The 57,671-nt window shown below is 37.2% G+C and carries 57 protein-coding genes (2 of these 57 running past the window's edge); 28 read left to right on the top strand and 29 right to left on the bottom strand.

Features of this window, described 5'->3' with window-relative positions; all coding sequences use genetic code 11:
• From fsa to BLT30_RS14165, 12 genes are all read left to right on the top strand, one after another.
• Positions 1 to 505, top strand: the 3' portion of a protein-coding gene (gene fsa, locus BLT30_RS14220; protein ID WP_089874193.1) for a fructose-6-phosphate aldolase. It extends 149 nt beyond the left edge of the window; only the last 505 of its 654 coding nucleotides appear in the window; the start codon falls outside the window, past its left edge; it ends in the stop codon at positions 503 to 505.
• A 3-nt stretch (positions 506 to 508) separates the two neighbouring features.
• Positions 509 to 1,357 (top strand): transketolase, encoded by an 849-nt coding sequence (locus BLT30_RS14215; RefSeq protein WP_089874192.1) that lies wholly within the window; start codon positions 509 to 511, stop codon positions 1,355 to 1,357.
• Between the two features lie 249 nt (positions 1,358 to 1,606).
• Positions 1,607 to 2,560 (top strand): transketolase family protein, encoded by a 954-nt coding sequence (locus BLT30_RS14210; protein ID WP_089874191.1) that lies wholly within the window; start codon positions 1,607 to 1,609, stop codon positions 2,558 to 2,560.
• A gap of 247 nt (positions 2,561 to 2,807) precedes the next feature.
• Positions 2,808 to 3,995, top strand: a complete 1,188-nt coding sequence (gene galK / locus BLT30_RS14205; RefSeq protein WP_089874190.1) for a galactokinase — start codon at positions 2,808 to 2,810, stop codon at positions 3,993 to 3,995.
• A complete protein-coding gene (locus tag BLT30_RS14200) occupies positions 3,979 to 5,028 on the top strand; it encodes a UDP-glucose--hexose-1-phosphate uridylyltransferase (protein ID WP_245707185.1) in 1,050 nt (349 codons plus the stop codon). The genes galK and BLT30_RS14200 overlap by 17 nt, the downstream gene beginning before the upstream one ends.
• Positions 5,029 to 5,101: 73 nt before the next feature.
• Positions 5,102 to 5,899, top strand: coding sequence for a Cof-type HAD-IIB family hydrolase (locus tag BLT30_RS14195; RefSeq protein ID WP_089874188.1), 798 nt, complete (start codon positions 5,102 to 5,104; stop codon positions 5,897 to 5,899).
• Positions 5,900 to 5,907: 8 nt separating this feature from the next.
• Positions 5,908 to 6,540: a Crp/Fnr family transcriptional regulator gene (locus tag BLT30_RS14190; protein WP_089874187.1), complete on the top strand. Its 633-nt coding sequence runs from the start codon at positions 5,908 to 5,910 to the stop codon at positions 6,538 to 6,540.
• A 71-nt stretch (positions 6,541 to 6,611) separates the two neighbouring features.
• On the top strand, positions 6,612 to 7,406 hold the full coding sequence (locus BLT30_RS14185) for a sulfite exporter TauE/SafE family protein (RefSeq protein ID WP_089874186.1): 795 nt from the start codon (positions 6,612 to 6,614) through the stop codon (positions 7,404 to 7,406).
• 85 nt (positions 7,407 to 7,491) lie between these two features.
• Positions 7,492 to 8,904: an MBL fold metallo-hydrolase gene (locus tag BLT30_RS14180; protein ID WP_089874185.1), complete on the top strand. Its 1,413-nt coding sequence runs from the start codon at positions 7,492 to 7,494 to the stop codon at positions 8,902 to 8,904.
• A gap of 21 nt (positions 8,905 to 8,925) precedes the next feature.
• A complete protein-coding gene (locus tag BLT30_RS14175) occupies positions 8,926 to 9,489 on the top strand; it encodes a YeeE/YedE family protein (protein WP_089874184.1) in 564 nt (187 codons plus the stop codon).
• 12 nt (positions 9,490 to 9,501) lie between these two features.
• Positions 9,502 to 9,984, top strand: a complete 483-nt coding sequence (locus BLT30_RS14170; RefSeq protein ID WP_089874183.1) for a DUF6691 family protein — start codon at positions 9,502 to 9,504, stop codon at positions 9,982 to 9,984.
• Between the two features lie 410 nt (positions 9,985 to 10,394).
• On the top strand, positions 10,395 to 10,991 hold the full coding sequence (locus BLT30_RS14165) for a Crp/Fnr family transcriptional regulator (protein ID WP_089874182.1): 597 nt from the start codon (positions 10,395 to 10,397) through the stop codon (positions 10,989 to 10,991).
• A 3-nt stretch (positions 10,992 to 10,994) separates the two neighbouring features.
• On the opposite strand, the gene BLT30_RS14160 is transcribed toward BLT30_RS14165, so the two are convergent.
• Positions 10,995 to 11,591, bottom strand: a complete 597-nt coding sequence (locus BLT30_RS14160) for a Crp/Fnr family transcriptional regulator (protein WP_089874181.1) — start codon at positions 11,589 to 11,591, stop codon at positions 10,995 to 10,997.
• A gap of 177 nt (positions 11,592 to 11,768) precedes the next feature.
• Between BLT30_RS14160 and BLT30_RS14155 the strand changes: the two genes are divergently transcribed.
• On the top strand, positions 11,769 to 12,131 hold the full coding sequence (locus BLT30_RS14155) for a response regulator (RefSeq protein WP_089874180.1): 363 nt from the start codon (positions 11,769 to 11,771) through the stop codon (positions 12,129 to 12,131).
• Positions 12,132 to 12,228: 97 nt separating this feature from the next.
• A complete protein-coding gene (locus BLT30_RS14150) occupies positions 12,229 to 12,498 on the top strand; it encodes a SemiSWEET transporter (RefSeq protein ID WP_089874179.1) in 270 nt (89 codons plus the stop codon).
• Here BLT30_RS14150 and pdeM read toward each other — a convergent pair.
• From pdeM to BLT30_RS14120, 6 genes are all read right to left on the bottom strand, one after another.
• The gene (pdeM, locus tag BLT30_RS14145; protein ID WP_089874178.1) at positions 12,486 to 13,130 is read right to left on the bottom strand and encodes a ligase-associated DNA damage response endonuclease PdeM; all 645 of its coding nucleotides are present in this window, start codon (positions 13,128 to 13,130) and stop codon (positions 12,486 to 12,488) included. The genes BLT30_RS14150 and pdeM overlap by 13 nt on opposite strands.
• 103 nt (positions 13,131 to 13,233) lie before the next feature.
• On the bottom strand, positions 13,234 to 15,639 hold the full coding sequence (locus tag BLT30_RS14140) for a ligase-associated DNA damage response DEXH box helicase (RefSeq protein WP_175487205.1): 2,406 nt from the start codon (positions 15,637 to 15,639) through the stop codon (positions 13,234 to 13,236).
• Positions 15,640 to 15,789: 150 nt separating this feature from the next.
• Positions 15,790 to 17,370: an ATP-dependent DNA ligase gene (locus tag BLT30_RS14135; protein WP_089874176.1), complete on the bottom strand. Its 1,581-nt coding sequence runs from the start codon at positions 17,368 to 17,370 to the stop codon at positions 15,790 to 15,792.
• Complete coding sequence (locus tag BLT30_RS14130; RefSeq protein ID WP_089874175.1) at positions 17,367 to 18,392, bottom strand: ligase-associated DNA damage response exonuclease; 1,026 nt, start codon at positions 18,390 to 18,392, stop codon at positions 17,367 to 17,369. The genes BLT30_RS14135 and BLT30_RS14130 overlap by 4 nt, the downstream gene beginning before the upstream one ends.
• A gap of 146 nt (positions 18,393 to 18,538) precedes the next feature.
• Positions 18,539 to 19,045: a pyridoxamine 5'-phosphate oxidase family protein gene (locus BLT30_RS14125; RefSeq protein WP_089874174.1), complete on the bottom strand. Its 507-nt coding sequence runs from the start codon at positions 19,043 to 19,045 to the stop codon at positions 18,539 to 18,541.
• 34 nt (positions 19,046 to 19,079) lie between these two features.
• Complete coding sequence (locus tag BLT30_RS14120) at positions 19,080 to 19,943, bottom strand: SDR family oxidoreductase (protein WP_089874173.1); 864 nt, start codon at positions 19,941 to 19,943, stop codon at positions 19,080 to 19,082.
• A gap of 292 nt (positions 19,944 to 20,235) precedes the next feature.
• Between BLT30_RS14120 and BLT30_RS14115 the strand changes: the two genes are divergently transcribed.
• The 11 genes from BLT30_RS14115 (at position 20,236) to BLT30_RS14065 (ending at position 33,077) form a co-directional block, all read left to right on the top strand.
• A complete protein-coding gene (locus tag BLT30_RS14115) occupies positions 20,236 to 20,466 on the top strand; it encodes a hypothetical protein (protein WP_089874172.1) in 231 nt (76 codons plus the stop codon).
• Between the two features lie 153 nt (positions 20,467 to 20,619).
• Complete coding sequence (locus tag BLT30_RS14110; protein WP_089874171.1) at positions 20,620 to 22,089, top strand: hybrid sensor histidine kinase/response regulator; 1,470 nt, start codon at positions 20,620 to 20,622, stop codon at positions 22,087 to 22,089.
• A 4-nt stretch (positions 22,090 to 22,093) separates the two neighbouring features.
• Positions 22,094 to 25,702 carry a response regulator gene (locus tag BLT30_RS14105; RefSeq protein ID WP_089874170.1) on the top strand — a complete coding sequence of 1,203 codons (3,609 nt, stop codon included), beginning with the start codon at positions 22,094 to 22,096 and terminating at the stop codon, positions 25,700 to 25,702.
• Between the two features lie 10 nt (positions 25,703 to 25,712).
• Positions 25,713 to 26,075, top strand: coding sequence for a response regulator (locus BLT30_RS14100; RefSeq protein WP_089874355.1), 363 nt, complete (start codon positions 25,713 to 25,715; stop codon positions 26,073 to 26,075).
• Positions 26,075 to 26,905 (top strand): CheR family methyltransferase, encoded by an 831-nt coding sequence (locus tag BLT30_RS14095; RefSeq protein WP_089874169.1) that lies wholly within the window; start codon positions 26,075 to 26,077, stop codon positions 26,903 to 26,905. The genes BLT30_RS14100 and BLT30_RS14095 overlap by 1 nt, the downstream gene beginning before the upstream one ends.
• Position 26,906: 1 nt before the next feature.
• A complete protein-coding gene (locus BLT30_RS14090; RefSeq protein ID WP_089874168.1) occupies positions 26,907 to 27,479 on the top strand; it encodes a chemotaxis protein CheB in 573 nt (190 codons plus the stop codon).
• Between the two features lie 23 nt (positions 27,480 to 27,502).
• Positions 27,503 to 27,880, top strand: a complete 378-nt coding sequence (locus BLT30_RS14085) for a response regulator (protein ID WP_089874167.1) — start codon at positions 27,503 to 27,505, stop codon at positions 27,878 to 27,880.
• Between the two features lie 249 nt (positions 27,881 to 28,129).
• Complete coding sequence (locus tag BLT30_RS14080; RefSeq protein WP_089874166.1) at positions 28,130 to 29,560, top strand: TolC family protein; 1,431 nt, start codon at positions 28,130 to 28,132, stop codon at positions 29,558 to 29,560.
• 12 nt (positions 29,561 to 29,572) lie between these two features.
• Entirely contained in the window at positions 29,573 to 30,568 is a 996-nt protein-coding gene (locus tag BLT30_RS14075) for an HlyD family secretion protein (RefSeq protein WP_089874165.1), read from the top strand.
• A gap of 194 nt (positions 30,569 to 30,762) precedes the next feature.
• Positions 30,763 to 31,929 (top strand): ABC transporter permease, encoded by a 1,167-nt coding sequence (locus BLT30_RS14070; protein WP_245707184.1) that lies wholly within the window; start codon positions 30,763 to 30,765, stop codon positions 31,927 to 31,929.
• Positions 31,926 to 33,077 (top strand): ABC transporter permease, encoded by a 1,152-nt coding sequence (locus BLT30_RS14065; protein ID WP_089874163.1) that lies wholly within the window; start codon positions 31,926 to 31,928, stop codon positions 33,075 to 33,077. Before BLT30_RS14070 ends, BLT30_RS14065 begins: the two co-directional genes overlap by 4 nt.
• 196 nt (positions 33,078 to 33,273) lie before the next feature.
• Here the strand turns inward: BLT30_RS14065 and BLT30_RS14060 are convergent, their stop codons facing one another.
• The 12 genes from BLT30_RS14060 to BLT30_RS14005 all read right to left on the bottom strand — a co-directional run bounded on the left by BLT30_RS14060 (position 33,274) and on the right by BLT30_RS14005 (position 45,158).
• Positions 33,274 to 34,095, bottom strand: coding sequence for an alpha/beta fold hydrolase (locus tag BLT30_RS14060; RefSeq protein WP_089874162.1), 822 nt, complete (start codon positions 34,093 to 34,095; stop codon positions 33,274 to 33,276).
• A 264-nt stretch (positions 34,096 to 34,359) separates the two neighbouring features.
• The gene (locus BLT30_RS14055) at positions 34,360 to 34,875 is read right to left on the bottom strand and encodes a DsbA family protein (RefSeq protein WP_089874161.1); all 516 of its coding nucleotides are present in this window, start codon (positions 34,873 to 34,875) and stop codon (positions 34,360 to 34,362) included.
• A gap of 3 nt (positions 34,876 to 34,878) precedes the next feature.
• Complete coding sequence (locus tag BLT30_RS14050) at positions 34,879 to 35,340, bottom strand: redoxin domain-containing protein (RefSeq protein ID WP_089874160.1); 462 nt, start codon at positions 35,338 to 35,340, stop codon at positions 34,879 to 34,881.
• A gap of 4 nt (positions 35,341 to 35,344) precedes the next feature.
• Complete coding sequence (locus BLT30_RS14045; protein ID WP_089874159.1) at positions 35,345 to 36,046, bottom strand: YoaK family protein; 702 nt, start codon at positions 36,044 to 36,046, stop codon at positions 35,345 to 35,347.
• Between the two features lie 25 nt (positions 36,047 to 36,071).
• Positions 36,072 to 37,118, bottom strand: coding sequence for a cupin domain-containing protein (locus tag BLT30_RS14040; RefSeq protein WP_089874158.1), 1,047 nt, complete (start codon positions 37,116 to 37,118; stop codon positions 36,072 to 36,074).
• A gap of 294 nt (positions 37,119 to 37,412) precedes the next feature.
• Positions 37,413 to 38,381: an NAD(P)H-quinone oxidoreductase gene (locus BLT30_RS14035; RefSeq protein WP_089874354.1), complete on the bottom strand. Its 969-nt coding sequence runs from the start codon at positions 38,379 to 38,381 to the stop codon at positions 37,413 to 37,415.
• Between the two features lie 28 nt (positions 38,382 to 38,409).
• The gene (locus BLT30_RS14030) at positions 38,410 to 38,853 is read right to left on the bottom strand and encodes a lipocalin-like domain-containing protein (protein ID WP_089874157.1); all 444 of its coding nucleotides are present in this window, start codon (positions 38,851 to 38,853) and stop codon (positions 38,410 to 38,412) included.
• A gap of 50 nt (positions 38,854 to 38,903) precedes the next feature.
• On the bottom strand, positions 38,904 to 39,461 hold the full coding sequence (locus BLT30_RS14025) for a hypothetical protein (RefSeq protein ID WP_089874156.1): 558 nt from the start codon (positions 39,459 to 39,461) through the stop codon (positions 38,904 to 38,906).
• A gap of 520 nt (positions 39,462 to 39,981) precedes the next feature.
• Positions 39,982 to 40,812, bottom strand: coding sequence for an RteC domain-containing protein (locus BLT30_RS14020; protein ID WP_089874155.1), 831 nt, complete (start codon positions 40,810 to 40,812; stop codon positions 39,982 to 39,984).
• A gap of 86 nt (positions 40,813 to 40,898) precedes the next feature.
• On the bottom strand, positions 40,899 to 42,974 hold the full coding sequence (locus BLT30_RS14015; RefSeq protein ID WP_175487197.1) for an AAA family ATPase: 2,076 nt from the start codon (positions 42,972 to 42,974) through the stop codon (positions 40,899 to 40,901).
• An 80-nt stretch (positions 42,975 to 43,054) separates the two neighbouring features.
• Positions 43,055 to 43,801 (bottom strand): hypothetical protein, encoded by a 747-nt coding sequence (locus BLT30_RS14010; RefSeq protein WP_089874153.1) that lies wholly within the window; start codon positions 43,799 to 43,801, stop codon positions 43,055 to 43,057.
• 37 nt (positions 43,802 to 43,838) lie between these two features.
• Entirely contained in the window at positions 43,839 to 45,158 is a 1,320-nt protein-coding gene (locus BLT30_RS14005; RefSeq protein WP_089874152.1) for a phytoene desaturase family protein, read from the bottom strand.
• A 214-nt stretch (positions 45,159 to 45,372) separates the two neighbouring features.
• Here BLT30_RS14005 and BLT30_RS14000 point away from each other — a divergent pair, with 214 nt between their 5' ends.
• Positions 45,373 to 46,260, top strand: a complete 888-nt coding sequence (locus tag BLT30_RS14000) for a helix-turn-helix domain-containing protein (RefSeq protein ID WP_221405587.1) — start codon at positions 45,373 to 45,375, stop codon at positions 46,258 to 46,260.
• A 217-nt stretch (positions 46,261 to 46,477) separates the two neighbouring features.
• On the opposite strand, the gene BLT30_RS13995 is transcribed toward BLT30_RS14000, so the two are convergent.
• From BLT30_RS13995 to BLT30_RS13975, 4 genes are all read right to left on the bottom strand, one after another.
• The gene (locus BLT30_RS13995; RefSeq protein ID WP_089874150.1) at positions 46,478 to 46,903 is read right to left on the bottom strand and encodes a tetratricopeptide repeat protein; all 426 of its coding nucleotides are present in this window, start codon (positions 46,901 to 46,903) and stop codon (positions 46,478 to 46,480) included.
• Between the two features lie 17 nt (positions 46,904 to 46,920).
• The gene (locus tag BLT30_RS13990; protein ID WP_089874149.1) at positions 46,921 to 47,808 is read right to left on the bottom strand and encodes an AraC family transcriptional regulator; all 888 of its coding nucleotides are present in this window, start codon (positions 47,806 to 47,808) and stop codon (positions 46,921 to 46,923) included.
• Between the two features lie 112 nt (positions 47,809 to 47,920).
• Complete coding sequence (locus BLT30_RS13985; RefSeq protein WP_089874148.1) at positions 47,921 to 48,472, bottom strand: TetR/AcrR family transcriptional regulator; 552 nt, start codon at positions 48,470 to 48,472, stop codon at positions 47,921 to 47,923.
• 224 nt (positions 48,473 to 48,696) lie between these two features.
• Entirely contained in the window at positions 48,697 to 49,056 is a 360-nt protein-coding gene (locus tag BLT30_RS13975) for a CPBP family intramembrane glutamic endopeptidase (protein ID WP_089874146.1), read from the bottom strand.
• A 649-nt stretch (positions 49,057 to 49,705) separates the two neighbouring features.
• Here BLT30_RS13975 and BLT30_RS13970 point away from each other — a divergent pair.
• Positions 49,706 to 50,914 carry a retropepsin-like aspartic protease gene (locus BLT30_RS13970; RefSeq protein WP_089874145.1) on the top strand — a complete coding sequence of 403 codons (1,209 nt, stop codon included), beginning with the start codon at positions 49,706 to 49,708 and terminating at the stop codon, positions 50,912 to 50,914.
• 252 nt (positions 50,915 to 51,166) lie between these two features.
• On the opposite strand, the gene namA is transcribed toward BLT30_RS13970, so the two are convergent.
• Both namA and BLT30_RS13960 read right to left on the bottom strand, forming a co-directional pair.
• A complete protein-coding gene (namA, locus tag BLT30_RS13965) occupies positions 51,167 to 52,237 on the bottom strand; it encodes an NADPH dehydrogenase NamA (RefSeq protein ID WP_089874144.1) in 1,071 nt (356 codons plus the stop codon).
• A gap of 16 nt (positions 52,238 to 52,253) precedes the next feature.
• The gene (locus BLT30_RS13960) at positions 52,254 to 53,405 is read right to left on the bottom strand and encodes a lipid-transfer protein (protein ID WP_245707189.1); all 1,152 of its coding nucleotides are present in this window, start codon (positions 53,403 to 53,405) and stop codon (positions 52,254 to 52,256) included.
• On the opposite strand from BLT30_RS13960, the gene BLT30_RS18210 reads away from it, so the two are divergent.
• Positions 53,383 to 53,556, top strand: a complete 174-nt coding sequence (locus BLT30_RS18210) for a hypothetical protein (RefSeq protein ID WP_175487182.1) — start codon at positions 53,383 to 53,385, stop codon at positions 53,554 to 53,556. The genes BLT30_RS13960 and BLT30_RS18210 overlap by 23 nt on opposite strands.
• A 15-nt stretch (positions 53,557 to 53,571) precedes the next feature.
• Here BLT30_RS18210 and BLT30_RS13955 read toward each other — a convergent pair whose 3' ends face one another.
• From BLT30_RS13955 to BLT30_RS13940, 4 genes are all read right to left on the bottom strand, one after another.
• The gene (locus BLT30_RS13955) at positions 53,572 to 54,336 is read right to left on the bottom strand and encodes an SDR family NAD(P)-dependent oxidoreductase (RefSeq protein WP_089874142.1); all 765 of its coding nucleotides are present in this window, start codon (positions 54,334 to 54,336) and stop codon (positions 53,572 to 53,574) included.
• 23 nt (positions 54,337 to 54,359) lie between these two features.
• Positions 54,360 to 55,115 carry an SDR family NAD(P)-dependent oxidoreductase gene (locus tag BLT30_RS13950; RefSeq protein ID WP_089874141.1) on the bottom strand — a complete coding sequence of 252 codons (756 nt, stop codon included), beginning with the start codon at positions 55,113 to 55,115 and terminating at the stop codon, positions 54,360 to 54,362.
• A 93-nt stretch (positions 55,116 to 55,208) separates the two neighbouring features.
• Positions 55,209 to 56,894 carry an FAD-dependent oxidoreductase gene (locus BLT30_RS13945; protein ID WP_089874140.1) on the bottom strand — a complete coding sequence of 562 codons (1,686 nt, stop codon included), beginning with the start codon at positions 56,892 to 56,894 and terminating at the stop codon, positions 55,209 to 55,211.
• 108 nt (positions 56,895 to 57,002) lie between these two features.
• Positions 57,003 to 57,671: the 3' portion of an acetoacetate--CoA ligase gene (locus tag BLT30_RS13940; RefSeq protein ID WP_089874139.1), read on the bottom strand. The gene runs 1,314 nt beyond the window's last position; the window shows 669 of its 1,983 coding nt (coding positions 1,315-1,983); the start codon falls outside the window, past its right edge — the gene reads right to left on this strand; its stop codon occupies positions 57,003 to 57,005.

Raw genomic sequence — 57,671 nt, 5'->3', positions numbered from 1 at the left:
TTGCGAAATTGTAGACGGCGATATTTCTGCTGAAGTATTATCTACAACATATGAAGAAATGATTGCAGAAGGCGAAATTCTGGCAGCAATTCATCCAAATATCGTTGTGAAAATTCCAATGATAAAAGATGGTGTAAAAGCTTTAAAATATTTTTCCAATAAAGGCATCAAAACCAATTGCACCTTGATTTTTTCTGCCGGACAAGCTCTTTTGGCAGCAAAAGCCGGTGCAAGCTACGTTTCTCCGTTCCTTGGAAGACTGGATGATATTTCGACAGACAGTTTGAATCTTATTGAAGAAATCCGTCTTATTTTCGACAATTATGGTTACGAAACAGAAATTTTAGCGGCTTCTGTAAGACACAGTATGCACATCATCAATTGCGCAAAAATTGGCGCCGATGTCGTGACTTGTCCGATTCAGCCGATTCTTTCCTTGTTAAAACATCCTTTGACAGATTCAGGATTGGAGCAGTTTATCAAAGATTCACAAAAAATGCAATAATTTATGCAGCACGATATTTCAAAACTCAATAATATTGCTTCACAGGTGAGAAGGGATATTGTAAGAATGGTTCACGCTTGCCAATCCGGTCATCCTGGCGGTTCGCTCGGATGTGCAGATTTTTTGGTCGCACTTTATTTTGATGCGATGAAAAGAAAAGAAGGATTTGATATGAAAGGTAAAGATGAAGACGTTTTTTATCTTTCCAATGGTCATATTTCGCCTGTTTTTTACAGCGTTTTGGCGCACGCAGGCTATTTTGATAAATCGGAACTGGCAACTTTTAGAAAACTCAATTCAAGATTGCAAGGTCATCCAACGACGCACGAACATCTTCCTGGAGTTCGTATTGCATCGGGTTCTTTGGGGCAAGGTTTGTCGGTAGCAATTGGTCACGCAGTTGGTAAAAAATTAAATAAAGACGAAAATTTAGTATTCACCCTTCACGGTGATGGCGAGTTGCAGGAAGGACAAAACTGGGAAGGGATAATGTATGCCTCTCACAATAAGGTTGATAATTTGATTGCAACCATCGATTACAACGGTCAGCAGATTGATGGTCCGACTTCAAAAGTGCTTTCTTTGGGTAATCTTAAAACCAAATTCGAAGCTTTCGACTGGAAAGTTCTCGAAGTGGAAAACGGAAACGATATGGAAGAAATTCTCAAAGTTCTGGACGAAGCAAAATCATTGACCGGAAAAGGACAACCGATTTGTATTCTCCTGAAAACCGGAATGGGTCACGGTGTCGATTATATGATGGGAAGTCACTCGTGGCACGGAAAAGCACCTAACGATGAGCAACTGGCAAAAGCATTAGACCAACTCGAAGAAACTTTAGGAGATTATTAGGCATTAAATATTTTGGGCAGCTTTATCCGCCTTCCGCTCCCAATCTTTTTTGCAGACGCTTTCAGTTTAATAGAACTTGATGGCTAGGCAAAAAAGGATTTCCGCTCAAGTCGGGCTGCGAGCGATTCGCTGTTCAAAAAAAATATCTAAAATCTGATGATTAAATTCCTTTGCGAACGAAACATATTCTCAATACAAAAAAAACTTTGCGCTCTTTGCGTTTAAAACAAACATCAACAGATTAATCAAATGAAAAAATATACATACACAGAAAAAAAAGATACCCGAAGTGGTTTCGGAGCCGGTCTTGCCGAACTGGCAGACAAAAATCCTGATGTCGTGGCACTTTGCGCCGACCTTATCGGTTCTTTGAAAATGGAAAAATTCATCGAAAAAGCACCGGAACGTTTTTTCCAGATTGGAATTGCCGAAGCCAATATGATTGGTATTGCGGCAGGATTAGCCATCGAAGGAAAAATTCCGTTTACGGGAACTTTTGCCAACTTTTCTACCGGAAGAGTGTACGACCAGATTCGCCAGTCGGTAGCTTATTCTGACAAAAATGTGAAAATATGTGCTTCCCACGCCGGATTGACTTTAGGCGAAGATGGCGCAACACACCAGATTCTGGAAGACATCGGATTAATGAAAATGCTTCCCGGAATGACGGTCATCAACACCTGCGATTATAACCAGACCAAAGCGGCAACGATTGCCATTGCTGATTATGAAGGTCCGGTTTACCTGCGTTTCGGAAGACCTGTGATTCCTGTTTTTACCGATGAAAATCAAACTTTTGAAATCGGGAAAGCCTGGATAGTCAATGAAGGAAAAGATGTGACCATCATTGCCACAGGACATTTGGTTTGGGAAGCGATAAAAGCCGGGGAAATCCTGGAAGAGCAGGGAATTGATGCCGAAATTATTAATATTCATACCATCAAACCTTTGGATACTGAAGCAATTTTAAAATCAGTAAAGAAAACAGGTTGCGTTGTAACTGCCGAAGAACACAACAGATTAGGCGGTTTAGGCGACAGCGTTGCTCAACTTTTGATTACAGAATATCTTGCACCTCAGGAATATGTAGCTGTAAACGACAGCTTCGGAGAAAGCGGAACACCCGACCAACTGATGGAAAAATATGGATTGACCGCCAATGACATTGTAGAAGCCGTAAAAAAAGTGATGAAAAGGAAATAATTAATTTTTAAATATCGATTATTAGTAAAAATACATAAATGCTTCTACAAGCTCAGCGTGACATTTCTACTACAAGCATCCGATTTTAAGCGGTGTCAGGCTGAGCTTGTCGAAGCCTTATGCGTTTTTCTATTTAAACATTACTAGAATATCAATAGAAACGGGCTTTAGCCCGTTTTTAATATGAATAATTAAATTGGCTTTAGCCAAAATATATTAATAAAAAAGCCATAAATTGCAGTCACCTATGAAGGAGAAATTAATCAATCATACAACAGAAGCATTCCAGACTTTCTTCCAATCAGAACCGGAAAATATTTTTCTGGCACCGGGAAGAATTAATATTATCGGTGAACACGTTGATTACAGCGATGGCTTCGTACTTCCTGCCGCCATCGACAAACATATTTGTTTTGCTATCAAAAAGGTGGAAGACTCAGAAATCTGTACTTTTTTTGCAAAAGATTTTAATGAATCCTTCAGTTTTAATATTCATCAAAAGCAGACTCCGGTTGAGCAAACCTGGGCTAATTATTTGCTGGGTGTTTTCAATGCGATTCAGGAAAGCGGTAAAGAGATAGGCGGTTTGCAGATTGCTTTTAGCAGTACGATTCCGATGGGCTCCGGATTGTCTTCTTCGGCAGCTTTGGAATGTGGGTTTGCCTATATTCTCAACCAGATTTTTGATTTAAATCTAACCAAAAAAGAACTGGCACTTATTGGTCAGAAATCCGAACATACATTTGTTGGTGTAAAGTGCGGAATTATGGACCAGTTCGCATCCGTTTTCGGCAAAGAACATCAAGTAATTATGCTAGACTGCAATTCTCTTGAACATCAGTATTTTGAAGCCAATATCGAAGGATACAGTCTGGTGCTTTTCGACAGTTGTGTAAAACACACACATCTGACTTCCGGCTATAACGACAGGAGAAATGATGTAGATAACGGAAAAAAAGTTTTGTGGGAAAAGTTTCCAGAAATAGAGAAATTCAGAGATTTCAGTTTTTCAATGCTGGATGAAGTGAGGGCAGAAATAGGAGAGACGTCGTACAGAAGATGTCTGTATCTTTTAAAAGAAATAAAAAGAGTAGAAAAAGCCGCCAAAGCTTTATCAGAAGGCGATGTTGAGTATTTAGGAAAGCTTTTAATAGAAACGCATTCAGGGCTTTCTACTGAATTTGAAGTGAGTTGTGAAGAACTTGATTTTATGGTGGAAAAAACCTTAAAGGAAAATGATGTTTTAGGCGCAAGAATAATGGGCGGCGGCTTTGGCGGATGCAGCATCAATCTTATTAAAGATGAAAATGTGGATGAAGTGATTAAAAACATCAGTGCAAAATACAAAGCAGGTTTTAACATCGAAATGAAAGTGTACCGTGTAAAAATATCGGATGGGATTAATGAATACAAAAGAAATGAATTCGTCATTTAATAAAAAGCAGCACCCTCACAGAAGATATAATCCGCTTTTGGATGAATGGATTCTGGTGTCTCCACAACGAACAAACCGACCTTGGCAGGGACAAACCGAAAAAGTTACTGAAGAAAAACTTCCCGCCCACGACCCGAATTGTTACTTGTGTTCAGGAAATATACGTGTGAATGGTGATAAAAATCCTGATTATAAAGGTGTTTTTGTTTTCGAAAACGACTTTGGTTCTTTGATGAAAGATGATGTTGAATTTTCTGAAGCACAATCTGATTTTTTTTCATTAAAGCCGGAAAGAGGCATTAACAGAGTCATTTGTTTTTCGGAAAATCACAGTCTCACTTTACCAGAAATGGAAGTTGATGACATTAAAAAAGTGATTGATGTCTGGCAAGAGCAATATAAAGATTTAGGTTCTGAAGATTACATCAACCACGTGCAGATTTTTGAAAATAAAGGAAGCGTGATGGGGTGCAGCAACCCTCATCCTCACGGACAGATCTGGGCGCAGTCTTCGATTCCGTCCACAGTTTTGAGAACGCAGGAAAATCTTAAAAAATATTTCGAGAAAAACGGAAGTTCACTTCTGGAAGATTATGCCAAAAAAGAATTAGAAGCCGGAGAAAGAATCATTCTTGAAAATGAAGATTTTGTAGCATTAGTTCCGTTTTGGGCAATCTGGCCTTACGAAACAATGATTATCAGCAAAAGAAAAGCGGAAAATATTCTACAGTTTTCTGATTCAGAAAAGCTATCATTGGCTGAGATTATTAAAAATTTAACCACAAAATACGATAATCTTTTTGAGATTTCATTTCCATATTCGGCAGGAATTCACCAGTCGCCAACGGACGGAAAACCACATCCCGAATGGCATTTTCATGTGCATTTTTATCCGCCTTTGCTGCGTAATGCTGAAGTGAAAAAATTTATGGTTGGCTACGAAATGCTGGCAGAACCGCAACGTGATATTACACCTGAACAAAGTGCTGAAATTTTGAAAAATCTTTCGACAATTCATTATAAAAGTAAGTAAAAAGATAGTTTTATCTTTGCGTAGCTCTTATTAATCATAGAAAATCAGACGATTTTTCTATAAAATTAAATTTATGAACGACATTAAACTGATTGTCACCGATATGGATGGCACTTTTCTTAACTCAAATTATGAAGTAAGTCCAGATTTTCCTTCGATCTATAAAGAACTAAAAAAAAGAAATATCCTTTTCGTTCCTGCGAGTGGAAGACAAATGCCCGGAATTACGCAGTATTTTAAAGAAATAGAAAATGAGATCGGCTTTATTGCTGAAAACGGTGGTTATGTAATTTATAGAAATGAGGAGCTTTTTGCAGACAAATTAGAAAATTCATTTATAAAAGAAATCATCGAAACCATTCGTGAAATTCCTGGCGCAAGAGCGGTATTATCAGCAAAGAAAAAAGCCTATTATGAAAGTGACGATGAAAAATTTGTCAATTATTTTACCAGGTATTATACGGAAAATCAAAAGATAGATGACCTAACAAGCGAAGTAGCGGATAATATATTTAAAATTGCAGTTTATCATCCCGAAGGTTCTGAAGAAAATCTTTATCCTTATCTTAAACAGTTTGAAAATAAAAATCTTGAAGTCGTGGTTTCAGGAAAATATTGGGTTGATATTATGAACCGAAACATCAGCAAAGGAAAAGCATTAGAGATCCTCCAGAAAAAACTGAATATTTTACCCTCGGAAACGATGGCGTTTGGAGACTATATGAATGATATCACGATGCTGGAAAAATCAAAGTATTCTTATGCTATGGAAAATGCCCATTCTTCTGTGAAAGAGGCGGCTTCATTTTCTGCTCTTTCTAATGACGAATTCGGTGTGCTGGAAACTATAAGTGATTATTTAAAACTATAATTTTTATAATGATCAGCGCCCCATTATCTTCGGAATTCAGTTCTTCTCCACAATTAATAGAGAAACTTTACCAAAACGGTATCCTGAAAACATACCACGAAGGAGATATTATTCTGGATGAAAATGCTTCTATACGCTCGATTCCGATTGTGATGAAAGGATTATTAAAAGTCATTAGAACGGAAGAAGATGGTCGCGAGATTTTATTGTATTACATCAAAGCCGGTGAAAGTTGCATTATGTCGTTTTTGGGCGGAATGCACAATGAGAAAAGCATTGTAAAAGCTGAAGTAGAAGAAGATTCTGAAATCCTTTTCCTGTCCATTGACAAAGTTTCACTTTTTATTAAGGAGTATCCGGAATGGCTGGATTATATCTTCAGATTGTATCATAAGCGTTTTGAAGAATTGCTGGATATCATTAATGCGATTGCCTTTAAAAAAGTAGATGAAAGATTATTGGACCTACTCTATAAAAAATCCGAAATATCTCAGTCAAAAACAATAATCATTACGCATGAGCAGCTTGCCAATGAGCTTGGTACAGCTAGAGTAGTAGTATCCAGACTTTTGAAACAGCTGGAAGACTCCGGGAAACTAAAACTGGGTAGAAACAAAATTATCCTTTCAGATTCTATTTAAATTTCCTTGTGTAACAAAAGTAGCTGTACAGCATCACAGATATTTCCATTTTTGTTTCATAAAGTTGAAGAATGGAAATTTTTGGTTATATAGCATCGATTTTTATCGGCATTTCTTTAGGATTAATTGGCGGTGGCGGAAGTATTCTTACCGTTCCTGTTTTGGTTTATCTTTTTGGTATTGATGCTTTTCTGGCAACAGAATATTCACTTTTTATCGTCGGAATCAGCAGTTTGGTTGGTTCGTTTTCTTACTTTAAAAAAGGATTGGTCGATCTCAAAACGGCATTTATTTTTGGTGTTCCATCGATCGTTTCCATTTTTCTTACCCGAAATTTTCTCCTCCCTTTAATTCCTGATGAAGTTTTTATAATGAGGAACTTTGTTTTAACCAAAAACATTTTTCTGCTGTTAGTTTTTGCAGTATTAATGATTATCGCTTCCTATAAAATGATTCAAAAAAAAGCGGAATTAAAAATCGAAAAAGTCCCATCACAAAATAATAATATACTTTTGGCGGCGGGAGAAGGCTCTGTTGTTGGGATTTTAACAGGTTTGATGGGAGCGGGAGGCGGTTTTATGATCATTCCTGCCTTGGTCAATCTTCTGAAAATACCGATGAAAGTGGCCATCGGAACTTCTCTCGTCATCATTTCCTTAAATTCTCTCGTCGGATTTTTTTCATCGATCGATCACATCAAAATAGAGTGGAGTTTATTAGGAAGAATCTCTGCAATCGCCATCATTGGGATTATCATCGGCTCACAATTGTCAAATAAAATAGATGGCAAAAAGCTTAAACCAGCGTTCGGATGGTTTATTCTGGTGATGGGAATTTACATTGTTATCAAAGAACTTTTCTTTTAAAATTCTTGTGTAACAAAAGTGGCTGTACAGTAGGGCAAAAACCCGGAAATTAGTATCAAATTAAAATTAAATAAAAAATATCAAAATGAAAATAGAACAGATCTATACAGGATGTCTTGCTCAAGGAGCTTATTATATCGTTTCTGAAAATGAAGCAGCGATTATTGACCCTTTAAGAGAAACTCAACCTTACATCGACAGACTGGAAAAAGACAATGTAAAACTCAAATACATTTTCGAAACCCATTTTCACGCAGATTTTGTAAGCGGTCACATTGATCTAGGCAAAAAAACAAATGCACCAATCGTGTACGGACCAACGGCAAAACCTGAATTTGAAGCCATTATAGCCGAAGACAATCAGATTTTTGAAGTTGGAAAAATCAAAATCAAAGTTTTACATACGCCCGGACATACAATGGAAAGTTCTTCCTTTTTATTGATTGATGAAAACGGAAAAGAAAAAGCGCTTTTCAGTGGAGATACTTTATTTCTTGGCGATGTCGGTCGCCCGGATCTGGCTCAGAAAGCGGCAAATATGACTCAGGAAGAACTGGCTGGACTTCTTTATGAAAGTTTATACCAAAAAATTATGCCTCTGGACGATGAAATTGTCGTTTATCCTGCGCACGGAGCGGGTTCTGCCTGCGGAAAAAATATGCAGAAAGAAACGGTTGATACGTTGGGAAATCAAAAGAAAACCAATTATGCGCTCAACCAGAAAGATAAAGAAAGCTTTATAAAAGCCGTTACAGACGGACTTCTTCCTCCACCAGCTTATTTTGGGATGAATGTAGCGATGAATAAAAAAGGCTACGATAGTTTTGATGAGGTTTTGTCAAAAGGTCTTCACGCACTTTCTCCCGAAGAATTTGAGGAAATAGCAGAACATTCCGGCGCTTTGATTTTGGATGTCAGAAATAATGAAAATTTTGCGAAAGGTTTTGTTCCTCAATCCGTTAATATTGGATTAGACGGCGATTTTGCACCTTGGGTGGGTGCTTTGATCATAGATGTAAAACAACCGATTTTATTGATCACCGATGAAAATAATGAGAAAGAAACGGTTACAAGATTGAGCAGAGTAGGATTTGATAATGTTTTAGGCTTTCTGAAGGGTGGTTTTGAAGCTTGGAAAAACAGTGGAAAGGAAACAGACAAAGTTCATCGAATCTCCGCAAAACAGTTTGAAGATGAGATTAAAGGTAAAAATGTTAAAATCATTGACGTTAGAAAAGAAAGCGAATATCAGGCAGAACACGTTGATGACGCCTACAATAAACCTTTAGCTTACATCAATGAATGGATCGATCATATTGAACCTACTGAACATTTTTATCTTCATTGTGCAGGCGGTTACCGAAGTATGATGACGGCAAGCATTCTTCTGGCAAGAGGTTACAGAAATTTTACCGAAATTGAAGGTGGATTTAAAGCCATCGCACAGACTGATGTTCCCAAAAGCGATTTTGTATGTCAAAGTAAAGTTTTGAAGTAATTTTGAATTAAATAAATATTAATGTTAGATATCATAAAAGAACCCTGGCCATGGTACGTTGCAGGTCCGCTGATTGGCCTTACTGTTCCAACTTTGCTGATCTTAGGCAATAAATCTTTCGGGATCAGTTCGTCATTGCGACACATTTGTGCGGCTTGTATCCCCGCAAACGTGAGTTTTTTCAAATACGACTGGAAAAAAGAATCTTGGAATTTATTTTTTGTTTTAGGGATTTTCTTCGGAGGAATGATTGCTGCCCATTTACTGATGATTCCTGGAGAAATTACAGTCAACCCGAACCTTAAAGCAGAATTGGCAACCTATGGGATCACGGATTACAGCAATCTTGTTCCGACACAACTGATGAATTTTGAAAGTTTATGGACTTTAAAAGGTTTTATTTTGATGGTTGTCGGCGGATTTCTCGTAGGGTTCGGGACCCGATATGCGGGCGGTTGCACAAGTGGGCACGCTATAATGGGGCTTTCCAATCTGCAATGGCCGTCTTTGGTGGCAACGATCTGCTTTATGATCGGCGGTTTTTTAATGGCAAATTTAATTTTGCCGATCATTCTTTCACTCTAAACTTTTTTAATAATGACAAAAGGAAAAGACACCCGGCATCAGGACAGTATTTGTACCAATGAAAGCCAACTTCAGCACAAATGGTATGATAATCTGAAATATCTTTTGGTTGGGATTTTATTCGGAATTGTGTTTGTAAAAGCAGAGATCATCAGCTGGTTCAGAATCCAGGAAATGTTCCGTTTACAGTCGTTTCATATGTATGGCGTTATAGGAAGTGCAGTGGTAACAGGCGTGATTTCTGTCTGGCTCATCAAAAGGTTCAATATTAAAACCATTTATGGAGAAAGAATTTCAATTGCTCCTAAAACATTTAATAAAGGTCAGATTTATGGGGGATTGATCTTCGGTTTCGGCTGGGCTATTACAGGAGCTTGTCCCGGACCGCTTTTCGCACAGATCGGAACTGGGGCTTTTGCGGTAATTATTACTTTGCTAAGTGCTGTTTTAGGAACCTGGGTTTATGGTTATTTCAGAGATAAATTGCCTCATTGAAACATGCATTACACAAATGCGCTGAAATTAGGATATAACATCTATGCTAAAGAATATGTGGTTATCTTAAATTTTAAACCCTAATCTTTAAGAGCTGTAAACTACAAACAACTCTATAGTTAAAGGTTAGGAAAGGTTACCGCTGATGTCACAAATTAATTTTTAAAAAAAGCCAGATAGCGTAAGTTGTCTGGTATATTTAAATTTTCATGATCTTAATTATGACCCAAGTCATAAAGTTCTATAGAAGTTCTCTTTAATTTTGATGATTAAAGATAAACTATGATAAACTTATATTCAATCTCTATTCTGTATTTATTCAAACTATTATTAAGTTTCAGTCCATTCAATTAGTTTGAGTAAAATATCATTTAAGTATTTAAAAGTATAAGAGAATAGGTCAGATTGATATGGTTATTGAGGAAAGTATCATCAAATTATTTGGGGGGAAATTAAAAGAATATAATGCGTCGGAAATTATTTTTTCTGAAAAAAGCAATGCTAATTATTATTATCAGATTGTAGAAGGGGAAGTTAAACTGAACAATTATAATGAGGATGGTAAGGAAACAATCCAAACAATACTGAAAAAAGGCCAAAGCATAGGAGAATCTTTGCTTTTTCTTGATAAAGCGTATCCTATAAATGCAATTGCGATCACAACTTGTAAAGTTTTTCGCCTTCCTAAATCTAAATTTTTTCAAATACTTAATAAATTCCCTGAAAATCAATTTAAAATCATTAATAGCTTATCCGACTCAATGTATTTCAAGTACGTAATGGGAGAAATTTTTTGTACGCAAAATCCAGCAATGAAACTTCGCGTTCTAATGGATTACCTCAAAAGCTCGGAAAAAGATTCAGGTGCATTTTCTTTTCAGGTCCCCCTTACTAGACAGCAGATGGCAAGTCTTACTGGATTACGCGTGGAAACAACCATCAGAGCTCTTAAGATGATGGAAAAAGAGAATGTTGTAAAGATCAAAAACCGTAAGATTTTTTATTAGGCCTTAGTAATATATTTTTCCTTTGACGATTTTTAGAGCCCCTTGTTTCTCGAGGTTTTTAATATGTCTAATGACTGTTTCTACTCTCAGACCCGTCATAGCAGCTAATTGCTGTCTGGTCAAAGGCATTTGAAATGAATATTGGGTCCTATCTGGACTAAAGCTTTTGTGATACTCCAAGACACCTTTGATTCTGACATTGGCATATAGAGAAGAATTGTTTTCTAGCATTATATATTTTTGATAAAGCCGCTCTGCAAGAAACTTATTGATGTCTCTCGAAATATTTGGGTGATCATCCAGCATTTGTAGGAACTTGGGTTTTGATAATCTCAAAACTTTTGCATCTTCGGAAACAACTGCATTCACGGGGAAAGTATGGTCAATAAATAATAACATTTCGCATACACTCAAACCACTATTAAGAATAGCAAATATAAGTTCTTTGCCATCTTCATTGTAATGGTTCAGCTTTATACTTCCTGAAATGATTTGATAATAATTTTTCGGGACTTCGAATTCACTAAAAATAACATCTCCTCTTTTATAATTTTCAATTGTTGCTCCATAAGTCATAAGAAGCTCTTCTGGAATTAGCATAGTTTAAAATTTCGATAGTTTATTTAATGATTTTACAAAGTAATTTCTATGCCGAAAATGAGATCAATATAATTTTTCATGAATCTCATTTATGACCCAAATCATAAAAGTCTGTGATAGATATCTGTAATTTTGATGCTATTATAGGGAATGTTTTAACTTGTCAAGCCAGATGAAATGGGTAAAAAGAAAATTTTGATCTTTGATGATGATACTTCTATATTGGAAGTTGTTTCTATTATCTTTGAAGATAATGGTTATGAAGTTGAAATTGCAGAAACCGCAGACGACATTATTTCAAGAGTAAACGTTTTCTTACCGGACCTTATCCTCATGGATGTGTATATTCCGGTAATTGGAGGAATAGAAGCTACAAGGTTGTTGAAGGATCATATTGTCCATAACAGGATCCCTGTTATCTTCATTACTGCAAAAAACGATGCAGCTTTTATATCTTCACAGTCATCAGTCGTTGATTATTTATCCAAACCTTTCGATCTTGGTGAATTAGAGAGAAAGGTTGAAAAATGGATATCCTGATATTACAAATTGGAGATAGATTTTATTTTGATCATGACGCATAGCAGAAAATGATCTTACCTGAAATTTTCTGTATATTTATTTTAAATCTAATTAAATGGATGAAAACTTACTTGGATTAATTGCCGGAGGAATTACCTCTATCGCAATGATGCCTCAACTCATAAAAGTTTTGAAAGAAAAAAATGCAGAAGATATTTCAATAGTGATGTTATTGGTTTTGATTTCTGGGCTCTCTCTTTGGGTTTGGTATGGTATTTTGAAAGATGAATTACCAATTATCTTATCAAATGGTTTTTCTATTTTGGTGAATCTGACTTTATTGATCTGTTGTTTTATCTTCAAAAAGAAAAGTCAGATCTCATAAATCTCAGAATCTGTAAAAACATAGAATCTTCCGCTTTTCGGGAGATTTTTTGTGTCTAAACCTGTAAACTCGCTAAAAGCTGGAAGCAATAATTGATTTTCAGATACAACAAAACAAGGCAGTTTAATTTTTTTTACCACAGAATTAATAACAAACCCCGGATGAATATGACCTGTAATCTGAAATTTCAACTGTTCTTTTTCAACATCGTGGACGAAAACAAAATCATTAATTTCCAAAAATTTTGATTTGTAATTTAAGCATAATTTTAATTCCAGTTTTTTTGAAATTTTGTCGTGATTTCCTTCAATCAAATAAAATTCTAAATCTTTATATTGATTTCTCCAACTACAGAATTCATCCACATCAGAATTATCTCCGGCGTGAAGCAAATCACCGACAACAATGAATTTTTCCGGCTGAAAATATTCAATCAGAATAGATAATCGTTCCAAATCATTTTTCATGATCTGATTCGCCAACGCAATTCCGTTCTTTCGAAAATGAGCCGTTTTTCCGATATGCAGGTCCGATAAAATCAAAGCTTTCTCTTTTTTCCAAAACAACGCCCGTTGATTGGTTAAAGTGAAAATTTCGTTTTGAATATTAATATTTTTAGTTACTATTTTCATAATTAAATAAACGTAATTTTTGTCATTCCCTAGGAATCTAAACCGCTGAGATTGACCTCGTCGAACCACTTCGTTAGGTTTCCTAGGGAATGACAAAATACTGTTAAATTATTTTCCCTTTCTTCGCCTGCATAATCAACTTTTGAATTCTCGCATCCAGATTCTCACTTGTCAAAGTCTGCCTCAAACTATCCACTTTTATCGGGAAACTCAAAGGTGTAAAAGCATTCGCAAACTTCAGGATAATTTTCGATTTTTCAATCCGTTTAAAAGCTTCCACCAATCTTTGTTCTTGTAATTGCATATTGAAAACTTCTGTGTAAGCCTGTCTCACAAGAAAATGATTCGGGTCATAATCTTCCAGAACTTTGAAAATCAATCCTGCCGAACTTTGAAGCGATTTATTAGAACGTTGCTGTCCTGGAAAATTCTGTACAACCATTCCTGAAATCACCGCAATATCTCTGAATTTTCTTCGAGCCATTTCCGCAGCATTAATACTGGAAATCACATCGGTCATCAGATTTTCTCTTGTTAAAATTTTGTCTAAATTTTCTTCATTCAACGGAATTTCTTTGTCGCTGAACAACTCAAAACCATAATCATTCATCGCCATTGAGAAAGAAATAGGAGCGAGCTTTGAAATTCGGTAGGCAATCAGCGCAGCCATTACTTCATGAACTAATCGACCTTCAAAAGGATACATAAACAGATGATAACCTTCCCGATTTTTAATTAATTCTACCAAAAATTCATCTTCTTTCGGAATGTGGGAGCGTTCTTCCTGATTTACCAAAAGCGGATGCAAAAACTTTAGTTCTTTTTCAGAGGCTTTCGGATTTAATGCTCCGGAAAGTTTTTCTCTGAGAAAATGTCCGAGATTTGAACTCAACGGTAATCTTCCTCCCAAATAACTTGGCGCCAAAGCTTTTCCCTTTGATAATCGGACATAGACGGTCATATCTTTTACCATCGCAACTTCCAAAACACGGCCTGCCAAGATGAACTTCTCGTCTTTCTTTAATTTCGAAATAAAATATTCCTCGACCATTCCGATGTAACCGCCGGAAATAAATTTCACTTTCAGCATCGCATCGCTCACAATCGCACCCATATTCATCCGGTGAAGCATCGCAATCCTGCGTGAAGTGACTTTGTGCAAACCGTCTTCCATCACAACCACTTTATGGTATTCTTCGTAGTTTTTCAGCGCACTTCCGCCAATCGTGAGAAAATCGATGATGGCTTTCCATTCTTCATCCCTGATTTCCTGAAATGTATAAATCTGTTTGATTCTTTCGTAAGTTTCATCGGGATAAAATCCGTCGCCAATCGCCAGAGTCATCAGAAACTGAACCAAAACATCGAAGCACAAAACCTGTGGTTCACGAGGTTCAATCACATTTTGTTTAACAGCTTCCTTCAAGGCAGAAACCTCGATTAATTCTAAAGAATGGGTCGGAACACAATAGATTTTCGAAGTTTCAAAAGGGGAGTGACCACTTCGTCCGGCACGTTGCAGAAATCTCGCAACACCTTTCGCAGAACCTATTTGAATGACCGTATCAACAGGTTTAAAATCAATTCCTAAATCTAAGGATGAAGTGGAAACAACCGCTTTTAGTTTGCCATTACTCAGATTTTCTTCAATCCAGATTCTCAGATGCGCATCAATCGAGCTGTGATGAATAGCGATTTGTCCGGCAAAATCGGGATAAGCTTCAAGCAAAAGTTGATACCACATTTCGCTCTGGCTTCTCGTATTGGTAAAAACAATGGTCGATTTTGAATTGAGAATGATTGGGACAACTTTATCGGCTAATTTATGTCCGAGATGTCCTGCCCAAGGCAAAATTTCCACTTCATCCGGAAAAACAGAAAGGATATCGATTTTCTTTTTTTCTTTAGCAGTGATTTTTGTTTTTTTGATGTTGTAAGGAATCAAAACTTCCATCGCTTCATCCAGATTTCCAATCGTTGCCGAGACGCCCCAAATCTTCATTTTCGGAACATATTTTCTAAGCTGGGAAATTCCCAATTCGACCAAAACACCACGTTTTGAACCCAACAATTCGTGCCATTCATCAACAACGATACATTGCAAATCTTTGAAAAAACGCTGATGATTTTTTTGTCCGAGAAGCAAGTGTAAACTTTCGGGAGTTGCCACAAGGATTTCGGGCATATTTTTGACTTGTTGCTGACGGACTTTCGGGTCTGTATCGCCATTTCTTACGCCGACTGTCCAGTCCAGACCAATCTCGTCAGTCGCCTCCTGCATTGCTTTGGCGATATCTTTTGAAAGCGAACGAAGTGGTGTAATCCATATCATTTTCAGTCCGCTTTTATATTTTTCGGGATGATTCAGAAAGTCTAAAATCAAAGCTAAAAAAACCGAATAAGTTTTCCCAAAACCAGTCGGCGCAACAACCAATCCGCTGTAGCCATTCCCGAATTTCTGCCAGGTATCAATCTGAAATTTGAAAGGTGAAATCAATTTTTCCATCATCCAGTTTTGAATGATTTTAAAGCCGTCGGTATTTTCAAATTGGTTCAAATAAATATATTTTATAAATTACAAAGTCTTCGACTCCGCTCAGACTGACATCGCTAAAAACATTCAGTATTAGAATTGTCACGCTGAGCGGAGTCAAAGCGTCTATTGTATCAATTTCTTAATCTCTTCAATATTGTCAATCTCATCCACCGTTTTATCTTTCCTCCATCTTAAAATTCTTGGGAAACGCAATGCAACACCACTTTTGTGACGATTACTGAATCCAATTCCTTCAAACGCAATTTCGAAAACCAACTCTGGTTTTACGGTACGGACAGGACCAAATTTCTCTATCGCATTTTTATTCACAAACTTGCTGACTTCCATTATTTCTTTGTCGGTCAATCCGGAATAGGCTTTTGCAATTGTGACTAATTTATCTTCATTTTTCACGGCAAAAGTATAATCGGTGTAATAAGCACTTCGTCTTCCGCTTCCTTTTTGAGCATAAATCAAAACCGCATCAATCGTTAAAGGATTGATTTTCCATTTCCACCAATCGCCTTTTTTTCTACCGGAATGATAAGGTGAGTTTTTCTGCTTCAGCATCAGACCTTCACTGTTGATGTCTCTGGAATTTTCTCTGATTTGATTCAAATCTTCCCAGTTTTCAAAATCAATAATTTGAGAAATTTTGATATTTTCAGGATTTTCATTTAATAATAATTCTTCCAGCATTGCTCGTCTGGCAGAGATTGGTTTTTCTCTTAAATCTGTTCCTTCCAATTCCAATAAATCATATGCAAAAACCTGAATCGGAATTTCCGAAAGCATTTTCTTCGTTAAAGTTTTTCGGTTTAACCGTTTTTGTAGTTCATTAAAATTTAAAACTTTATCATCTTTCACGGCAAGAATTTCACCATCAATTACAAAATTTCCTTTCATATTCTGGACAACTTCTTTGATTTCGGGAAACTGTTCGGTAACCAATTCTTCTCCACGAGACCAAATGAAAACTTCATCATTTCTTCGGATAATTTGCCCACGAATTCCGTCCCATTTGTATTCAATCAGCCATTCATCGGGCGTTCCGAGTTCTTCCAAATCTTTTTCGAGCGCATAAGCCAGACAAAAAGGGTAGGGTTTTGAATTGTCAGGATTGATATTTTCTGCAGAAATCAATTCTTTAAATGAAACTTCTTCAGGTTGCCATTTTCCCATCAAACTGTGCATCAGCGTGCTTGCTTCCTGTCCGGAAAATTTTGTCAAAGCATTAATCAAAGTTTTATCTGAAACTCCGATTCTGAAACTTCCGCCCAATAATTTATTGAAAATCAATCGTTCCGTGTAATCCAAACCGTTCCAGGAATTCAGAACAAATTCTTTCTTTCCCGCATCAGATTTATTTTTTAAACCGACGATTTCATTCATCCATTCAGATAAAGATTTCTCGATTTTTTCTGTTGGTGGCGGAAGAATTAATGACAACGTTTCGCCCAAATCTCCGACCGAAGAATAGCTTTCCTGAAATAGCCAAAACGGTAATTGTGTAATTTCCAACGCCCATTCTTTCATATAATTTGTGTTAACGTTCCGCTTCGGTCTTTTGCCCGTAAACAAAGCGATGAACCACAGCTTATCATCATCAGGTGCACGTTCCAGATAATCGATAATTGCATCAATTTTAGCATTCGTTTTATTGGTGCTTTCCAAAGCGTTGATGAGTTCTGCAAAATGTCTCATACTTCAGGATTTTCAGTGGTTTCTTTTTCAGTTACCTCTTCATCATCGTCTCCGTAAAGTGTTTCCACAACATCAGATTTAATTCCGATTTCGTTTAAATATTTTGAAAAAACTTCAGTTTGTCCGTGAGTGACGTGCACGATTTCTGCTTCCGTCGCTTTTACGGCTTCCAGCAAACCTTTCCAGTCTGCGTGGTCGCTCATCGCAAAACCTGCATCTGCACTTCGCCATCTTCTTGCACCACGAACCTGCATCCAGCCGGAGCAAATCGCAGTTGCCGGATTCGGAATTTTTTTGATAACATTGCTGTCCAACAAAGCAGGAGGAACAATGACAATTTCGTTCTGAAGATGTTTTACAGATTCTCTGAAATCGGGGATTTCGTAGTCAGGTAAATTGATTCCGACGGTTTCAAAAGCTTCATTAAGCTTTCCGATAGAGTAGTGAACGTGGATTTTCCCCAAACCTTCAACAGCTTTCATAATTCGCTGAGCTTTGCCTAAAGAATAACCGACGAACACTGATGTTTTCTGATTTTCTTTATTTCTCAAAACCCAACTTTGCATCTTTTTGTTCAAATCATCCACTTCCAACCAATTGTAAATCGGAAGCCCGAAAGTGCTTTCTGTAACAAATTCGTTGCATTTTACCAATTCGAAAGGCATACTCAAACCATCATCCTGAACTTTATAATCTCCTGAAATCACACTTACATAACCTTTATATTCCAACCGAATCTGAGCCGAACCGATGATGTGACCAGCCGGATGAAGCGAAACTTTTACACCATTGATATTTAGAACTTCACCATATTCCACACTTTGACATTCGATATCTTCACTGATTCTTTTGTGTAAAATCGGTTTTGTGAAATGATGACAAAGATATTTTTTCATTCCCCAACGGGCGTGGTCAGCGTGACCGTGCGTGATGACCGCCAAATCGACAGGTCGCCACGGGTCAATATAAAATTTTCCTTGCGGACAATAAATGCCTTTGTTTGTAAATGTGATGAGTTTCAAGAGAATAATAATTGGTTATTTCTGAATATTCAAAAAACTGACCAAATTATTTCTTTTCAAGACTCTTGAATATTTTATAAATTAAATTTAACCTCAAAAAAAACTCCAGCAAAATTTTACTGGAGATTTATAAAATTAATTTTAATTTAAATCGTTGCAGTTCCTTCAACACCGTCAGAATTATCTGTTTCGGTACCAGTAATTGCAGCGGCGGCAAAACTTAAAAGACTTACTAGTTTTCCAGCTTTCGTATCCCAATAATAAGTTTCCTTCGGTTCCACTCGGATGATGGAAACATTGGGGTCATCTTTTCCGTCGAACCAAGCGTTTGCCATTGGCGACCATTTGTCTTCAATCGTGGATTTGTCTTTGTAGATGGAAGCTTCGCCGTAAACCGAAAGATATTCTGAGTCACTGTTGTTCATAAAGAAAAGCTGAACACGTCTGTCTTCCTTGATTTCAAAATTCTTGTTGCTGGTCGCACTGCTGATGAACCATAGGTTACCGCTGTCATCAGTTTCCTGCAAGCCCATTGGTCGGGAGTTTACTGGTAATCTGTCGAGTTCTGTACAGAACATACAGATTTTAGCTTTTTCCGACAATTCTTTAATTTTCTTGATGGCTTCCAGGTGTGTGAGATCTTGTGTTGACATAATATTTTATTTTTGATGTTTGTTTAATGTTGATTTATCCATTTACAATTTCCCCGCCATTCGGATGAAGAACCTGTCCGCTGATGAAGCGGGAATCTTCGCTGGCGAGGAAAAGAAAACTTGGTGCGATTTCATTCGGCATTCCGGCACGTTTCATTGGTGAATCACTTCCAAATTCCGAATTTTTTTTCGGTTTGAATGATGAAGCGATCAATGGTGTCCAAACCGGACCTGGCGCAACTGCATTCACTCTGATTCCTTTATCGACAAGATTTGCAGACAGGCTTCTCGTAAAAGAAATAATGGCACCTTTGGTTGCAGAATAATCAATAAGTTGCGGGCTTCCTCTGTAAGCTGTGACAGAAGATGTATTGATGATGCTTGCGCCTTTTTTGAGATAAGGCATAGCATATTTTGTGATCCAAAAATAGGAGAAAACGTTATTCTGAAATGTTCTTATTAATTGGTCTGTAGAGATTTCTTCAATCGATTTCGCTTCCCAATGCAGACCAGCATTATTCACAATAATATCGATTTTCCCATGGGCTTTTATTGTACCCTGAATAACTTTTTTACAGTGATTTTCTTTTCCGAGGTCACCTTTTATCAAAGTACATTTTCTTGAAAAGGCTTCCACTTCTTTTTGAGTTTGTCTGGCATCTTTTGTTTCGCTTAGATAAGCGATTACGATATCTGCGCCTTCTTTCGCAAATAGTAAAGCTGTTGCCTTTCCAATTCCGCTGTCGCCACCTGTGATCAATGCAACTTTATTTTTTAATTTCCCTTCTTTCGGATATTTGATCGGGTCAGTCTCAGGAATTGGACTCATATTCTTTTCCAGTCCCGGTCGTTTCTGTTTTTGCTGGGGTCTTATTTTCTTTTTAGCTTCTTTTCCCATTTTTTTATTTTTCGAAATAGTTACAAATAATGTGCTAAGTAAAAAATGAGTTGTAAATCCAATAGATCCAGAATTTTTTTGATCATCTTTTAAATTTCTATTCAAACAGGAAATTATTTGAAAATGCCTTCGAATTGAATCGTGATAAAACCAGAAGTAAGAAAAAGTATACTTTATGTAGCCAATGCTGTAAAATAACAATTTACAATCATATTTAAATATTTTTATTGATTATTTATTTCGATTGGTAAAGAAATTGTATAGTGTCTTTTCAAATTTCAAAACTATAATTATGGATACAGAAATCTCTTATTTTGATTTTAAAAATTTGTCGCCTCAGGACCAATGTCAATTGGTTACTACACAAGGTCAGATTATTAACGAAAGTTCAAAGAATGATTTACGTTTCGTTATTTATAAACTTGGATCTTTTTTAGTCGAAATCACTTACATTCAGCAAAATAATAAATTGGCAAGTTTTAATGTTTATCAAAATACTTATGCTCCATCACAAAGCGCATGATGCCAATTTGTTATTAGGTTAATGATCAACAAATCATGAACTTCTACTTAACATAATATTTATAAATAATTAAAAATTGTGTTCTACTAAAAAAAATCTCATTATTTTTGAAATTAATGAAACGAGAAATTACTCACCTACAATATTTGTCTTATGATTTTAATAGTTGATGATAATAAAAACAATATTTATTCTTTAAAAAAGCTATTAGAATCTCAAGGTTTTAAAATTGATACAGCAGAATCAGGCGAAGAAGCATTAGGAAAAGCGCTAAAAAATAATTATTTCTTGATCATTCTTGATGTCCAGATGCCGGGAATGGATGGTTTTGAAGTGGCGGAAAGCTTTGCAGGATATAGCAAGACCAAAGATATTCCTATCATTTTTCTTTCTGCGGTCAATACAGAAAAACAATTCATAGCAAAAGGTTATGCATCTGGAGGGATTGATTATGTTACAAAACCAATCGATCCGGAGATCCTGATGCTTAAAGTTAAAACCTTTTATAATCTTCAGGAAAACAGTCTCGCACTCAAAAAAAATCATCAGAATCTGGAATTGGAAGTGAAAGGCAGAAGAGAGTCCCAGGTAGTGATGAAATCGGAGATCGACCATTTTCATCTGATGCTGGAAGCTTTGCCGCAGATTGCCTTTACTTTGGACAAAGATGGTCAAGTGACATTCGTGAATGCAAAATGGTATGATTATTCTAACTCCAAATCATTGTTCCCGGAAACTCATATTGATGACAAAGATATTTTGAAAGAGTTTGAAAGGTCTCAAAAAAAACATAAACCTCTTGAACTAGAGGTCAGGATCAAACATTTGAGATCCAACAGCTTTAGATATCACCTGCTCAGAATGACACCTGTCTTTGAAAATGAAACCATTAAAAACTGGGTCGGAACTTTTACAGATATCGAGGATCAAAAGAAAATCGAAAAAGAGAAAGATGAGTTTTTAAGTATTGCAAGCCACGAACTGAAAACACCTCTGACAAGTATAAAAGCTTATGTTCAGCTGATGGACCGCAAGCTTAAATTTGATCCAGAAAGTCCGGAAAAAAATTATGTGGACAAAGTTCTGATCCAGATCGAGAAACTTAACAGTTTAATTACCGACCTTCTTGATGTTTCCAAAATCGAAAATGGTAAACTAAAAATCAATAAGAAACCTACCAATCTTGAATCTGTCATTCAAAATTCAATTGACACGATTTTACAAACACACGATAGCGATAAAATTAAAATTGAACGTCACGGACCAAAACCTGATATTCTGATTCCTCTTGATGAAATGAGAATAGAACAGGTATTGCTCAATTTTTTGAGTAATGCCATCAAATATTCTCCCGACAATCATCAGATCTTTGTTTCTACCTTCATTGATGAAGAAAATGTCCGAGTCAGTGTAACAGATTTCGGAATCGGAATCCCGGAATATAAACAGCCTTCCGTATTTCAAAAATTCTATCGCGTGGAAGAATCTTCTGTGCAATTTCAAGGTCTGGGAATTGGTCTATTTATATGTTCAGAGATCATTGAACAGCACGACGGAACTATCGGTGTTTCCAGTGAGGTCAACGAAGGTTCCACATTCTATTTTACATTACCATTAAATTAATCGTATGCCAAAAAAAATTATACGTAATCTGCAATTCGGCGTTGGTTTATCTCTCTTGATATTACTTGCGAGTTCATTAGCTTCATATCTGAGTATTCAGAATCAGATGAACAACCGTGAAAAATCTTCTCAAAGCCGGCGTTCTATAACTGCGGTTAAAGATGTTCTAATAGCTCTTTTGGACGCAGAGACAGGGAATAGAGGTTATCAATTGACCGGTAAAGAATCTTTTTTGGAGCCCTACAACAGAAGCGTTTCTGAATATGCAAAAGCTATAGATAGAGCAAAAGAAATAGAAATAACGGATAAACTGCAATTGAAAAGAGTCGAAGACCTGCAGCAAAATGCCAATAATAGCATGGAAAACCTAAGACAGTTTGTTATCAATAGACGCAATGGTTTACCAATGACACAAGAGCAGATAACTTCCAGTAAGGTCTATATGGATAGATGCCGCCAAATAGTTGCAGACTTTGTCAAATATGAAGAAAGTCAATTGGTTATTAAAAATAAAGCACTTAATAATTCTTCCAGCACAACCGTTTTATTCATTATTTTTTCTGCGATTACTGCTGTGGTTGTTACTATTTTTTTCTACACAAGACTGAGAAACGACCTTATCCGAAGAGATAGACTGGAAAAAGAATTAATGGCTAAAGATCTGGAGATCTCTAAAAGGGTAAGTATTATTAAACAGGTCACAAGCAAGGTAGCAAGTGGTGATTATAGTGTGAGATTGTCGGACAGAGGAGAAGATGAGTTGGCAGATATAGTAGAATCACTCAACTATATGACTCAATCTTTGAAAACTTCTTTTGAACAGATCAATGAAAATGAATGGAGACAAAAAGGACTGGTATTACTTAATGAATCTCTTGTTGGGAACAAAACCGTAAAAGAGGTTACAGATAATGCGCTGGACCATTTTGTTTCCTACGCAGACTGTGTCAACGGAGCTATATATCTTTATGAAGATGAGAGGCTGAGGTTATATAAAGCTTTCGGGCTTGAGGAATATATGAAGAAAAGCTTCTTACCTGGCGAAGGGATGGTTGGGCAAACATTTGTCAAGGAAAAGACAAATGTATTCAATGATCTTGGTGATAAAGACTTTGTGGCAAGTTTTGCAAGCAGCAAAATCAGGATCCAAGGCATTATTTTAGTTCCAATCATGTTGGGAAGACAAATTTTCGGGATATTGGAGTTAGGTGCTACCCATAATTTTGATGCAGTAAAAATAGATTATTTCAATGAAGGGGCCAGAAATATAGCAACAGCTCTCAGTGCAGCTAGAAGCCGTGAAAAGGAACAACGATTATTAGAAGAAACCCAAGCTCAATCTGAAGAATTACAGGTTCAGCATGCCGAATTGGAAAATCTCAACACAGAGTTGGAGGCCCAAACTCAGAAGCTTCAGGCTTCGGAAGAAGAGCTGAGAGTTCAGCAGGAAGAACTTCTGCAGACCAATACTGAGTTGGAGGAGCGCTCAAAAGCATTAGAGGAAAAAAATCATTTGATTGCCGAACGAAATATCGAGATACAGAAGAAAGCAGAGGAACTGGCACTTAGTACGCAATACAAATCTGAGTTCCTGGCAAATATGTCCCACGAATTAAGAACACCTCTTAATTCCATTCTTCTGTTGTCCCGCTTGATGGCAGAAAATCCGGAAGAAAACCTGAATGAAGATCAGATAGAATCTGCAAAAGTGATCCAAAGTTCTGGGACAAGTCTCCTGACATTGATAGATGAGATCCTCGATCTTGCGAAGATAGAATCCGGAAAAATGAATCTGGTCAATGAACCGATTTTACTGGATGATGTTACCAGAGATCTCAAGAATCTTTTTATGCCGATCGTTAAGGAGAAAGGCGTTCAATTCAATATATATCTGGATGATTCTATAACTAGAACTCTGAGCACCGATCGTTTAAGATTAGATCAGGTATTAAGAAATTTACTTTCTAATGCCTTCAAATTTACCAAAGAAGGTTCAGTCGATCTGAATATTTATGATTGTCCTAAAAATTCCGAATTTATTGTTTTCTCAGTTAAAGATACTGGAATGGGAATTCCTGAAGAGAAACAGAAACTGATATTCGAAGCTTTTCAACAAGCTGATGGTTCTACACAAAGAAAATTTGGAGGAACAGGCCTGGGACTTTCCATTAGTCGTGAGATAGCGAAACTTCTGGGAGGGAAAATTACACTTGAAAGCGAATCAGGAAAGGGAAGCGAATTCAGTCTGATCATTCCGAAACAACCATCAGATTCTTCGGGAATTATTTCCAATGAACAAAGCTTGATTGATGTGATTTCCCAGGATGTAGAAGAAATTAAAACAATCATTGAAACAGATGATCAAAATATAGCTTCAATAGCGCATCTAGAAATCCCTGAAGAGATAGAGGATGATCGAAATAATATTTCGAAAGGCGATAAGGTCATTTTGATAATTGAAGATGATACACATTTTGCAAAAGCACTTTTGAAGTATGCGCATGTCAATGATTATAAGGCGGTTATCATTGTAAGAGGAGATTATGCACTTCCTGCAGCCTTGGAATATAAGCCCGTAGCTATTTTGCTTGATATCCAATTGCCGGTCAAAGATGGTTGGCAGGTTATGAATGATTTAAAAACCAATAGCCAGACCAGACCTGTTCCTGTTCATATGATGTCTTCTCTACAAGCTAAAAGAGAAAGTCTCATGAGAGGTGCTATTGATTTTATTGATAAACCGGTAGCAATTGAAGAGATGAATAATGTATTCAAAAAGATTGAAGATGCATTAAAACGCTCGCCGCAAAAAGTATTGATCGTGGAAGAAAACGCTCAACACGCTAAAGCGTTATCATATTTCCTTGGGAATTACAACATATCTTTGTCTGTAGAAAATAACGTGGAGGATAGTGTAAAAGCTTTTCAAAAAGATAATGTGGATTGTGTGATCGTTGATGTTGGCTCGGCAAGAGGAAGCAGCTATCAGATTGTTGAAAGGATCAAAAGTTATGAAGGTCTGGAGAATCTGCCGGTCATTATTTTTACCGAACGTAATTTGACCCAATCCGAAGAACTTAAGATCAAACAATATGCTGATTCAATTGTTGTAAAAACAGCTCACTCTTACCAAAGGATATTGGATGAGATAAGTCTGTTCCTTCATTTGGTGGAAGAAAATAACCAATCCGGTGAATCTGGAAGAGTTAAAAATTTAGGAACTCTAACTGAAACTTTAAGTGGTAAAAAAATATTGATAACAGATGATGATGTAAGGAATATCTTTTCTCTGTCAAAAGCTCTCGAAAAATACAAAGTTGAGGTCGTTCTGGCAATGGATGGGAAACAAGCGCTTGATAAAATAGAGGAAAATCCCGACATAGATGTTATTTTGATGGACATGATGATGCCGGAAATGGATGGCTATGATACCATCAGGGAAATCAGAAAAATGCCGGATTTCAAAGATTTGCCAATTATTGCAGTTACAGCAAAATCGATGATTGGAGATCGTGACAAATGCATTCAGGCAGGAGCTTCGGATTACATTACAAAACCTGTTGATATCGATCAGTTGCTGTCACTTCTGCGTGTTTGGTTGTATGAAAGCTAATAGTGATAGGATGAATAAGAAAATCTTGATTGTTGATGACGATCCAAGGAATATCTTTGCTCTCAAATTGACTTTGAAAGCCAGAGGATTTGATATTAAAACTGCTTTGAGTGCACAAGAAGCCATTGATAAATTAAAGAACGATAATATAGGTCTCGTTTTGATGGACATGATGATGCCTGATATTGATGGTTATCAGGCCATTGGGATGATCAGGAAGATCGATAAACTTGATCACATTCCCATCATTGCTGTTACAGCACAGGCAATGGAAGAAGATCATCAAAAATGTATTGATGCAGGTGCTGCAGATTATATCAAGAAACCGATCGATGTGGATCAATTATTGAATGTTATAGAAAAAGTTTCCTGATGTTAGAGCCCAGTATTGTTAAAGATGAAGAATTAGAATATCTGATAAAAGATATTTATGATCTGTATGGTTACGATTTCTCGATGTACAGCAAAGCTTCTTTCAAAAGGAGAATAAACAGGATCTGTGTCATTGATAAGTTTGCCAGTTTTGCAGAATTAAGGTACACAATTATCAATGACCAGGATTATTTGAAACGCTTTGTGGAAGAAATTACGGTCAACGTAACAGAGATGTTTCGTGATCCTGATTTTTTTCTAGGTCTTAGGGAAAAGATATTACCACAATTGGGGACCTATCCGCTCATCAGAATTTGGCTGGCGGGATGTTCTACGGGAGAAGAAGCTTATTCTGTAGCGATTCTGCTAAAAGAAGCGGGATTGTATGATAAAAGTCTGATCTACGCGACAGATATTAATCCATCTGTTTTGGAGACAGCACGTGCAGGCGTTTTTCCTCTTCAGCAGATGAAGTTATATTCGGAGAATTACCAGCTTTCAGGAGGTAAAGAAGATTTTTCAACATATTATACCGCCAATTATGATGTCGCAAGATTTGATAAATCGCTTCAGAAGAAAATGATCATTTCTACACATAATTTAGTTTCGGATAGTTCATTCAACAGCTTTCAACTGATTATTTGTAGGAATGTCTTAATTTATTTTGACCGGATGCTTCAAGAGCGCGTGTTCAAACTGTTCGACAATAGTTTGGAAAATCTTGGATATCTTGCGCTTGGGTCCAAGGAAACTTTGCGGTTTTCAGATCTGGGAAAGCAATATCATCAGATCGATGACCAGCGCATCTGGAAAAAAACGGAGCAATTATAAAATGCAAGAATCAGGTTTTAACATAGAATTAGTAATTATTGGCGGATCTGCAGGTAGTTTGCCGGTTATACTAGGTATGTTGAAAGATCTGGATGAACCCATAAAGTTTGCAATCGTCATTGTTTTACATCGTAAGGCCTCAGGACTGAATATTTTACCAACATTATTACAGCAATTTTCTGTTATTAAGGTTACAGAAATTGACGATAAGGCAGAAATTGAAAATAATAATATTTATCTGGCTCCGGCAGATTTCCATCTTTTGTTTGATGATAAACAAACGATGTCTCTGGACCGATCGGAAAAACTTAACTATTCTCGTCCCTCCATTGATGTTTCTTTTAGTTCGGCTGGAGAAATTTTTAGTAAAAATCTTCTTGCTATATTATTGTCTGGCGCTAATTCCGATGGCGTTGAGGGACTTAAACATATTGAAAGAATGGGAGGGCAAATTTGGATTCAGGACCCGGAAACAGCAGAAGTCAATTATATGCCCAAGATGGCAATGGAGATCATTAAATATGATGAAATTATCACACCCGAAAATCTTTCAATAAAATTAAATAAACTATAATAAATAAATACGATTATAAAATTATGAGCAAGAAAAAAATCCTGATCTTTGATGATGAAACTTCAATTCTAGAAGTGATTTTTATTGTTCTGAACGACTTGGGATACGAGGTTGAGGTTTCTGAAACTGCTGACGATATTATCCAAAAAGTGTCAGACTTTCAACCCGATGTGATTATTATGGATAATTGGATCCCGGTAATTGGTGGAGTAGAAGCTACAAAACTTCTGAAGGCTCATCCCGATTACAAAAGTATCCCCGTGATTTATATTACGGCTAATAATGATATTGCATCTTTGGCAAATGAAGCAAAGGCAGATGATTATGTTCCAAAGCCTTTTGACCTTGAAGATCTGGAGAAGAAAGTTTTGAAATGGATTCATCATAAGATTTCTTCTTAGCCCCAAAACTCATTATTGCTCATTTGTTTATAGTTGAATTAATAGTTTTATTTTTTTTAATTATGAATATCATATCAAAACGCAATTATTATTTATGTTTTGATTATTTTTTAATTATCTTTAAGGAAGTGAAAATTCATATATATTAATGATATGAAAGTTATCTCTGTTTTTCTTCTTTCATCATTTTGAATTCCAAAATGTTGGGTTCTCAATGATAAATTAGTTTTTGCAGAAAATATTAAAATTATGAGATTCAGGAAAATTCTACTTGCCTCATTTCTGATTTTTTCTTCCAAAATGCTTTGTCAGCAATATACATTGAAGGAATGTATAGAAAAAGGAAAGCAAAATAATGTCGTTATAAAGCTGGCGGAGCAATCTTTGGAAACCCGTGAAAAACTTCTGCAATCCAACAAAAACAATAATCTTCCGAAAGTCGATTTTCTTGGTGGATACAATTACATCGGAGAACCTATTAAAATCAATCTTCAGCAAGTAAAAGATGGAATTGTAGAAGGTTCAGCTACTCAAAGTGCATCTTCAGCCAATGCCATTTATCAACAGATTACAGGAAATCCACTTCCTCAGCAAGTTCAGAATGTGATCTATCAGACTTCCAAAGATATTATAAGTGCGGTTTATCCCAATTACAATCCTGCGATTGCAAAACAAAGTTATTTCTTGGCGGGAATTCTCGCTCGTCAACCGATTTACTTGGGCGGAAAACTCAATGCTGCAAAAGAACTTTCGAGACAACAGGTAGAAAGCGGAAAAGCGAATCTGGAATCTTCGCAAGACCTTACAGCCTATAATATTTCATTGAATTATATTCAGGTGATGTATCTCAATTCGATGATTCAAAAACAGGAAAAAATCGTTGAATCTCTTGAAAATAATGAGAAATATGCACAAAGTCTTCTGAAAGCTGAAATCATCCCGCCTTATCTTAAAAACTGGTCAAATATTACGAAGCTTCAGGGCGAAACCAATCTTAAAAACCTGAAACTCGAAAAAGAAAACGCACTTTTGACTTTGAAAGATCTAATGGGAATTTCGCTTGAGGAGCCAATAGAAATCAATGAAGAACTGAATGAAAATATTGAAGTTCCCAATTTCTCCTCATCAGAAAAAAATGCAGATTTAAAATTATTATTAAGTAAAAAGAAAGAAGCGGAAACGACTCATAATATTACCAAATCTCTTTCCAGACCAAACATTTTCGCGATTGGAAATTATCAGTTTTTCAGAAATGACCTTCCGCTCATCACGCCGCCTTGGCTAGTCGGGATAGAAATGCAATGGACACTTTTTGACCCGGAAAGGAAATCCAAAAATCTAGCTTCACAATCTTTGATAAAAGAAGCTGACCTTTTGATTGATCAGAAACAAAAATCTGTGGATTTGGCAACCAAAATTTCTGAGAATAAATTAATCAGTTTCAAAGAACAGAGCGAAACTTTTGATGCAGCAAGAAAACAAACTTATACGACCACGGAAATGGTAAGAAAGAGAATGGAAAACAGCCTTTCTTCCGTAAAAGATGTAAATGACGCTTTGCAACTCCAATATGAAGCCGAAAAATTGTATTACACGTCTTTAGTGGCTTATCAAACTGTGATTGCAACTTATTTTTATATCACAGGAAACGTCGAAAATATTACCAATTACATTCCTTAAACTGATAACAAGATGAAAAACTTTATAAAAAATTACTGGGCAGTTTTTATTCCGATTATGGTGTTGGTTATTGCCTTGATTTATCTTTTTCAAAATAAATCCTCAGAGAATAATAAAGAAACTGTCATCGGAATGGTGGATGCAGAATTTGTAGATGTTTCCGCTTCTTTGCCGGGAAGAGTGGTTGATTTATTGGTGAAAGAAGGTGATGAAGTGAAAGAAGGTCAGGTTGTTGCCCAAATGAAAACTTCAGAAATAGAAACCATTCAGTCGCAAATGTCGGAAGCGGTTACGGTTGCCCAGAATCAATTGGATAAAATCAATCGTGGCGTAGAACCGGAAGTTTTGAAATCAGCGGAGAATCTTCAGCAAATCGCCAAACAACAAATGGATTTGATGAATAAAACCTACACCCGTTTTCAGAATCTTTATTCGGAAGGTGTGATTTCCGGACAGGAGAGAGATGTGATTTATTTTAAATATAAAGCGGCTCAAAAGGAGCTGGAAACCGCAAATCTCAACGTTCAACTATTGCAACGCGGAAATAATAAGGAACTTAAAAATTCGGCTCAGGCTATTCTGAATCAGGCAAAAGGTGCAGATGAATTGGCAAAAGAAATCAAAGATAATGCTTCTATAAAAGCACCAGCTTCCGGAAAAATTTCCACAATGATTTCCAACAAAGGAGAAATGGTGAATGCGGGTTATCCGATGATGACCATTCAGAAAGACAATTCGCTTTTTGTGAAATTCAATATCCGTCAAAATCAAATGTCCAAAATTGACAAAGGAAGCATTGTAAAAATGAAAATCCCGGGTTGTACGCCGGAAGAAGTGAAAGGTGTGATTTCAGATTTAGCTCCGGCTTTGGGTTATGCAGATTGGGTTCCTGAAAAACAAAACGGCGAATTTGAGCTGAGAACTTTTCAGATAAAAGTGAAACCTGAGAATGCAAGTTCGATAAAAGGGCTTCGTTCGGGAATGACAGCACAATTGATTTTTGATTAAAGAATATTTAGTACCTGTGAAAAATTGTTAAAACCACATAGACACATAGAAATTTGAAATCTCAATGAAAAAGAAAAAATAGAATATAAAAAGCAACTATTTTTTCTTAATTCTCACAAAAAGCTATGTGTCTATGTGGTAAAAACTATTTTGTTATAAATTTAAAAGAAAACTAAATCAAATAAATAAAACCATTGAAAACCATCAGCCAAATTATGATTCGGGAGTGGAAACGGATTTTTTCGATTCCGAATTTTTATGTGATTTTGCTGGTCATTCCACCAATTATTTTTCTTTTTTACGGATTTATTTATCAGAAACAATTTGCGAAAGAACTTCCGATGGCAGTTTGGGACGAAGACCAATCTCAGGTTTCCCGTATGCTGACCGATATGATGGAGCATAATGAGTTTATTCAATTTACTCAAACGGTTCACAGCAATGCAGAAATTGAAAAATTGATGAAAGAAGGCAAAATCTTCGGTGCAGTTCATTTTCCAAAAAATATGGAATCTGATGTCAAGAAAAATCATCAGTCCAATATTACACTTTATACCAACGGAGCATATCTGGTTCCTGCGAAAATGATTTATAAAGGTGCTGCCGAAGTTATTATCAAAGGTGGACTGGCGGTCGTTCTTCAAAAAGCTGAAAAGCAAGGAATGTCAGCTGAGAAAGCAAACACGCTGGTTCAGCCTATAAAGTTGAATACAACAACATTGTACAATCCGGATTTTAATTATCAGATGTATCTCACGCCGGGATTGATTACGGTCGGGCTTCAAATGGCTTTGGTTGTAGCATCGGTTTTAATTTTAAATCTTGAATTTAAAAGAAATACAATCGACGAACTTTTGAAGATTTCAACTTCATCTTCGCAGATTGTAGTCGGGAAAATGTTGGCTCATCTTTGCATTTCGTGGATACTTTTTGTGTTGGTGGCTTACGTTGTTTTTCCTGTTTATGAATTGGGAAAACCCAAAACCGATTTCAATTTTTTTCTGATTTACACGTTGATGTCGTTAGCTTGCATCGGGATTGGAATGATGCTTTCCGCGATTTCCAATAATCTTCTTTTTGTGACGGATGTTGCTCTGTTTTTCACTTCGCCGGCTTTTGTTTTCAGTGGTTTTACATTTCCGAGATGGGCAATGCCTTGGTACGACCGGTTTTATGCGGACATAATGCCTTATACGCATTTCCTGGACGGATTCATCAAACTCTATTTTATGGAACTTCCGTTGTCTTATGCAACTCCGGAAATTTTCAAATTACTGGTTTTTATTGGATTGACGTTTCCTTTGAGCATTGTATTTTTTCAGAAAAAAATTAATCAATATCTTAAAGAAAATCGTGTATGAAAGAGATTTTCGACATATTGAAAAGAGAACTCAGGAACGTTTCAAAAGATTCGAGCCTGTTTCTGATTTTGCTTTTGGCACCGATTCTTTATGCATTTATGTACGGAAGTATTTATTTGAATAAAGGCGAAGAAAAAGTAAAACTGGCTTTGATTGATAACGACGGAACTGCGATTTCCAGAACCTTGACGGAGCAATTTGATTCGACGCCGATGATAGAAATTATCCCGAGCTCTGATATTAATGACGCTCAGGAGAAAATGTATCAGGGAGAAGTTCAGGGGTATTTTTATATTCAGTCCGGTTTTGAAAAAGCTATTTTATCGCAAAAACAAACCAATGTGAATCTGGTCCTGAATGCCTCAAGGTTTTTGCCTTCCAGCGATTTGCTAAGTACGGTTACCAAAGTTTGTCTGACGGTTGGAGCGGGTGTGAGAAAAACGTATTTCAACAAACAAGGAATGGGAGAGGATGAATCTATGAAAATGACCAATCCGATTAATATGGATTATCGTCCGCTTTATAATTCGGGGATGACATATGGTTCGTTTCTTTTGCCGGGATTATTGGCGATTATTTTACAGCAAACACTTTTGATAGGCGTTGCAGCGGCTTTTACTTCTGAAAGAGAGGAAAATAAATTATTGAATCTTTATCAAATTTCAAGGCAAAGTATTTCTAAAATGATTTTCGGGAAAAGTTTGCTTTATTTCTTTGCATTTATGATTTTCGGTTTGTTTTTTTCAATCGTGAATTTTTCCGTTTTCGGAGTTGAGATTAGAGGGAATTATTTTGATTTGGCTGTTATTTCAGCATTATTTATTGCGACAATCATTGTCTTCGGAATGTTGATAGGAAGCTTTTTCAAGACCAAACTTTTTGCTTTTCAGGTTTTGGTATTTTCGTCTTATCCGATTTTTTTAATCACAGGATATTCTATGCCGTATCAGGCTTTGCCGAAGTTTGTTCAGATGTTGTCTGATACTTTACCAACTTCTCCGTTTTTGAAAACATACATCTCAATCGTACAATCCGGAGGTTCACTCGCCGATAATCTGAATTCTGTTATTCATCTGGTCATTCTATGGATTATTTTTGAATTTCTGTTGATTTTAAGGATAAAATATTTAATTAAAACTATAAACTAGATACCCAATTAATATGAATTCTAAAGGTTACATTTTTGCAGTTTTTTTAGGACTTGCCTGCTTCTCGAAAGGGATTTCACAAAACAAAACCGAAGATTCTTTCGGATAAAACTTTAACAGGACAAACAATTCCTTATAAAAGAAAAGCCGAAGAATCAATCATTTTTCGGCTTTTCACGTAATATATTATTGCCAGTTAAGCCTCAATAAACTCCAAAAGGTCTTTATTAATCGTGGGAGCTTCCGTAGTCGGCATTCCGTGAGGGAAACCAGGATAGGTTTTTAAAGTTCCGTTTTTCAATAATTTAATTGATTTCAAAGCAGCATTTTGATAAGGCACAATTTGGTCGTCTTCACCGTGAAGCACCAAAACAGGAATATCAACATTCTTCAAATCATCTCTGAAATCAGTCTCAGAAAACGCTTTGATGCCGTCGTAATGAGCCACGATTCCGCCCATCATTCCTTGTCTCCACCAGTTTCTTTGTACACCTTCCTTCACGTCTGCACCTTCTCTGTTGTAGCCGTAGAAAGGGAAAGTCAAATCGATGTAAAACTGCTGTCTGTTGTTCAAAGTCTGGTCTCTGATGCCATCAAAAACCGACATCGGCACACCATCAGGATTTTCATCACTTGCTACCATAATTGGCGGAACAGCACTGATTAAAACTGCTTTTTTCGCCCTTCCATTCGCATATTTATTTACATAACGGATCACTTCACCACCACCTGTTGAGTGACCGATGTGAACCACATCTTTCAGGTCAAGGAATTCTACTAACTCCGCTGCGTCAGAAGCATATTGCTCAATCGTGTGATTGTAAATATCCTGGCTGGAACGGCCGTGACCTCTTCTGTCGTGCGTCACCACTCTGTAACCTCTTTGAAGGAAGAAAATTACCTGCGCATCCCAATCGTCTGATGATAAAGGCCATCCGTGGTGAAACATCAAAACTGGTCCTTCGCCTTGGTCTTTGTAAAAAATCTCTGTTCCGTCTTTTAATTTTAGTGTGCTCATAATTTAATTTTTTTAATGTTGTGATTAATTTATTTTAATATTTTGTTGTCTTAATTCTTTAGCAAATGTAGGTTGGCAAAATTCAATCCATCTTAACCTAGGTTAAAATCGTACATTTTTGATAATTTTTATTTTGGGCAGCTTTATCCGCCTTCCGTTCCCGCTTTTTTTGTCATTGCGAACAAAATGAAGCAATCTGTAGAACTTTTGTACAATCGCAATGACAAAAAAGAGCTCCACTCAAGTCGGGCTGCAGATTCGGTATTAGTTCACGTTTTCCCTTACCAATTCCAAAAGGTCTTCTGCGCCACCATCGAATTTCTTCCCATTCACGAAGAAAGAAGGTGTTCCGTTCACGCCGCTCATAATTCCGCTTTCAAAATCTGAATCTACTTTGTCTGCCAATTCAGTACTATCCAAATCCTTTTCAAATTGAGGAATATTAAGTTTTAATTGTTCCGCAAGCTTCATCAGTAAGTTTTCATTCAAATCTCTTTGATTTTCATAAATCGCATCATGCATTTCCCAGAATTTCCCTTGAAGATTGGCTGCTTCTGCTGCGATGGCTGCCGGTCTTGCATACTGATGCATTTCAGACAATGGAAAGTTTCTGAAAACAAATTTGATTTGACTTCCAAATTCTTTCATTAATTCCTTCAGAACCGGATAAGCAGCGCCGCAATATGGACATTGATAATCTCCGTATTCTACGATGACAAGGTCGGCGTCTAAGTTGCCTTGTGCGTGGTCAGCTTGGCTGACGTTTGGTTTTAGTGACATAATTTATTTTGTGTTAAGGTTTTCTAAAGCGTCTAAAATTCCGTCTGCGCCAGGATTGATGGCCGTTGGTGACAGATAACTCCATTCGATGATGCCATCTTTGTTGATGACGAACAGTGCGCGTTTACATTCACCTTCTTCCTCGTCATAAACACCGTATTTTTTAGCGATTTCTCCTTTGGCTTCAAAGTCTGCCAGCAAAGGAAAATGTAAATTTCTTGATTGAGAAAATGCCAGATGACACCATTTGCTGTCTACAGAAATTCCGAATATTTCGGCATCATATTTATGAAAGAACTTCAAAGTTTCATTGTACAAAGCCATCTGGTCGCTGCAAACCGGACTCCAGTCGGCAGGATAAAAAGCGAGAATGACATTCCTTCCTTTGAATTCTGAAAGTGTAATTTTCTGGTCGGGCGTTGCATATAAGGTAAAATCTGGAGCAATATCGTTTTTCTGTAACATAATATTAGTTTTTAGAGTTAATTTTTGAAATCAATAATCCGCAAGTCATCAGTAATAAAGCAGGAAAATTCAAAGTCCATTTTCCAAAATAATCGAGTAGGAAAGGGGCAATAGATGCGCCTGATAAAAAGCCAATCCACAACAGCAAAAGATGAACAGCATTGGATGTGTATTCTTTTTTTTCTGCTTTATTTTCAGTCATCATCAGCATTGCAGTGTTCCTTGCCAGGCTGTTCAAAGTTCCGGTCACGAAATCTGTGTTCACTTTTTGATTTCCGACAGAAGTCACAATTGTGTTCATCATTCCCATTGAAAATCCGACAATTGCAATGGATAACAAATTATTAATATCATAAAAATAAGCAATTATCGAATAGAAAATAAGAATTACGGAAACTATATAAAATGTTAATATTTGGTTCTTAATCCTCTTCCATAATGAAAGGCAGGTTCCGGCGTAAATTCCTAATAAAAAACAACTTATGACTGTAACTGATGTAATAATGATTTCAGATTTACCTGTTGAAATGGCTGCTCCCAGTGAAGTAGTATTTCCACTCATAAAAGAGACGTACGTTTTCCATTGTATCAATCCTGTTGCATCGATATATCCGGCAATAAAAGCTAAAAATAGGGCTAATTTCTCTTGCATCTTAATCGATTCAGATGAAATGGAAGTGTTTGTTTTAATGACAGAATTATCCATTATTTCGAGAAATTTCGTTCAAATCTTATTTCTTAGGCTGAATGAAAACTTTCTCAGTCGGGAATTTTTCAATTTCACCTTCTTTCAAACCGAAATTCGTTATGACAACATCTTTCGGATTTCCGGAAAGCCATTCGCTTAAGTCAATTGATTCATATTTTCCGCTGTTGAATCCTATCAGAATCCGGCAAACTGTGTCGCCTGTATTTTTGATGTAATGCCCAGCTCCCATCGGAACGTAACCCACATCTCCTGCACTGAACTGCTCTGTGACGTAGGTAGATTCTGCCAAAAAAACCGACATCTCCGCCTGTCCTGAAATAAAATATTGCCATTCGTCCGCATTCGGATGCCAGTGCATTTCTCTCAAAGCACCCGGCTGCAATTCCAAAATAGAACCCGACATTGTGCTGCTGATGGGGAATTCTTTACTCGTTACCAATCTCTGCAAACCTCCGCCCGGAACAATTCTCGGTTGTTGAGAATGCAAAGGATAACGGTGAAAACTGGTTAATTCAATATCCGATTCATCAGGTCTTGCAGCTGCAACAAAAGACATTTCATCCGGAACAATTCCCGATGCGAAATACGCTTCTTTCTGAGGTAAAGCTGCCACTTCTTCTAAAGTTAAGCCTAAATTCTGAGCCACTATTTCAGGTGGTACACTTGAAACAAAATCGGTTACACTGAAGGTGTGGTCTTCAGAAAAATTACCGTTATCAAAAATCAAAATAAAATGACATTCTTCCGTTCCCGTCGCCTGAATCGAGTGACCATAACCTTTTGGAAAATACCAAACGTCGCCGGGTTCAAAATTATCTGTGTAGCTGTGTCCGTCCGGATGAATAATCGTTGTACGAACTGTTCCCGAAATCACATAAGCCCATTCAGCTGCATTCGCGTGCCAGTGCAATTCTCGCATACTTCCCGGTTGCAGTCTCATAGAAACGCCGGCAATGCCTATAGAAGCAGGGAAATCTTTTACGGAAGCACCTCTTGTAGTTCCGCCATCGTTGGTTCTTGGTTCTTTTTTTTCTAATTCGTATTTGAAACTTAATGATGCAGTATTCATAATGATAAGTTTTTGTGATTAATGATAGTTTGTCTTTATTTCTACTGTAAAGCTACCCCGGAATCAAAGAATTTTGAAGTGTTTTTCGGTGAATGGGCAAAATGAGTCGGTGGGAATTTGAAAGGAATAGTTGATGTTTTTGGAGTAAGGAAAATAGATGAGAGATAATAGACTTTCAATTTGAATTTTATCGATTAAGATTCCTAACGACGTCCATTTTATTAATAAAAAATCCTTCACAATTTGAATTGAGAAGGATTAAAATTCGATTTAGATTATTATTAAACTATCATTTTATCTCACTAGAATAATCTTCCCTGTATGCGAACCGTCGTCAAGCAATCGGTGCGCTTCTGAAGCTTCAGAAAAAGAAAATGTTTTAAAAATAACAGGTCTGAACTGTTTAGATTCTATCAAAGGCCAGACATTTTTCTGAATCTCTTTGGCCAGCTGTTTTTTAAACTCATATTCCCGGCTTCTCAAAGTACTTCCTGTGATAGTAAGTCTTTTTATCATCACTTTCCAAATGTCCAGGTCAACCTTACTGCCACTTACCGCATTGATGTGAACCAATCTGCCTTCAGGTCTTAGAATATTGATGTTTTTGGCCAGATAATCACCCCCAATCATATCCAGAATAACATCTACACCTTCTTTTTGAAGTTCGGTTTCAAAATTCTGTGTTTTATAATTAATGTATGAATCTGCGCCGAGTTCAAGACATTTCTGGCCTTTTTCATCAGAACCTACTGTGACAATTACTTTTGAACCCAAAGCGTGAGCAATCTGAATACCTGTGATTCCAATTCCGCTGTTTCCACCGTGGAGTAAAAGGGTTTCTCCTGGTTGAAGATTTCCTCTCTGAAAAACATTAGACCAAACTGTAAAGACTGTTTCCGGTAAGCTTGCCGCCTCAGCAAAACTTAAATCTGCCGGGATTGGTAAACATTGACCTTCCCTCACAGCGACATATTCTGCGTAACCGCCACCTGCAAGAAGTGCACAAACTTTGTCTCCAACGGTGAAATCTACGACGTCAGGTCCGCATTTTACAATAGTTCCGGCAACTTCCAGTCCAGGAATATCGGCTACAACTCCATCTGGAGCAGGATAATTGCCTTCACGCTGGAAAACATCCGGACGGTTGATTCCTGCGGCTTTCACTTCGATTAAGACTTCGTCTCCAGATATTTCGGGAGTCGTGTAATCCTGTAATTTCAATACTTCAGGACCTCCAGGTTTTGTAACAACTATTGCTTTCATTTCTTTTAATTTTAATATCAGATTCATTTCAAACTCTCTTCCAGGTTAGTTTGTGAGTCACCAACCTCGAATTGCTGGTGAACGGTTTCTCGCTTTCAAGATGCAGAAAACCATCTTTAAAGATAACGATTCTATTCTGCGTTTGCCCCGTCCAATTGGGAAAAAGAGAGATGTACATCGTGTGGCTCACCAGCTGTTTTTCATCATCCGTTTTGAACGGCCCCGAATACGCAAGATAGGTTGAACCTTCCTGTGTATATTCTTCCGGAGTGGCATTGGTCCAATGTTCCTGATAAAAGTTTTCCCGGTGCGTATCCATAATTTGTGCCGACATATAACCGTTAGGATTGTAAATAATCAATCCTTTCGGATTTTCGCCCATCGGATAGGTAATTTCTCCGCCATTGACAGGAACTTCAATGAGTTCTACCAAGGTCCAAGTTCCTAAGAGTTTATTAAATAGTGTTTTCATAATGTTAAAATGAAATAAGCGTACCGAAATACGCTCATTATGTCTTTAAATTAAAAAGGTTGATTATATTTTCCGGTCAACGCTTTGTTTTCGATACTTTTTGCAAAATTGGGCGTTTCTTCGTGGTTATGGGCGTCAGAAGCAGCTTGTCTTGAAGCAGCGGCATCAGCAAAATTCACGTTGTGTTCTTTTAAGTATTCGAACATTTCAGGAGTTGCTGTTGCGTGAATTTCGTTGGTGTACAACGTCGTGTTATCATCAATTTTTGTGGCTTTCAGTTCCCATAAAACCTGAACTTTTGTACGTCCGTTCTGAGTAATAGAATCTGAAATTGATAACATTCTGCAGTAATCCGGACGGTGTTCTACCGCAACATAATGCTGAACCATCAAAGCATCTCCGATTGTTTCAACGTTCAAAGAAACCGGTTCGCCGTCAAAAGTGGTAGAAATAGCCGCTCCGATGTGCTGCGTTGAGCATCTTTGATATTCGGCATCGGGAAGATTGAGTAACCAATCTGCGATGTTTACTTTTTCGATTGGGGCATTGATAATCGCTGTAACTGTAGAGTGAGATAATGCATTTTCTGGTGTTTGAATGATTTCCATAATGTTTAAAGTTTAATTGTTTGTATATGTTAATTTGATGGTGTAAAGCTACATTCAGCAAATTTCAAAATCAATTGGTGTTCGATGAACAGGCAGAAACTGTCGTTGAATGAGAAAAATAAGATTGTAATATCCAGGAGAAAATGCAAATTGTGTTTTAGTTTAAACAGTTCGTTTGGAACAAATATAAGTTGTGTTTTAGTTTAAACGAGTTGTTTTGAGAAAAAACAAATTGTGTCTTAGTCTAATCGGGTTGTGTTGAGAGAATACAAGTTGTACTTTAGTTTAAACGAGTTGTTTTGAGAGAATACAAGTTGAGTTTGAGTTTAAACAAGTTGTTTTTTTAATAAAAAACGTTAGAAAAAGCTAAAGCAGCTTATAAAGAGCAGTTTACGAGGTAAGTTGTCGTAGTAGGTAACGATTTAGTAATGGTGCTTACTGCATTCATTTTCCGTATTATTCCTATAATAACTCAATAGCAAATATACAAAAAATAGAATTAGACCTATGACTACTTATCCTATTTCTCATCTTGCTCATCCATTTTCCGGACTAAGCTCTCTCGTAAGGCATCGAGGAATTTTGTGCGGTTTATTTTCCTGTTCCGAATCTCCAAAAAAGTATGATAGAAATCTCCTAAGTCAATATTAAATAGTGTTTCAACGGATTTCGCTATTAGTTTAATATCCGTATTCCCATTATCAAAAACCCCAAAAGAATGCAAAGCATAAATTAATTCAATCAGAGCAGTTTTACTGCCCGTCCAATTTAAAATTGTTGAATCTATTGATTTGTTTATCGGTTTTGCATTATAGAGGTAGTCTTCTAAATAGACCTGAATCTGGTCATTGGCAATTATTTTGGCTACTTTATAGTCGTGGGAAGTAGAAAAACATTGGTCTGCCTCAAAGCTGTAACTATCCAAACTCAATTTGATGTCGTGTTTACCGCGAACAAAGTATTTATGGTCAAGATAGGTGCTGTTCGTCCTGTAATATTTGTAAAATTCAAGATTGTTGTCAAAATATCTTTTGAGCTTGGATAGTTCGTTGTTCAGGTATTTTTTAATGCTTTTATTTCCACCATAAGGCTTCTTAGTTTCAATTTTGTATATCGAATTATGGTATATCAGAAGGGAAACGATTTTAGGCTTTAATTCTTTGAAGAAATAAATTTCCTCTTCCTGATTTTTGAAATCAAGTTTCAGTACATACTTTTTTAAATCACTTAGGGTTTCAAGAATTTTACAAATTACATTTTCAGATAATGAAATCTGGTTTTCAGATTCTAAAGAAAGTTCAACAATAGCATCGTTGAGTTTGGTGTAAATTTCATTAAAATATTCTTTCATTCAGTATTTTTAATCGGAAAAGGATTGAATATATCCTTTGATTATTTAGGATATTGAAAATTATTATAGGTATTGAGAATACTGTTTTATTTTTTATCTATTGTCTGGCTTCTGCGGATGATTGCTAATGCACTCTCAAAATGCCCAGCTCCAATGGTAAACGGCGTAAAAGATTCTCCAGGTTGTTTTTCAACCGAGGACCTGATGGCAAGCATTTTTGCTTGTTGGCATAAAGCTGCAAGTTCAGCACCATTCAATCCATCAGTTTCTTCAGCCAGTTTAACTAAATCCACATCATCGTTAAGCGGGCTTTGGAGGGAATGAACTTTGAGAACAGATAACCTCGTTTCTCGATCTGGCTTAGGCAGGTTGACAATAAGGTCAAACCGTCCTGGTCTTAGCAATGCAGAATCGAGAATATCGGGACGGTTGGTCGCGGCCAATACCACTACACCTGAATTGCGGTCAAGCGCATCGAGTTCTAACAGAAACTGCCCGACCATTCTATCCCCGATTTGACCATCTCCTGTGCTGTTGCCACGCTTGGGCGTAATTGCATCAATTTCATCAAAAAAAATAATGGATGGTGCTGATTGTCTCGCTCTGCGGAAAACTTCACGAATACCTCTTTCGGATTCGCCCACCCATTTGGATAATAATTCTGGACCTCTCGCCACAATAAAATTCACTTCCGTTGTAGAACCAACGGCTTGTGCCAATAATGTTTTTCCGGTTCCGGATTCGCCTGTCAGTAAAATTCCTTTGGGCGCATAGGCATTTGCATATTCAAAGCGGGAACCGTAAATCAATGGCCAATCCAATGCCTCTTTTAGTTGCTGCTTTTGTTCTTCAAGACCGCCGATGTCTTCCCACCGGGTTTCTGTGATTTCGGTAGAAAGCTCCCGCATTGTGGACAAACGAAAATCGGAAAGTGCCGTTAGAAAATGATTAAAATGCACAAACAACGGTTTCTGTTGTATGCCCGTTCCTGCTTCACGGGCACAGGCCATACCTGCTTCACGGCAAAGTGCCGCTAAATCAGCACCGAGAAAACCGTGGGTAACTGCGGCAACTCTTTCCAAATTAGCATCTGCTGCCAAGGGCATAAAACGAGTGTGTATTTTGAGGATTTCCAAACGTCCTGCCTTGGTGGGCGGATTAATCGGGATTTCACGGTCGAGCCTTCCCGGCCTGCGTAAAGCAGGGTCAACATTATTGGGTAAATTCGTTGCCCCCATTACAAACATTCGTCCGCGTGAGGTCACACCATCCATCAACGCCAAAAGCTGACCAACCACACGCTTTTCGAGTTCTCCGAGTACCGTTTCCCTGTTGGGGGCAAGCGCATCTATTTCATCAATGAACAAAATAGAGGCAGGATATTTTGCTGCTTCTTCAAAAACTTTACGCAACATCTCTTCCGATTCTCCGTAATGTTTCTGGATGATTTCAGGTCCGTTGATGTTCAGGAACTGTGCATTCGTTTGTTGTGCAATAGCTCGTGCAATCAAAGTTTTGCCGGAGCCGGGTGGTCCGTAAAGTAACAAGCCTCGGGGAGCATCTACACCAAGGCGTGAAAAAATTTCAGGGTGAAGCAAAGGTAGCTCCACCATTTCCCTAATGCGGGCAATTTCGGTGGAAAGCCCGCCTATATCGTGATAAGATGTTTTTTTATCCTGCGGGTTGATGACGGTAATAGCCGTTTTGGAATTTACCGTAACTGCACCCTCCGGTGCTGTTTCAATGACCCTTAACCTAAAACCACCGTATTCTATCTGGTTACCGTTAATGAACGTGCGGTTACTGACAGTTTTCAAATCCGGCGTAGAAACCATGCGGGGAATATTATTTTCTCCATTACCAAAAAGCCGTGAAAAAGTACTGCTATGGCTTTCCTGATGGTTGGTTTCTCCTCCAATCACTGCAAATACAATACGCTCCGCAGATTGTACGGAAACGCTGTCGATCGTTATTTTATCGGCAACAGAAGCTCCTATGCTTTCCAAAAGCAATTGTCCAAGTGAAACATTCCCCTGCGGGATACTGCTGTTCGCAGTAAGGCGGGCTGCCGCTTTTGCTTCTGCTGTTATGATAATGCTGTCACTTTTATTCCATCCATAGGCAGCCAAATCTATTGGATTCAACAAAACCTCATTATCCATTCCACCCGATGATAAAGTGGAATGGATAGTAAAGGTCAATGAGCTGTTATCCCCCATTCCGTTCTGTAATTATATTGATGTTAAAACTGGCTACGTCCGATGGCCTGTCCAATTCCCGGAGCCGCCGCAATTTTTACTTTCTTGATATTCTTAATCATATAAATGCTCGATGCGCCGGTAAATATGAAAAACATCAGAAACGCAGTGTGGAAGTTCCAGTAACCGTTGATAGCAAAAATGCCTGTTTTATGATATGGCAACATTGTTTCAGGAATGAAAGCCAACCCTGTAAGCAATGCCAACCAAGCGCACCATTTAGGCATGATAGCCGGTTTTTGCTTGTCTTTCATCACAAATATAAATATGGCAATGTATTCTATCGTCGTTGCCCAATAGGTCATATTGAAAAAATACCACCCTTGGAAATGATTCATTTTAATTAGCTCCGGACTTACAATACCTGCATTTTCAGCACACCAAGCCCACATTACAGGCGGTTGCATAGAAACCCAGGTAGTAAGAATACCGCCACCAAGCTGAATCAGTGCCAGCAAGGGTATAGGTTCTCTTTTCCACATCAACAGTGTCATTTGTACAGCCCAAGGCAGGAATAAGATGCCTGTTGCCACGGATAATGACTGTCCCAAAAGGATTTGGGATTGGTATTTCAAATAGAAATTATCAACTAGTTCCTGTGCTGTAAAAGTAGGGTCAGGCGGTGGTACATTATGTGGATAGATAATAACCGTTCCCCCGTAAATGACACAATACAGAATCCCACACCAAGCTGCCCACAATTGCAGCTTTCTATAAAATTTATCGTCCATAATTATTTATTTTATTTGTATATGCTATTAGATATTATCAATGTTTGCCGGGAACAGGCATGGGAATAGCTGTCTTAACCGGAAATCTTTCCGAAATTTCATCAACTATAATTTTGGCACCTTTGGCACAGGCTACCGTGCCTGCTTCGCCCCAGGGTTTTGCACCATCGCCCACGTCCCAAAGGTTTTTAACGGGCGTTTGCATCGGCTGATCAAAGCCGGTAACAGCCCTTTGTGCAGGCCATTCGTGGGCAGTTACATCAATTGCCAGAATTTTTCCGTGCTCTTCAAAACCGGGAAAATAATCTTTGATGTCCTGAATCAGCAAGCGTTTTTCTTCTTCCAAATCAAACTCGCCAATGGCGGGTTTGGGTACGGATGCGGCACAATATAAATACCAGCCTGGGGGGCATCTTTTCTGCTCCGGCTGGCTGAAATTGCCTGCGTAAACCATTCTGTGTGTTTTGGCCGCAAGTGCCAACCCCTCGAATTTAGCCAATGGCTTTTGGCTTGCGAAATGAATGGTAATAATGGCAGCAGGCCTGTTTTCTCTCTCAATCTTTTGATAATGACCTTTCGGAAAATGTTCTTCCCCAGCCATTTGTACGGTAGCCCAGGGACCTGCATTGCTGACCACCACATTGGTTGAGATGGTTACTATTTTTCCATTGCGTTCTATTTCTGCACCATTTACCAAGCCATGTTCATTAAACGTCAGTTTTTTTACCGAAGAGCTTAGCCAAACTTCTCCATTTTTTTCGATAACGGGTAGCAGTGACTTCCATACCTCAACAGTTCCGCCAGGCGCAAGCCCTATTTTCTTGAATGCAGAACCTTTGGTGAAATAATGCAGAAAAACATCAGCAGGTAAATCTTCACTGCTGGCTGCAAACATGGCACCGATAACATTGGATACAGCTCCGTGGATGAATTTGCTTTTAGTGAATTTCCTTAACCACTCTGCGGTAGATTCTCCCTTTTTAGGTTTGAAAGGCGGAAGTATCTTTGTGATAAAATTTAAAATGTTTGGTGCCTGATTGCGAATCCATCCAACAAACCCACCGTCCGCATTCAAATGTTTATTACCTATCAAAAGTTCCGTTGCCGGTTTAGGAACAAATAAGTTCAGTTTTACGCCCACATCGTTCAATGTCTGTTCCACGGCTCCGCCTATCTCAATGACCAATGCCCCAGTATTCAATAGAAATCCGTCCACTTCTCGGGTGGAAGCCCTTCCACCAACACGGTCGTGGGTTTCCACAAGCAGGGTCTTATATCCTTTGTGAGCTAATCTTGCAGCGGCACACATTCCGCCAGTGCCAGCACCTATAACTAATGCATCAAATTTTGTTTCCATTTATATGGCATCTTTTCGTGATTTTTTTAATTACTATTCTTAATCTGCGTAGAATAGTGTTGCAACACAACTGGTTTACAACTTAGCAAAGTTAGAAAGCTGTTGTCGTTAATGGATTACCAAAACAACGCAATAAATGTTCAATATCTCTTATTTATTACTATCTTTGGAAAGCGAAAAATATATCATATCCTATAACTGAGAAACCGTAATTGTGAATGAACCCTCTAACATACTATCCATTGAGAGCTTTTCTCAACAGCCTGATTTCATAACCGGCGTCAGTGCTATTGCCATATCCAAAAAGACAGCTGCTATTCAGAATTACTCATTGGATTTTATGCACCCCCACGTAAGTGAAGGCGTAGCATTTGCCTTTTGCCTGAAAGGAAGTGTGCGGTTAAGGGTAAATGTCCAGGAATATTTTGTGTCGGAACATTCGGTAACGGTGCTGCTTCCCAATTATGTGGTGCAGTTTCTGGAGGAAAGTAAAGACCTCTCCATTAAGGTGCTGTTTTTTCCGATTGATTTTATATCGGAGATGAAATTAGTTAATTCCATCAATGATATTTTCAAGGTCATAGACCGTAATGCCTGCCTGCAACTAAAACGAGACGATTTTTGGGAATTATTACGTCTTCACACCTCTATTGCCAGACTTTGCGAAAAGAATAATACACTGTACCAAACTGAGGCAATTAAGAATTTGGTGTACGCACTCGTTTATGAATTGATACGCCTTTATTTGGAATATAACAGTTCAGGCGAGAAAGGTAGAATGTCCCGGAGCTATCAGCTTTTTGAGAGCTTTTTGCGTTTGCTTTATGAGCATCACAGGACGGAAAGGAGTGTTCAGTTTTATGCAGACAAATTGTTTTTAACGCCCAAGCATCTGTCTCGTGTGGTAAAAGAGGTAAGTGGCAAAACTGTTTCTGCATGGATTGATGATATGGTGGTGCTGTCAGCTAAAGCATTATTAAAAAGTACAGATATGCAAATAGGCAATATTGCAGATGAGCTACATTTTGCCAATGCTTCGTTCTTCTCCAACTATTTTAAAAAACGTGTATTGCTGACACCTCTGGAATATAGGAACGGGTAAGATAGCGAGGTAATGAAGAATAGTTTTTGCTAATTTTGCAATGGAAAGCCTAATAAAATTATGAGTATATTTAATAATAGTAGCGACTTATTCGCTTTCAAAAAAAGTTGGCTTTTGCTTTTAAAGAAAGATTAACTTTAGTGCTTCCGCCCGCCATTTTGCCAATACATGTTATGTTTGTTATTATCTTTTTTTCCGTATGCTTGTATAGTAAATTTCATTTTGTCACTTTTTCTATGCCCTTCATTATTCCACTTTTTACCATATTGCCATATCCGTTGTCGGGCAATAAGTTTGTAAATGAAAGTGCTAATTCATAGTTCGTTTTTGCGTTTTCATAGTCATTTAAATCTTCATAGCATTTGGCAATATTTAAATATAATGAAGATAAAGCCCCTTTAACAGTGTCGTTATTTATTCTTAAAGCCAACTCTAAAGCTGTTTCGTCCCATTTTAATTTGTCATTAACACTTTTTTGATGACGAGCTACATAATGGGCCGAAGTAAATTTTTCAAAGTCATTTGTTGCTTCGCTCCAAGCTTGGAGAAAAAGTGTGCTTGCTTCTTCAGGTTTCCCTTGTCCTTCAAAGTCCATTCCTTGAGCACAGAGTATAACTACATTATTGTCTTTGGGGAATTCCATTTGCAATTTATATTAATTCACTTAAACTTCTCTCTGTATTCTTTGGGAGATAATCCAGCATTTTTTTTGAATACTTTCCAGAAATGAGATGTATCGGTAAAATTAAACTGGTATGCTATTTCCGATATATTTTTGTCTGTATAAATCAGTTCTCTTTGTGCTTCCAAAACAAGTTTATCCCTTATTATTTCTCCCGCTTTCCTGTTTCCTTCCTGTTTTGCTATTTTATTCAGGTAATCGGTAGATATATTAAGCACTTTCGCATACTGACTGACTTTATTCCATTTTCTTATATGGATGTCAAGAAGATTTAAAAATTTCATAAATAAAGTAGCCGCTGAATTTGACTGGGAATGCTGAACAATTTCATATGATTCATACATTTTTAGCAATAATATGTTCAGAAAAGATTTCAACAGCTCATTTTTCATATATTCAGGACTCTTATAATCATTGGTCATTTCTTTAAAAATCATTCTGAAAAACTGTGCATCTTCATCCATAAGCTGTTCAGTCAGAAAGAAAACCGAATAATCCTTCATCATGAAATCTTTAAAAAAATTATTAACACTTGCATACAATGAAAAAAAATCGTGGCTAAAATGAATGATGTAACCTTGCAGATCTTTGGAGTGTTCAAAAGAAGCATGTATCACTCCCGGTTTGAGTAACAGGATGGTATTCTTGGCAAGAAGGTATTTATTTGATTCAATTTCGATAGTATAACTTCCTTCAGTGATATAACAAAACTGATAAAGCAGTTCATGAAAATGAGGAATGTGTGCAACCTGAAAACTTTCTATTTCCTCAAATGTTTTTATCCTGATATAATCATGTACAGGCTCGCTAATTATCTTACCTTCGAGATAATTAGGAACAGATTTTATTGATTTAAGCCTTGACATACAGATAACTTTATACCAACTTTAAAGATATATTTTTTTATTTAAATTTCTTTTGTATAAATAATTAATCTTTTTACATTAATTATGTAGAAACCATAAACGAGCTAAAAAGTTATTTATTTTCCTGCTTTATCTCTATGGTATATTTATCCTGAATATATTTAATCAAATCTTTGGCTCCGATATTGAAATTATCATCTACTGCCAGTTTTTTCCAGACGCTGTCCACAACGGTTAATATCAGTTCGGATTCTTTATCCGGGTTACTGTATCCCAAATTCCGTAGTGAATTGGCTAATATCGATTTTACAGGTTTTACAAAATGTTCCTGTGCATGATTGGCTTTGGGATGTGTCTGCAACTGTGCCTGCATTTTCCAAAATAAGGGGTGCTTGAGATAAAGCACATAGGGCAGCTCAATTACCCGATGTACGAAAGAAAGCGGATCTTTTGACTCTAACATATTCTTATTTGATTTTAAAACATCGGCATAACCTTGTTTTAAAACCGCATCCAACAAACCGTCTTTATTGGTAAAATGTTTAAATATAAGTGCTTCGGACACCTGAGCCCGTTTGGCAATATTTGCAGTTGAAGTTTTTTCAAATCCATTCTCAGCAAATAATTCCATTGCAGCATATACCAAGCTCTCTTTTTTCGTCACTTTTGTATTTTTGATACAAATTTACTTATTTTACCTTTTAATTAAAGTCACTTCAGGGTATTTTTCTGTTGAAACCGAACAATTTAAATATCCTTTCCACAATATAGATATAAACAGCAGCTCCGAATTTGGTATATGAAAAAAAATGAAGTTTGTACTTTAACCTGCTTTTTTGAAAAACCAATGTTAGCGGTAGTACTTCTTTTTTGATACTTTGTTTTAATTTAAATAATGAATGCAATAATAAAATAAGAAAGAATATTTCCTGTTGCGTGAGCAATCCAGCCAGGTATTATACTTCCATTAGCATATTTTTCTTTTATATACCCAATAGTCCACCCAGCAATAAAAGAAAACAGGAAACTTAATAAAAGAAAAATGATTGTTGTTTTAGTTAATGCCCAAAATAAAAGTAAGTGAATAAACCCAAATATTATAGCTTGTATAAGGTTTCCTGCATTAAAACCAATTTTGTTTATTAATTGTTTCGCAATAAATCCTCTAAATAAAATTTCTTCAGCAAATGATGTTTTGAATATGGCTACTATTAGAAGAATGATTATCGAAATTCCATCTACCCCCATTTTTCGTAAAATTCCAGTCACACTTGGTGGCGACAAAACGGCTTGCTTTATACTTTCATCAATAAAAAATTAATACCAATCCACTCAAAAGAAATAAAATCGATGTTATGAGTGCGTAAGCTATAGACTTGGATGTTGGTTTATAAAGCCCAATATAGTTTAGAAATGTAGTTTTTTTGCTTTTTCTGAAAAGAAAGAATATAAAAGGTATCAAAGTAAAAACTGCAACTTGAATACTTGTCGAAATAATTTCATTTACTAATTGGCTCATTTTGTCTAGGTTTTGGAATTTGAGTGTTTTTTTGGCAGCCTCACCACTAAAAGTAAGGCTTTGCGAAATTGCAGACTTAAGGAGTAAGAACTTTCTGGTTAAGCAGCAAACACCAAATATATAAAAAAAAATTGCACGTTAAACTTTAACCCTCAATCTTACAAAACCTTTTATTAGTGGATTCCCTTATTTTTAGTCTTTTGTCTGTTCAAAATATAAAAAAGCAAAGTCACTTGTCAACTTTGCCATTATCGTGCTGTTTGCTAAAAATTGATTCTTGGAGTTGGTATTCGTTTTGCCTTTTAACAAATATAATTATATAGAAATGATGATTATTCATAAATTTGAATAATCATTTCTATTTTTAACTCTAACCTAATGAATAAAACGGTAAAATTTAAGTGGCTTTTATTTTCATTCTTCTTACTATCTAATACATTGTTGTACGCTCAAAATACAGTTAATGCCAACCAAGGGTATGTAGAGCAAAAACAATATCTGACAACAATTCCTTACAAGCAAGTCAAAGGAAAAATTATAATAGAAGTAGTTATTAATAAAAAGAGTAGAAAATTCATCCTTGATACAGGGGCATCAACAATTATTACAGAAAATTTATATTCTGAAATAAATCCAAAATTATTAGGAGCAGTCGAAGTAATTGACCAATCAGGACTGAAAGACAGCCTAAAGGTTGTTTCTCTATCTGAGACGAAACTTAATGAACTGGTTTTTAAAGATATTCCTGCTTTGGTATCAAAAGATTCAAGAATGCTTTTTGAATGTTTTGATGTAGAAGGTATTATTGGCAGCAATTTGCTTCGTAATTCCGTAATACAGTTTAATTCTAAAGAGAAAACAATTACACTTTCCGATAATCCTAAATCATTAAATTTAAAAAAGAAAAATTCAAATGATATGGAATTGAGATCTCATCAGAGTAATCCATTTGTACAGATTAAATTAAAAAAAGGAAAATTTGTTGCTAACGAAAAAATTCTATTCGATACTGGTGATGATGGTTTGTATTTACTATCAATCGATGCTTACAAGCATATCATTTCTGAACTAGATATAATTCGAACTTTAGCAGAAAATAACGGATCTTTTTCGGCAGGACTACACGGAACAGCAGAAAAAATGACCAATTATGCAGTTAATATTCCAATATTAGAAGTAAATGGTTTAAAGTTAAATAACATAACTACAAAAACAACTTATACAACATCGAGATTTGGTTCAGAAATTCTAAATTATGGAAAAGTAACATTAGACTATAAAAATAAAAAGTTTTACATAGAACCTTATGAAAACATCTCAGAAATAAATTTAGAGAGAGGTGTATGGGCGGTCGACCCTATAATTGAAAATGAGAGAGCTGTTGTAGGAATTATTTGGGATACAACTTTAGAAAATAAAGTAAATGTAGGAGACGAAATTTTAAAATTTGATACTATTGATTATCAAAATATGGACTTTTGTGAGATAGTAAAATCTAATAATAAAATTGATAAAAAAACGGCATTACTTGTATTGAAAGACGTTAAAACGGGAGAAATCAAGAATGTTGAAATCAAGAAGTTGTAATGCAACTAAAAAATTATATAAATCTTACTTCTAAAAAAAACAAAAAACGATGTTTTTGGTATTATTGATATTACGTAAATAGATTTAATCTAAACCTATTGTTTCAAAATGTTATTGAACTATAATCCAAATCAGAAATTCTTTAAACATGAGGGTTTATGGTTTTGATAGTAACGCCACTTTGTTTAGTCAATAATTTCATTTTTTATTTTCGAGTCTGCTGATTTTTTGTCAGTTTTGTTCTGATTGAGGCTACTTTCTGAGTTTAGCCCTTGCATACTGATTTGGCCAGGTTAGATCTACACCTAATTCTTGTGCTGCAACAATTGGAAAATAAGGATTTCTGAGCAATTCTCTGGCAATAAAAACCAAATCGGCCTGCTCGTTTTTTACAATTGCTTCTGCTTCAATGGCAGAGGTTATCAAACCAACAGCAGCCGTTTTTATCAGCGATTCCTTTTTTATTATATCAGCAAACTTTACCTGATACAATGGCTCTACGGGTATGGAAACAGTCGGAAGAATCCCTCCGGTAGAACAATCTATGAGATCTACTCCTTTCGTTTTTAAAATGACTGCTAAAGCCACAGAATCATTTTCATTCCAGCCTTCAGATAACCAATCAGTAGCTGAAATCCTTACAAATAAAGGAAGATTCTGCGGCCAGTTTTTATGTATTTCCTCGATTATTTCTAATAAAAAACGTATCCGGTTTTCAAACGAACCGCCATACTTATCTATACGCTGATTGGAAACAGGGGATAAAAATTCGTGAATGAGATAACCGTGTGCGGCATGGATTTCCAATACCTTAAAACCTGCTTTTTGTGCTCTTAAGGCCGCTTTCCCGAAGTCTTTTACAATTTCAGCAATCTGCTCTTTTGTCAATGCTTCGGGTACCGGACTGTTTTCTCCAAAAGGTATGGCACTGGGTGCATACACCTGCCAACCGCCATCTGCACGGGCTAAGGGAATATTTTCTTTCCAAGGAACATTCCGGCTGGCTTTTCTTCCGGCATGTATCAGCTGTATGCCTGCTACAGCATCATTTTCGTCTATAAAAGTGGTAATGCATTTAAGAAACGAAATGTGTTCGTCTTTCCAGATTCCCAAATCGGCAGGAGTACCTCTTCCTGATTCTGAAACAGCGGTAGCTTCCATCATAATCAATCCGGCTCCTCCCACAGCTCTGCTTCCCAAATGTACCAGGTGCCAATCATTTGCAAAACCATCCTCAGCCGAATATTGGCACATAGGAGATACGGCTATTCTGTTTTTAAATTGTACATCTTTAATTTGTAAAGGACTGAATAATGCTGACATAATGAAATTTTTCTATTTATGCTTTTCCCAGCATCGTTACCACACAAGCTCCACCGATACCGATATTATGCTGTAAGGCTATTCGGGCATTTTCAACCTGTCTGTCACCCGCTTCTCCGTTAAGCTGCCATACCAACTCGCTGATTTGGGCAAGTCCTGTTGCTCCCAAAGGGTGTCCTTTTGAAAGTAATCCTCCGGATGGATTCGTTACCACTTTTCCTCCATAAGTATTATCTCCGTCCAATACAAATTTCGCTGCTCCTCCTTCCTCACACAGACCAAGTGCCTCGTATGTAATGATTTCATTGGTTGTAAAGCAATCGTGCAATTCAACCAAATCTACATCACCGGGTCCGTATCCTGCCTGCTCATATACTTTATCTGCGGCACTTTTTGTCATGTCGTAACCTACCACTTTCATCATAGAATGATCATAAAACGTTCCCGGATAATCGGTGGTTAATGCCTGACCCAATATGACAGCCTTTTGTTTTAGCCCGTTTTTTCTGGCAAATGCTTCGGTACAAACAACTACGGCAGCTCCACCACAGGTAGGCGGACAACACTGCAAACGGGTCACGTTCAAAAATATGGATGGGGATTGCATTACTTCTTCTACCGAAACCGGCTTTCTGAAGATAGCACGTTCATTATGGATGGCGTGCTGACTGGCTTTGCTGCGTACACGGGCAAAGATTTCGGTTTCAGTACCATATTTTTCCTGGTATTCATATCCGGCTGCTGCAAACAATTTAATCGCCATAGGTACTTCTTTTGCCTCGGGGAATTGCTCTTCCACGATGGATTCAAAGCGTGACAAAGGCGTAACCCTGTCATTAAACACACTGCCCAAAGCACCCGGGGACATCTGTTCAAAACCTAATGCCAGTGCACATTCTACTACACCACTTTCTACTGCCTGACGGGCAAGAAACAGGGCGGATGATCCTGTTGCACAATTGTTATTGACATTGATGATGGGAATACCTGTCAGCCCTAAATCATACAGCACGGCTTGTCCTGCGGTAGAATCTCCGTATACCCAGCCCACGTATGCCTGCTGGATTTTATCATAATCTATACCGGCATCTTTCAATGCCATACGGGCAGCATCTGCTCCCAATTGTGTATAAGGAATACCTGCTTTGGGAGATGAAAAGGGTGTCATTCCCACTCCTGCGATAATTACTTTATTTGCCATTTTGTTGTTTTATTTTACTGTTGTTTTGAAAGAACTGAAAAAATTGAGCGAATCCGGATTTTTCATTGCATCTCTGCTGGATATTTTGTCAGTCAGTGAATGGGAAGAATCTGCTTAATGAATATTAGCTGTGTTACCTTAAAGTAGAAAGTAAACCTCCGTCAATAGGCACTACTGCACCATATATGTAGCGAGAATCATCTGATGCGAGAAAAAGACTCAAATCAGCAACTTCACCAGGTTGACCGTATCTTCCAGCAGGAAGTTTACTTACGGCATCCATTACGCCTGAATTCGGATCGTCAATAACGGCCTTTACCATAGGAGTTTCTATCAAACCAGGAGCTATAGCATTAGCACGTATTCCCTGTGTACCATAATCAAAGTTCAATTGTTTTGTAAATCCAATGACCGCATGTTTTGTCGAGGTGTAGCCTATACCACCACCACCCGCAATTAAGCCGGCTCCCGAAGCTATGTTTACAATAACACCAAATTTCTTTTCCAGCATATGTGGTAATACCTTGCTTGTAATCTTATATAAACTGGTAATATTTACATCCAACATCTTATTCCATAAACTTTCATCAGTATTCAATAAACTTTTGTACTGATCAAAAAGACCGGCAGTATTTAATAATATGGATATTTCTCCATATTCAGAAATGACCTTTTCTACCAAATTGGATATGTCATCATCATTAGTCAAGTTGGCCTGAACGCCTATCGCTTGGCCACCCTTTGCTTTGATTTCACTTACCGTATCTTGGATACCGTCAAGGTTTAAATCCACTACTACGACTTTTGCTTCTTCTTTTGCAAAAAGCAAAGCCTGTGCTTTTCCAATACCGGATGCTGCACCTGTTATGATAGCAACTTTATTTTTTAACTTTCCCATTTTTATACTATTTAAAAATTAAATTAACTGGCAGTAACTCCTCCGTCTATAATAAGTTCTGTTCCTGTGATGTATGCAGATTCGTCGGATGCTAAAAATACATTTAGTGATGCAACTTCCGATGCTTCAGACCACCTTTTCAGAGGCACATATTTAGAAGCTAATTCTTTCATAACATCATCTTCTGTAAAAGCAGCGGCAGACATAGGGGTTTTAATGAATCCCGGATGTACAGAATTTACCCGAATATTATTATCTGCATATTCAACGGCTACTGCTTTAGACATTCCTCTTACTGCAAACTTAGCGGAAACATAAGCTACGCTTGGAAATCCGTTTACTGCTGCAATCCCGGCCATTGAGGAAAGGTTTACAATTGAACCTTTACCTGCATTAAGCATGGAAGGAACGGTGTATTTCATTCCGTAAAACACACTGTTTTGGTTAATATTGATGGCATTGAGATAATCTTTTTTGTCCAAATCAACCACTTTGGCAACCGGACCAAAAATCCCTGCATTATTAACCAAAACATTAACATAGCCAAACTGAGCTTCGGTTTGAGAAATTACTCTTTCCCAATCTTCCGTATTAGAAACATCATGCTTGATGAAAAAAGCATTTTGCCCTAATTCCTTAACGAGCTCGACGCCTTTTTTTTCATTTAAGTCTGTTAATACTACGGAAGCACCTTCTGCAATAAATGCACGTACCGTGGCTTCACCTATACCTTGTGCACCTCCTGTTACAATGGCAACTTTGTCTTTTAATCTACTCATAATTTTAAGATATAATTGTAAAAATTTATCAAATCAAATATCAATAAGTTAAATGGTTTATAACACCCCAATTAAGAAACCGGACTTGATCGTTTATTTATTATCTGCCAAATGCAGTGCGGCTCTGTATCCGAATGTCATTGCCGGACCGATACCGGATCCGCCTCCCGGATAAACTCCCTGAAAAATACTGTTTGAATCTACTCCGATGGCATAGAGCCCTTCGATTGCTTCTCCCTGTTCATTAACCGCCTGTGCATTTTTATTAATTTTTATACCCACACAACTGTTGACATCTCCCGGGTGAATTTTGACCGCATAAAATGGGGCTTTTTCCAAAGGACCAACATTTGCATTGGGTTTATGCTGCGGATCTCCCTGGCTGGCGTCATAGCTGTTTTCTCCTTTATGAAATTCCGGGTCATGGCCTTGTTTAGCGTGTTCATTGTAGGTTTTTACAGTTTCTTCCAGTGCTTCTGCACTGATATTCAATTTGTGTGCAAGCTCTTTAATGGTGGGTGCACTTATCAGGTATCCTGATTTTGAAAATCCCAAATCCGGGTACGGTTTTGCAAGAGCGAAACCAAGACCATATTTAGCTCTTGCTCTGCTGTCTGCTATCAGAAAAGCAGTATTGATGTCCTTTTCTTTCATTGTGTGTACAAATGGCACATAAGGTGCTGCTTCATTAGCAAATCTTTTTCCGCTGATATCTACAATAATCTGCCCGGGTTTGGCACGGTCCGGACCAAAGTGTGGATAGCGGCGATAAGTACCGTCTTTGAATTTAAGCACCGAAGTAGGAGCCCATACAGCCTGGTCTTCTTTCTTCTCACCCATAGCAGCACCTACAGCCAAAGCAGCTAAAATACCATCTCCAACATTTTCTTCCGGATTTGCGTTTAAATGTCCTTCCGGTTTCAAGTAGTATTTTTCTCTTAAATGCGGATTAGCCCCAAATCCTCCGCTTGCGACAACAACACCTCTTTTTGCAATAACTTTTACAGGTACTCCTTTGTATTCTACCATAGCACCTTCTACCCGGTCTTTATTTTGTATCAGGCTCAATCCCGGAGCATTATGCCACATTTCTACCTTAGCATCTACGTTGGACTTGACTAATCGACCAATTAATGCATTTCCATTGGCCAGATGAGCACCTTTCCCAAAGCGAATTAAATGCCACAGGTATTGAAAGAAACGTCCCGTAACCGTAAAAAATGATTTTGCATTTTTAAAAACGCTTGTAAACACCCCCGCTTCCATAGCCGAAACCTGCATAGTGCCAAATGCGGTGGAATAACCGATAATTGGCAAACGTACTTTTTTGACAAATGAGCCAAGTACAGTTCCATCAAACGATATAGAAAAAAGAGAGCGTCCCCAAGAGGCACCTTCCTCATCGGGGAAATAATCAGGAAATCTAAAGGTGCTAAACTTTACAGGCGTGTTTTTTTCCATATAGGAAACCATTTCAGGACCGGATTGTAAAAATGCATTTATAAGCTCGGAATCGTATTTATCCTTCAGTACGTTTTTTAAATATGTTTCGGCACTTGTATGATTATCCTCTATCCCAACCTGTGGTTGCACCGGGTTGTTGGGAATCCATATAGCACCTCCGGATTGTGCTGCTGTTCCTCCGAAAACCGGTGCTTTTTCGACTAACAGAACACGTAAGCCTTTTTGTGCAGCTACGGTTGCACAAGTAAGACCGGCAGGTCCTGACCCGATAATCAGCACATCCACTTCTTTTATTTCTTGATTCTCTTTCATCATTTCTTATTTTAAATTGTTACCCATTTGAACGAAGAACAAACTGTTTTTTAATACAAAACCGTTGATTTATCGCGTTTATCTGATATTTAGTCCGTTATATGTGGAGCTCTATTGATGATCTTTGTTATGCAATTGCTGAAAAACTATCAGCGAATCCGGGTTTTTCATTGCATCTCTGCTAGATACTTTGTCAATCGCGTCGCCTTTTAATATTCTTTTTACGGGAATTTCCATTTTTTTACCACTTAAGGTATATGGGATTTCTTTTACTTCGATGATCTCATCCGGTACGTGCCTTGGCGAATATTCTGACCGCAGTGCTTTCTTTATTTTTGTTTTCAAATCTTCCGTAAGTGCCGATTTGTCGTTTAATACCACAAACAAAGGCATATAAAACCCTCCGTTCTCCAACTCGATATTCACCACCAGACTATCTTTTATTTCGGGATTTTTTTCCACAGACTGATAGATTTCACTGGTACCGATACGCACGCCCATTCGGTTTAATGTGGCATCTGACCGGCCTGTTATTTCAACCGAACCATTTTCATAGATGATGATATTATCACCATGCCGCCATACTCCGGGATAGGTATCAAAGTAACTTTCGTGGTAACGTTTTCCATCTTTTTCTCCCCAAAAATAGATAGGCATTGATGGCATTGGCTTGGTAATAACCATTTCTCCCTGCTCGTTCATTACCGGAATTCCATTTTCATCATAAGCATATAACCCGCAACCCAATGCTTTGCATTGTAAGGCATTGGCATAGACGGG

The sequence above is a fragment of the Epilithonimonas hungarica genome (genome assembly GCF_900102265.1).
Taxonomy (GTDB): domain Bacteria; phylum Bacteroidota; class Bacteroidia; order Flavobacteriales; family Weeksellaceae; genus Epilithonimonas; species Epilithonimonas hungarica.
Note: the sequence above shows the minus strand (reverse complement) of the source record. Positions and strands in the feature narration are given on the sequence as shown.

Excerpts from the sequence above, each read along its gene's own strand:
- BLT30_RS14140 (WP_175487205.1), bottom strand. The coding sequence starts at position 15,639 with ATGATGGAAAAATTGATTTCACCTTTCAAATTTCAGATTGATACCTGG.
- BLT30_RS13995 (WP_089874150.1), bottom strand. The coding sequence starts at position 46,903 with ATGGAATTCCCCAAAGACAATAATGTAGTTATACTCTGTGCTCAAGGA.
- BLT30_RS13970 (WP_089874145.1), top strand. The coding sequence starts at position 49,706 with ATGAATAAAACGGTAAAATTTAAGTGGCTTTTATTTTCATTCTTCTTA.
- BLT30_RS14110 (WP_089874171.1), top strand. The coding sequence starts at position 20,620 with ATGATTTTAATAGTTGATGATAATAAAAACAATATTTATTCTTTAAAA.
- BLT30_RS14010 (WP_089874153.1), bottom strand. The coding sequence starts at position 43,801 with ATGGACGATAAATTTTATAGAAAGCTGCAATTGTGGGCAGCTTGGTGT.
- BLT30_RS14075 (WP_089874165.1), top strand. The coding sequence starts at position 29,573 with ATGAAAAACTTTATAAAAAATTACTGGGCAGTTTTTATTCCGATTATG.
- BLT30_RS14020 (WP_089874155.1), bottom strand. The coding sequence starts at position 40,812 with ATGAAAGAATATTTTAATGAAATTTACACCAAACTCAACGATGCTATT.
- BLT30_RS14165 (WP_089874182.1), top strand. The coding sequence starts at position 10,395 with ATGGTTATTGAGGAAAGTATCATCAAATTATTTGGGGGGAAATTAAAA.
- pdeM (WP_089874178.1), bottom strand. The coding sequence starts at position 13,130 with ATGAAAATAGTAACTAAAAATATTAATATTCAAAACGAAATTTTCACT.
- BLT30_RS14095 (WP_089874169.1), top strand. The coding sequence starts at position 26,075 with ATGTTAGAGCCCAGTATTGTTAAAGATGAAGAATTAGAATATCTGATA.
- BLT30_RS13960 (WP_245707189.1), bottom strand. The coding sequence starts at position 53,405 with ATGACACCCTTTTCATCTCCCAAAGCAGGTATTCCTTATACACAATTG.
- BLT30_RS14120 (WP_089874173.1), bottom strand. The coding sequence starts at position 19,943 with ATGGGAAAAGAAGCTAAAAAGAAAATAAGACCCCAGCAAAAACAGAAA.
- BLT30_RS14025 (WP_089874156.1), bottom strand. The coding sequence starts at position 39,461 with ATGGAAATCATTCAAACACCAGAAAATGCATTATCTCACTCTACAGTT.
- BLT30_RS14040 (WP_089874158.1), bottom strand. The coding sequence starts at position 37,118 with ATGAATACTGCATCATTAAGTTTCAAATACGAATTAGAAAAAAAAGAA.
- BLT30_RS14115 (WP_089874172.1), top strand. The coding sequence starts at position 20,236 with ATGGATACAGAAATCTCTTATTTTGATTTTAAAAATTTGTCGCCTCAG.
- namA (WP_089874144.1), bottom strand. The coding sequence starts at position 52,237 with ATGTCAGCATTATTCAGTCCTTTACAAATTAAAGATGTACAATTTAAA.
- BLT30_RS14195 (WP_089874188.1), top strand. The coding sequence starts at position 5,102 with ATGAACGACATTAAACTGATTGTCACCGATATGGATGGCACTTTTCTT.
- BLT30_RS14135 (WP_089874176.1), bottom strand. The coding sequence starts at position 17,370 with ATGAGACATTTTGCAGAACTCATCAACGCTTTGGAAAGCACCAATAAA.
- BLT30_RS14100 (WP_089874355.1), top strand. The coding sequence starts at position 25,713 with ATGAATAAGAAAATCTTGATTGTTGATGACGATCCAAGGAATATCTTT.
- BLT30_RS13975 (WP_089874146.1), bottom strand. The coding sequence starts at position 49,056 with ATGGGGGTAGATGGAATTTCGATAATCATTCTTCTAATAGTAGCCATA.
- BLT30_RS14175 (WP_089874184.1), top strand. The coding sequence starts at position 8,926 with ATGTTAGATATCATAAAAGAACCCTGGCCATGGTACGTTGCAGGTCCG.
- BLT30_RS14190 (WP_089874187.1), top strand. The coding sequence starts at position 5,908 with ATGATCAGCGCCCCATTATCTTCGGAATTCAGTTCTTCTCCACAATTA.
- BLT30_RS14090 (WP_089874168.1), top strand. The coding sequence starts at position 26,907 with ATGCAAGAATCAGGTTTTAACATAGAATTAGTAATTATTGGCGGATCT.
- BLT30_RS14185 (WP_089874186.1), top strand. The coding sequence starts at position 6,612 with ATGGAAATTTTTGGTTATATAGCATCGATTTTTATCGGCATTTCTTTA.
- BLT30_RS14180 (WP_089874185.1), top strand. The coding sequence starts at position 7,492 with ATGAAAATAGAACAGATCTATACAGGATGTCTTGCTCAAGGAGCTTAT.
- galK (WP_089874190.1), top strand. The coding sequence starts at position 2,808 with ATGAAGGAGAAATTAATCAATCATACAACAGAAGCATTCCAGACTTTC.
- BLT30_RS13950 (WP_089874141.1), bottom strand. The coding sequence starts at position 55,115 with ATGAGTAGATTAAAAGACAAAGTTGCCATTGTAACAGGAGGTGCACAA.
- BLT30_RS14055 (WP_089874161.1), bottom strand. The coding sequence starts at position 34,875 with ATGTCACTAAAACCAAACGTCAGCCAAGCTGACCACGCACAAGGCAAC.
- BLT30_RS14170 (WP_089874183.1), top strand. The coding sequence starts at position 9,502 with ATGACAAAAGGAAAAGACACCCGGCATCAGGACAGTATTTGTACCAAT.
- BLT30_RS13990 (WP_089874149.1), bottom strand. The coding sequence starts at position 47,808 with ATGTCAAGGCTTAAATCAATAAAATCTGTTCCTAATTATCTCGAAGGT.
- BLT30_RS13955 (WP_089874142.1), bottom strand. The coding sequence starts at position 54,336 with ATGGGAAAGTTAAAAAATAAAGTTGCTATCATAACAGGTGCAGCATCC.
- BLT30_RS14160 (WP_089874181.1), bottom strand. The coding sequence starts at position 11,591 with ATGCTAATTCCAGAAGAGCTTCTTATGACTTATGGAGCAACAATTGAA.
- BLT30_RS14015 (WP_175487197.1), bottom strand. The coding sequence starts at position 42,974 with ATGGATAATGAGGTTTTGTTGAATCCAATAGATTTGGCTGCCTATGGA.
- BLT30_RS14050 (WP_089874160.1), bottom strand. The coding sequence starts at position 35,340 with ATGTTACAGAAAAACGATATTGCTCCAGATTTTACCTTATATGCAACG.
- BLT30_RS14150 (WP_089874179.1), top strand. The coding sequence starts at position 12,229 with ATGGATGAAAACTTACTTGGATTAATTGCCGGAGGAATTACCTCTATC.
- BLT30_RS14005 (WP_089874152.1), bottom strand. The coding sequence starts at position 45,158 with ATGGAAACAAAATTTGATGCATTAGTTATAGGTGCTGGCACTGGCGGA.
- BLT30_RS14125 (WP_089874174.1), bottom strand. The coding sequence starts at position 19,045 with ATGTCAACACAAGATCTCACACACCTGGAAGCCATCAAGAAAATTAAA.
- BLT30_RS14045 (WP_089874159.1), bottom strand. The coding sequence starts at position 36,046 with ATGGATAATTCTGTCATTAAAACAAACACTTCCATTTCATCTGAATCG.
- BLT30_RS14080 (WP_089874166.1), top strand. The coding sequence starts at position 28,130 with ATGAGATTCAGGAAAATTCTACTTGCCTCATTTCTGATTTTTTCTTCC.
- BLT30_RS14060 (WP_089874162.1), bottom strand. The coding sequence starts at position 34,095 with ATGAGCACACTAAAATTAAAAGACGGAACAGAGATTTTTTACAAAGAC.
- BLT30_RS14215 (WP_089874192.1), top strand. The coding sequence starts at position 509 with ATGCAGCACGATATTTCAAAACTCAATAATATTGCTTCACAGGTGAGA.
- BLT30_RS13945 (WP_089874140.1), bottom strand. The coding sequence starts at position 56,894 with ATGATGAAAGAGAATCAAGAAATAAAAGAAGTGGATGTGCTGATTATC.
- BLT30_RS14155 (WP_089874180.1), top strand. The coding sequence starts at position 11,769 with ATGGGTAAAAAGAAAATTTTGATCTTTGATGATGATACTTCTATATTG.
- BLT30_RS14030 (WP_089874157.1), bottom strand. The coding sequence starts at position 38,853 with ATGAAAACACTATTTAATAAACTCTTAGGAACTTGGACCTTGGTAGAA.
- BLT30_RS14200 (WP_245707185.1), top strand. The coding sequence starts at position 3,979 with ATGAATTCGTCATTTAATAAAAAGCAGCACCCTCACAGAAGATATAAT.
- BLT30_RS14085 (WP_089874167.1), top strand. The coding sequence starts at position 27,503 with ATGAGCAAGAAAAAAATCCTGATCTTTGATGATGAAACTTCAATTCTA.
- BLT30_RS14065 (WP_089874163.1), top strand. The coding sequence starts at position 31,926 with ATGAAAGAGATTTTCGACATATTGAAAAGAGAACTCAGGAACGTTTCA.
- BLT30_RS14105 (WP_089874170.1), top strand. The coding sequence starts at position 22,094 with ATGCCAAAAAAAATTATACGTAATCTGCAATTCGGCGTTGGTTTATCT.
- BLT30_RS14210 (WP_089874191.1), top strand. The coding sequence starts at position 1,607 with ATGAAAAAATATACATACACAGAAAAAAAAGATACCCGAAGTGGTTTC.
- BLT30_RS14035 (WP_089874354.1), bottom strand. The coding sequence starts at position 38,381 with ATGAAAGCAATAGTTGTTACAAAACCTGGAGGTCCTGAAGTATTGAAA.